The 57,671-nt window shown below is 37.0% G+C and carries 54 protein-coding genes (2 of these 54 only partly in view); 39 read left to right on the top strand and 15 right to left on the bottom strand.

Annotated features, from left to right (window positions below):
- The 9 genes in view from AC27G3_RS06240 to AC27G3_RS06200 are tightly spaced (at most 48 nt apart) and all read left to right on the top strand, a layout consistent with a single transcriptional unit that may run on beyond the window.
- Positions 1 to 420: the 3' portion of an autotransporter outer membrane beta-barrel domain-containing protein gene (locus tag AC27G3_RS06240; RefSeq protein ID WP_487119798.1), read on the top strand. 3,183 nt of this gene lie to the left of the window's left edge; the window shows 420 of its 3,603 coding nt (coding positions 3,184–3,603); the start codon falls outside the window, past its left edge; the stop codon is at positions 418 to 420.
- Positions 420 to 1,736: a hypothetical protein gene (locus AC27G3_RS06235; protein WP_487119796.1), complete on the top strand. Its 1,317-nt coding sequence runs from the start codon at positions 420 to 422 to the stop codon at positions 1,734 to 1,736. Before AC27G3_RS06240 ends, AC27G3_RS06235 begins: the two co-directional genes overlap by 1 nt.
- A gap of 12 nt (positions 1,737 to 1,748) precedes the next feature.
- Positions 1,749 to 3,467 (top strand): hypothetical protein, encoded by a 1,719-nt coding sequence (locus AC27G3_RS06230; protein ID WP_487119794.1) that lies wholly within the window; start codon positions 1,749 to 1,751, stop codon positions 3,465 to 3,467.
- The gene (locus tag AC27G3_RS06225) at positions 3,451 to 3,678 is read left to right on the top strand and encodes a hypothetical protein (protein ID WP_487119792.1); all 228 of its coding nucleotides are present in this window, start codon (positions 3,451 to 3,453) and stop codon (positions 3,676 to 3,678) included. The genes AC27G3_RS06230 and AC27G3_RS06225 overlap by 17 nt, the downstream gene beginning before the upstream one ends.
- 12 nt (positions 3,679 to 3,690) lie before the next feature.
- Positions 3,691 to 3,966 carry a hypothetical protein gene (locus AC27G3_RS06220; RefSeq protein ID WP_487119791.1) on the top strand — a complete coding sequence of 92 codons (276 nt, stop codon included), beginning with the start codon at positions 3,691 to 3,693 and terminating at the stop codon, positions 3,964 to 3,966.
- Between the two features lie 25 nt (positions 3,967 to 3,991).
- The gene (locus AC27G3_RS06215) at positions 3,992 to 5,962 is read left to right on the top strand and encodes a sialate O-acetylesterase (RefSeq protein ID WP_487119789.1); all 1,971 of its coding nucleotides are present in this window, start codon (positions 3,992 to 3,994) and stop codon (positions 5,960 to 5,962) included.
- Positions 5,959 to 6,828: a hypothetical protein gene (locus tag AC27G3_RS06210; RefSeq protein WP_487119788.1), complete on the top strand. Its 870-nt coding sequence runs from the start codon at positions 5,959 to 5,961 to the stop codon at positions 6,826 to 6,828. The genes AC27G3_RS06215 and AC27G3_RS06210 overlap by 4 nt, the downstream gene beginning before the upstream one ends.
- Before the next feature lie 48 nt (positions 6,829 to 6,876).
- Positions 6,877 to 7,386, top strand: a complete 510-nt coding sequence (locus AC27G3_RS06205; RefSeq protein WP_487119786.1) for a hypothetical protein — start codon at positions 6,877 to 6,879, stop codon at positions 7,384 to 7,386.
- 2 nt (positions 7,387 to 7,388) lie between these two features.
- Positions 7,389 to 7,733 (top strand): hypothetical protein, encoded by a 345-nt coding sequence (locus AC27G3_RS06200; RefSeq protein ID WP_487119784.1) that lies wholly within the window; start codon positions 7,389 to 7,391, stop codon positions 7,731 to 7,733.
- 155 nt (positions 7,734 to 7,888) lie between these two features.
- Here AC27G3_RS06200 and AC27G3_RS06195 read toward each other — a convergent pair whose 3' ends face one another.
- From AC27G3_RS06195 to AC27G3_RS06165, 7 genes are all read right to left on the bottom strand, one after another.
- Positions 7,889 to 8,233, bottom strand: coding sequence for a hypothetical protein (locus AC27G3_RS06195; protein WP_487119782.1), 345 nt, complete (start codon positions 8,231 to 8,233; stop codon positions 7,889 to 7,891).
- Positions 8,234 to 8,336: 103 nt separating this feature from the next.
- Positions 8,337 to 8,528, bottom strand: coding sequence for a hypothetical protein (locus tag AC27G3_RS06190; protein ID WP_487119780.1), 192 nt, complete (start codon positions 8,526 to 8,528; stop codon positions 8,337 to 8,339).
- 107 nt (positions 8,529 to 8,635) lie between these two features.
- On the bottom strand, positions 8,636 to 8,878 hold the full coding sequence (locus tag AC27G3_RS06185) for a hypothetical protein (RefSeq protein WP_487119778.1): 243 nt from the start codon (positions 8,876 to 8,878) through the stop codon (positions 8,636 to 8,638).
- A 110-nt stretch (positions 8,879 to 8,988) separates the two neighbouring features.
- Positions 8,989 to 9,270 carry a hypothetical protein gene (locus tag AC27G3_RS06180; protein ID WP_487119776.1) on the bottom strand — a complete coding sequence of 94 codons (282 nt, stop codon included), beginning with the start codon at positions 9,268 to 9,270 and terminating at the stop codon, positions 8,989 to 8,991.
- A 71-nt stretch (positions 9,271 to 9,341) separates the two neighbouring features.
- The gene (locus tag AC27G3_RS06175) at positions 9,342 to 9,710 is read right to left on the bottom strand and encodes a hypothetical protein (protein WP_487119774.1); all 369 of its coding nucleotides are present in this window, start codon (positions 9,708 to 9,710) and stop codon (positions 9,342 to 9,344) included.
- Between the two features lie 50 nt (positions 9,711 to 9,760).
- Complete coding sequence (locus AC27G3_RS06170) at positions 9,761 to 10,027, bottom strand: hypothetical protein (RefSeq protein ID WP_487119772.1); 267 nt, start codon at positions 10,025 to 10,027, stop codon at positions 9,761 to 9,763.
- 178 nt (positions 10,028 to 10,205) lie between these two features.
- On the bottom strand, positions 10,206 to 10,553 hold the full coding sequence (locus AC27G3_RS06165; RefSeq protein ID WP_487119771.1) for a hypothetical protein: 348 nt from the start codon (positions 10,551 to 10,553) through the stop codon (positions 10,206 to 10,208).
- 151 nt (positions 10,554 to 10,704) lie between these two features.
- On the opposite strand from AC27G3_RS06165, the gene AC27G3_RS06160 reads away from it, so the two are divergent.
- The 22 genes from AC27G3_RS06160 to AC27G3_RS06055 all read left to right on the top strand — a co-directional run bounded on the left by AC27G3_RS06160 (position 10,705) and on the right by AC27G3_RS06055 (position 36,209).
- Positions 10,705 to 10,926, top strand: coding sequence for a hypothetical protein (locus AC27G3_RS06160; RefSeq protein WP_487119769.1), 222 nt, complete (start codon positions 10,705 to 10,707; stop codon positions 10,924 to 10,926).
- Between the two features lie 209 nt (positions 10,927 to 11,135).
- Positions 11,136 to 13,046 carry a threonine--tRNA ligase gene (thrS, locus tag AC27G3_RS06155; RefSeq protein ID WP_487119767.1) on the top strand — a complete coding sequence of 637 codons (1,911 nt, stop codon included), beginning with the start codon at positions 11,136 to 11,138 and terminating at the stop codon, positions 13,044 to 13,046.
- 104 nt (positions 13,047 to 13,150) lie between these two features.
- Positions 13,151 to 13,708, top strand: a complete 558-nt coding sequence (gene infC, locus AC27G3_RS06150; protein ID WP_487119765.1) for a translation initiation factor IF-3 — start codon at positions 13,151 to 13,153, stop codon at positions 13,706 to 13,708.
- A 175-nt stretch (positions 13,709 to 13,883) separates the two neighbouring features.
- Entirely contained in the window at positions 13,884 to 14,078 is a 195-nt protein-coding gene (gene rpmI, locus AC27G3_RS06145; protein WP_033094689.1) for a 50S ribosomal protein L35, read from the top strand.
- 15 nt (positions 14,079 to 14,093) lie between these two features.
- Positions 14,094 to 14,453, top strand: coding sequence for a 50S ribosomal protein L20 (gene rplT / locus AC27G3_RS06140; RefSeq protein ID WP_118959002.1), 360 nt, complete (start codon positions 14,094 to 14,096; stop codon positions 14,451 to 14,453).
- 278 nt (positions 14,454 to 14,731) lie between these two features.
- The gene (locus AC27G3_RS06135; protein ID WP_487119762.1) at positions 14,732 to 15,835 is read left to right on the top strand and encodes a phosphoribosylaminoimidazolesuccinocarboxamide synthase; all 1,104 of its coding nucleotides are present in this window, start codon (positions 14,732 to 14,734) and stop codon (positions 15,833 to 15,835) included.
- Positions 15,836 to 16,079: 244 nt separating this feature from the next.
- Positions 16,080 to 16,322 carry a hypothetical protein gene (locus tag AC27G3_RS06130; RefSeq protein WP_487119761.1) on the top strand — a complete coding sequence of 81 codons (243 nt, stop codon included), beginning with the start codon at positions 16,080 to 16,082 and terminating at the stop codon, positions 16,320 to 16,322.
- Between the two features lie 38 nt (positions 16,323 to 16,360).
- On the top strand, positions 16,361 to 16,786 hold the full coding sequence (locus tag AC27G3_RS06125; protein ID WP_487119759.1) for a hypothetical protein: 426 nt from the start codon (positions 16,361 to 16,363) through the stop codon (positions 16,784 to 16,786).
- A 27-nt stretch (positions 16,787 to 16,813) separates the two neighbouring features.
- Entirely contained in the window at positions 16,814 to 17,755 is a 942-nt protein-coding gene (locus AC27G3_RS06120) for a hypothetical protein (protein ID WP_487119757.1), read from the top strand.
- Between the two features lie 104 nt (positions 17,756 to 17,859).
- The gene (locus tag AC27G3_RS06115; protein ID WP_487119756.1) at positions 17,860 to 19,704 is read left to right on the top strand and encodes a nitric oxide reductase activation protein NorD; all 1,845 of its coding nucleotides are present in this window, start codon (positions 17,860 to 17,862) and stop codon (positions 19,702 to 19,704) included.
- Between the two features lie 13 nt (positions 19,705 to 19,717).
- Entirely contained in the window at positions 19,718 to 19,912 is a 195-nt protein-coding gene (locus AC27G3_RS06110; protein ID WP_487119755.1) for a DnrP protein, read from the top strand.
- A gap of 92 nt (positions 19,913 to 20,004) precedes the next feature.
- The gene (locus AC27G3_RS06105; protein WP_487119754.1) at positions 20,005 to 20,991 is read left to right on the top strand and encodes an AAA family ATPase; all 987 of its coding nucleotides are present in this window, start codon (positions 20,005 to 20,007) and stop codon (positions 20,989 to 20,991) included.
- Between the two features lie 40 nt (positions 20,992 to 21,031).
- Entirely contained in the window at positions 21,032 to 22,090 is a 1,059-nt protein-coding gene (locus AC27G3_RS06100; protein WP_487119752.1) for a DUF58 domain-containing protein, read from the top strand.
- Between the two features lie 5 nt (positions 22,091 to 22,095).
- On the top strand, positions 22,096 to 24,195 hold the full coding sequence (locus AC27G3_RS06095; protein ID WP_487119750.1) for a transglutaminase TgpA family protein: 2,100 nt from the start codon (positions 22,096 to 22,098) through the stop codon (positions 24,193 to 24,195).
- 306 nt (positions 24,196 to 24,501) lie between these two features.
- A complete protein-coding gene (locus tag AC27G3_RS06090; RefSeq protein WP_487119748.1) occupies positions 24,502 to 24,852 on the top strand; it encodes a DUF4870 domain-containing protein in 351 nt (116 codons plus the stop codon).
- A 212-nt stretch (positions 24,853 to 25,064) separates the two neighbouring features.
- A complete protein-coding gene (recC, locus tag AC27G3_RS06085) occupies positions 25,065 to 28,625 on the top strand; it encodes an exodeoxyribonuclease V subunit gamma (protein ID WP_487119747.1) in 3,561 nt (1,186 codons plus the stop codon).
- A complete protein-coding gene (recB, locus tag AC27G3_RS06080) occupies positions 28,625 to 32,278 on the top strand; it encodes an exodeoxyribonuclease V subunit beta (protein WP_487119746.1) in 3,654 nt (1,217 codons plus the stop codon). Before recC ends, recB begins: the two co-directional genes overlap by 1 nt.
- Positions 32,271 to 34,259 carry an exodeoxyribonuclease V subunit alpha gene (gene recD / locus AC27G3_RS06075; protein WP_487119744.1) on the top strand — a complete coding sequence of 663 codons (1,989 nt, stop codon included), beginning with the start codon at positions 32,271 to 32,273 and terminating at the stop codon, positions 34,257 to 34,259. Before recB ends, recD begins: the two co-directional genes overlap by 8 nt.
- Before the next feature lie 37 nt (positions 34,260 to 34,296).
- A complete protein-coding gene (locus AC27G3_RS06070; protein WP_487119742.1) occupies positions 34,297 to 34,845 on the top strand; it encodes a DUF3087 family protein in 549 nt (182 codons plus the stop codon).
- Between the two features lie 46 nt (positions 34,846 to 34,891).
- Positions 34,892 to 35,278, top strand: coding sequence for a VOC family protein (locus AC27G3_RS06065; RefSeq protein WP_487119741.1), 387 nt, complete (start codon positions 34,892 to 34,894; stop codon positions 35,276 to 35,278).
- Positions 35,279 to 35,368: 90 nt separating this feature from the next.
- A complete protein-coding gene (locus AC27G3_RS06060; RefSeq protein ID WP_487119739.1) occupies positions 35,369 to 35,920 on the top strand; it encodes a DUF1697 domain-containing protein in 552 nt (183 codons plus the stop codon).
- Positions 35,921 to 35,948: 28 nt separating this feature from the next.
- The gene (locus AC27G3_RS06055; RefSeq protein ID WP_487119737.1) at positions 35,949 to 36,209 is read left to right on the top strand and encodes a DUF5062 family protein; all 261 of its coding nucleotides are present in this window, start codon (positions 35,949 to 35,951) and stop codon (positions 36,207 to 36,209) included.
- Positions 36,210 to 36,372: 163 nt separating this feature from the next.
- Here the strand turns inward: AC27G3_RS06055 and AC27G3_RS06050 are convergent, their stop codons facing one another.
- The 4 genes from AC27G3_RS06050 to AC27G3_RS06035 form a co-directional block, all read right to left on the bottom strand.
- Complete coding sequence (locus tag AC27G3_RS06050; protein ID WP_487119735.1) at positions 36,373 to 37,194, bottom strand: crotonase/enoyl-CoA hydratase family protein; 822 nt, start codon at positions 37,192 to 37,194, stop codon at positions 36,373 to 36,375.
- A 137-nt stretch (positions 37,195 to 37,331) separates the two neighbouring features.
- The gene (locus AC27G3_RS06045) at positions 37,332 to 38,846 is read right to left on the bottom strand and encodes a SpoVR family protein (protein ID WP_487119733.1); all 1,515 of its coding nucleotides are present in this window, start codon (positions 38,844 to 38,846) and stop codon (positions 37,332 to 37,334) included.
- Positions 38,847 to 38,866: 20 nt separating this feature from the next.
- Positions 38,867 to 40,144, bottom strand: a complete 1,278-nt coding sequence (locus tag AC27G3_RS06040) for a YeaH/YhbH family protein (protein ID WP_487119731.1) — start codon at positions 40,142 to 40,144, stop codon at positions 38,867 to 38,869.
- A 30-nt stretch (positions 40,145 to 40,174) separates the two neighbouring features.
- Entirely contained in the window at positions 40,175 to 42,109 is a 1,935-nt protein-coding gene (locus AC27G3_RS06035; RefSeq protein WP_487119729.1) for a PrkA family serine protein kinase, read from the bottom strand.
- A 398-nt stretch (positions 42,110 to 42,507) separates the two neighbouring features.
- On the opposite strand from AC27G3_RS06035, the gene AC27G3_RS06030 reads away from it, so the two are divergent.
- The 3 genes from AC27G3_RS06030 to AC27G3_RS06020 all read left to right on the top strand — a co-directional run bounded on the left by AC27G3_RS06030 (position 42,508) and on the right by AC27G3_RS06020 (position 45,884).
- On the top strand, positions 42,508 to 44,127 hold the full coding sequence (locus AC27G3_RS06030) for a methyl-accepting chemotaxis protein (RefSeq protein ID WP_487119727.1): 1,620 nt from the start codon (positions 42,508 to 42,510) through the stop codon (positions 44,125 to 44,127).
- A gap of 73 nt (positions 44,128 to 44,200) precedes the next feature.
- Positions 44,201 to 45,379 carry a porin family protein gene (locus AC27G3_RS06025; RefSeq protein WP_487119725.1) on the top strand — a complete coding sequence of 393 codons (1,179 nt, stop codon included), beginning with the start codon at positions 44,201 to 44,203 and terminating at the stop codon, positions 45,377 to 45,379.
- An 88-nt stretch (positions 45,380 to 45,467) separates the two neighbouring features.
- On the top strand, positions 45,468 to 45,884 hold the full coding sequence (locus AC27G3_RS06020) for a type 2 periplasmic-binding domain-containing protein (RefSeq protein ID WP_487119723.1): 417 nt from the start codon (positions 45,468 to 45,470) through the stop codon (positions 45,882 to 45,884).
- Between the two features lie 126 nt (positions 45,885 to 46,010).
- On the opposite strand, the gene sodB is transcribed toward AC27G3_RS06020, so the two are convergent.
- Positions 46,011 to 46,592 (bottom strand): superoxide dismutase [Fe], encoded by a 582-nt coding sequence (gene sodB / locus AC27G3_RS06015; protein WP_487119721.1) that lies wholly within the window; start codon positions 46,590 to 46,592, stop codon positions 46,011 to 46,013.
- Between the two features lie 262 nt (positions 46,593 to 46,854).
- On the opposite strand from sodB, the gene AC27G3_RS06010 reads away from it, so the two are divergent.
- Positions 46,855 to 47,187 carry a Grx4 family monothiol glutaredoxin gene (locus AC27G3_RS06010; RefSeq protein WP_487119719.1) on the top strand — a complete coding sequence of 111 codons (333 nt, stop codon included), beginning with the start codon at positions 46,855 to 46,857 and terminating at the stop codon, positions 47,185 to 47,187.
- A 114-nt stretch (positions 47,188 to 47,301) separates the two neighbouring features.
- Positions 47,302 to 47,907, top strand: a complete 606-nt coding sequence (locus tag AC27G3_RS06005; RefSeq protein WP_487119718.1) for a peroxiredoxin — start codon at positions 47,302 to 47,304, stop codon at positions 47,905 to 47,907.
- Between the two features lie 331 nt (positions 47,908 to 48,238).
- On the opposite strand, the gene rnt is transcribed toward AC27G3_RS06005, so the two are convergent.
- Positions 48,239 to 48,937 (bottom strand): ribonuclease T, encoded by a 699-nt coding sequence (gene rnt / locus AC27G3_RS06000; RefSeq protein ID WP_487119716.1) that lies wholly within the window; start codon positions 48,935 to 48,937, stop codon positions 48,239 to 48,241.
- 177 nt (positions 48,938 to 49,114) lie between these two features.
- Here rnt and AC27G3_RS05995 point away from each other — a divergent pair, with 177 nt between their 5' ends.
- Positions 49,115 to 49,978, top strand: a complete 864-nt coding sequence (locus AC27G3_RS05995) for a flagellar protein MotY (protein ID WP_487119714.1) — start codon at positions 49,115 to 49,117, stop codon at positions 49,976 to 49,978.
- 160 nt (positions 49,979 to 50,138) lie between these two features.
- The gene (locus tag AC27G3_RS05990; protein WP_487119977.1) at positions 50,139 to 51,977 is read left to right on the top strand and encodes a M1 family metallopeptidase; all 1,839 of its coding nucleotides are present in this window, start codon (positions 50,139 to 50,141) and stop codon (positions 51,975 to 51,977) included.
- 118 nt (positions 51,978 to 52,095) lie between these two features.
- Here the strand turns inward: AC27G3_RS05990 and AC27G3_RS05985 are convergent, their stop codons facing one another.
- Both AC27G3_RS05985 and cysZ read right to left on the bottom strand, forming a co-directional pair.
- Positions 52,096 to 53,499: a hypothetical protein gene (locus AC27G3_RS05985; RefSeq protein WP_487119712.1), complete on the bottom strand. Its 1,404-nt coding sequence runs from the start codon at positions 53,497 to 53,499 to the stop codon at positions 52,096 to 52,098.
- Positions 53,500 to 53,690: 191 nt separating this feature from the next.
- Positions 53,691 to 54,449, bottom strand: a complete 759-nt coding sequence (gene cysZ / locus AC27G3_RS05980) for a sulfate transporter CysZ (RefSeq protein ID WP_487119711.1) — start codon at positions 54,447 to 54,449, stop codon at positions 53,691 to 53,693.
- A 147-nt stretch (positions 54,450 to 54,596) separates the two neighbouring features.
- Between cysZ and smc the strand changes: the two genes are divergently transcribed.
- A protein-coding gene (gene smc / locus AC27G3_RS05975; protein WP_487119709.1) for a chromosome segregation protein SMC crosses the window boundary here: on the top strand, positions 54,597 to 57,671 show its 5' portion. Its footprint extends 411 nt past the window's final position; the window shows 3,075 of its 3,486 coding nt (coding positions 1–3,075); its start codon is at positions 54,597 to 54,599; its stop codon lies beyond the right edge, outside the window.

Raw genomic sequence — 57,671 nt, 5'->3', positions numbered from 1 at the left:
CAAGGCAACCCTGTATGGTCTGACGATCGCATTGGTGACAACACTACTGCGCAATACGATAATGTTAATTTCCCTATTCAGATCGACAACAAAAGCAGTTCGGCAGGCCGTTGGGCGATAATATTTACTAGCAGCACTGTGGTTAAAGTGGTTAACGAGAAAACGGGCGAGGCAATCAACAATATTTCGGTTGATCAATCCACAGGTGAAGACGTTGCCCCAGTTAACCCCGCTACGTTAGCGCCATATTTTGTTATGCCTTTATTGGGCTTTGGCACAGGATGGGTAACCAATAACGTTATTCGGTTTAACACCGACTCTGGCGACAATAACATGTGGGTTATAAGAACCATTGAGTCGGGGGCTTTGTCTGAGTCTACCGACAGTATTGATATTGAAATTCGTGGGGATGCTAATTAATGGCTCGTATTACGCTTACGTATGGCGATTATTACGGTTCTTTAACAGCTGTTTTAGCCAATGCAGGGCATGTAGTTACTGAGGTAACTAGCGGATCTTTTCAAGACGTAGTAGACAGCACACCAGACTTAATATTGGTAGCTACCACGCCTAGCTCATCATACCTTACTTTAGGTATAGCTTTAGTTGATGCTGGCTACCCTTTAATATGTTGCGCTACATCAAACACAATCCCAGCGCCAATCACGTATCACTTTGGGGTAACAGGCAATAGAGTATACTCGTCGGCAACAAAAGTAATTGATAGCATTACACCACATGTATTATTTGAACAAGCTGGTCTTGATGTTACGGACGCTCCAATACAAGTAACAAAGACGGATAAGAATGGGTCGCTATATAGAGCAAAGAATTTAACAGGGACTTTTAATTTAGCTACCTACCCTGATGGAGATCCACATATATCCTTTGCGGCAAAAGGGCAAATTAGTGAAAGTGGGGTGACTCTACCAGCTAGTTTAATGTTTTTAGGTAGCCTTTTTTTATATGTGCAAAATAGAGCAACAACCCCTGAGTGTGACGCTATATTACTTTCAGCGGTTAGGGTGATGCTCGGCAGTAAATATGAAGTTAGCGGCACAACTCGAAACAGAGTGGGGGAGTTTGACTCTTTTGAAATAAGAGCTTACAGAAAAGCTAACGGGCATTTTTTAGGTATATCGCAATCAGATCCAGTCACAGGTGCTTACACAATAGACCCGTTAGAACCAGAATCAATGATAGTTTGTGTGAGCGATCACGACGATGTTAACTCACTAAGTATTGATAACGCAGATCATCTTGTGGCTAATGATTTTGATTTTTCGTCAACGATTAATATTGATGATGGCAACCCAACATATACCGCCATTGTTTCAGGTAAAGTAACCCAGTTTGGCTTGCCACATTCAGCAAAAGTAGTAGCAGTAAGTGCAGGAAGTGCGACAGTTCTAGGCTCTACGATTAGTGATGCTGTAACAGGCAATTACTCGATTGATGTTCAGCCACATACTGCCGAAGTAATTATTTATACCACACCCATTTATGGCGCCGTGTGGACAGCCAGTACGGGTGTTGTCCAAGGGCAAGTTATTCACCCATCAATACCAAACGGTTATGTGTATAAATGCGCAACCAACGGAACACTAGGTTTAACTGAGCCACTTTGGGGTGAAGGTGAAAATGCACTGTCGGGCAATGTAAACCTCAATGCTGAATTATTATATAAACCCTTAATTAATGGTTTTGTTAAACCTGTAGTTACGCCTTTACCTTAGTGAAATATAACCATGCCTGAGTTAATTATTGGTGGGTGCTCAGCACCTTCAGGAATTGCTACTGTTGAAGATTCTCACGCAGGTAAAACGCCTTGGCATGTCGCTAATGCTGTAACAGCTTTATGTGCTTTTAATTATGTGCCTGCGAGTAAGGCTAACCAGTCTAACAGTTTTCATTACAAGCTAGGTAAACCAATTGATGATATTACAAGGCATTTAAAGCAAACAACATTTAACCCCGTTGAAGTTATTACTGATCTACACAACGATGGCTTGTTGATTACAGATGTTACCAGTAAAGACAAAACGGATAATAATTTTAATCTGCTAGATACGAGCAGCCAAGAAAGTTATTTTTGTTTATTGCCTAATATTGACATTGCTAATAAAGCCAAACATCACGGTGTGCATCTTTTTAATGAAAAAACAGTAAAGCCAGATTTACGATATTTTCCAAGTAGTAACTTTAACTACGCACAAACCATGCAGCCAGAGTTTGATTTTGTTGACCCGTTAGATTACGACAACTTAGAAACGCCTTTATCACCCGTAGGTAGTAGCAGTAAATTACCGTGGAAAAAAACAACACCTATTGACGTAACTAAGCCACTCACTTATGGCTATTCAATTAATGTTTTCTTGGTGGGTGGCAGCACTTACGCATATTACCCAGTTGATGATGATGCGTTAATACCACCAGAGCCTGAAGAACCGAACGCAAGGATAATAAAAATTGTGAACACTGTAACCGCTGTTGTGTTACCCAGTAGAACACCATTGGTATTTAACCATGTTCGACTGTCTAAGCATATTGACTCATTTAGTTGGGATTGTAGTCTAACGTTGCTTGACCAAGCATCTTATGATCTCATTAAGCCAAGTGAGTCGGCCACCAAAACCATTGAAATTGATATTAATGGCACAAAGTGGGAATTCTTTATTGGGAAAACTAGGCGAACAACTCAGTTTGGTCAAAGAGCATTTGTAGCAACCGGCTATTCGCACAGCGCTAAATTACAGTCACCTTACTCAGCTAAAAATAATTTCTCAAATCCTAGCCAAGCCACTGCAAGCCAGTTAATGGGTGATGTGTTACTTGGTACAGGATTCACCGTTAATTGGTTAGTGGGTGTTGATTGGACATTACCAGCCAACAGCTTTAATTATCAAAACAAAAGCATCATTGACGCTATTGCACAAATCGCTAGCGCAGTTGGTGCGGTTATTGATCCTAATTTAGTAACCAAAGAGCTAACAATAAAACCATGGGCAACAACAAGCCCTTGGCTATGGGACGACTTAAACGGGTTGCCTACGTTATCCGAAGCGTTATGTTTTGATGTTGACGAACAGTACAGCCCGCAACAACAAGCAAATGCTATTTTTGTATCGGGCGGTTTAAATGGGGGGCTAGTTAAAGGAATATTACCCGGTAGTGCAGGCAATATATTATTGCAAACGGTTACCGATAATTTATTAACCGACAACACTGCAGCATTAGAAAGAGCGAGAATTGAACTGTCAAAATCAGGACATAAAGAAGATGTACCTATAACCACCTTTATCAATGAAGATCCATTATTAATGCCAGGCAGTATGGTAACCATTGATATGAGTGGAGAAACCAACTGGAACGGCATGGTTAACAGTATTTCTGTTGAAGTTATTAACTCTGGCGCTGAAGTTTATCAAACCTTAAACGTGATCAAACACTATGAACAACCTATTTAATCAATTTCAATCTCTTGTTGGCACATCTAGAACGGAGCTTGTTGATATAACCAGTAATAACGGCAACGGCACAAGTAATGCCACAACGTTAAGTGGAGTTTCCATTGTAGTTAATGGTGAGTCGGTAAGCACTGGTAACCGAGCCATTATCGAAAACGGGAATGTAATTGCGGCAGGCCCTAACGGTGCATTAGCCGAGCTTTATGTGTAATTAGGTTTTTATATGAACCCCTTGACAACTACCGACAACTGGTTGTTCGAAGTAAAAGTAGTTAGAGCAATTAAAACCAATGAATATGGCAAACCCTACAGTGCAATAGCGACTATTACCTTAGTAAATGGTGAAGCTCACGTTGAGGGAGTGTTATCGAAAGAACACTGGGGGAAAGCAGACAGCCTAGCGATTGAAAATTACTTAAAAGCCAATGGCTACCAACATTATTACTTTGTGCGCTATAAAAGTGGCGTGGCGATTAAACGAAAGAAGAGATTAAAATAACCAATGATTAGGAAGCAGGTAAATAATGTCTGATATAATTAACACAGTTGGCGCAGGTCAAACATACGAAACTATAGAATTGTGGTGGGCTGCAAAACCAAACACCACCGATGTATGGGTTGGTCATTATGTAGGGACAGGCACTATATCTGTTGCTGAACTAAGTAACACTACCCCCAATGGTGGCGCACGATTGGAGGCGCAAACCCCTTATAACTTTAATTCTCCTACCGATGCTCACGTTAAAATTACGTCATCATCGGGTAGAACATTCTACGTTAGAGCTACAGACCCGTTCACGCTTGATGGGTTTGAGATTGAAAGTACTGCTTCAACGCCGGGAGAGACAGATAATCCTATCGGTATTGACACGTACGCAGATCAAATACTAACAATTAAAAATTGCAGAGTAAAAGGCGGGCAATCCTCAGTAAAAACAAGATCTAGCGCAGGAGCATCAACAACATTAATCAACTGTCATTTTAGTGGTTCGACAAAAATGGGCTTGTGGTCTAGAGGGGTTGGCACTTTTACAACTTCTCACTGTGTTGTTGAGGGCTGTAATACAGGTGGAAATTTTGGTCATGGTGGTATCTATCAAAGAGCATCAGACACACACGATTCAACAGTCGCTTACGGTAATGGCTCAGAAGATTGGGAGGATTCACAAACAGCGACTTTAAATTATTGCGCCTCTGGTGATGCTTCGGCACATGGTACTGGTGCGGTAACAGGTGTTACTACTGCTGATTTTGATGATACAACAAGTGATATATGGACATCAAAAACAGGCGGGGTACTGGCGGGAGCGGGAGCTGGTGGTGCAAATATTGGCTTAAATCTAATAGAGACTGATACCATTTTAATTGTTTCTCCTGCCGAAAGTACATTAATTGGTCGAAACAAAGCAACAAATACACAAGACATCATTGTCAGTGGTACATACTCAGGACCAACAGCACCAACAGGAATAGAGGCTAGTTTTAACGGAGGGGCATATGTAACTATTGATGCATCTCCAAGCGCAGGAACTTACTCAGGAACATTATCAGGACAGTCAGTTGGCAATGGTGATTTAATTATTAGATTTACTAATGACACCGCTGTTAGTGATACTAAGGGTAACATTGCTGTCGGGGCTAAGTTTTTAATATGGGGGCAATCAAATTTCTCAGGCAGAGCGACAAACGCACAAGCATATACAGCAACGGCGGGGTTTTTCCACAAGTACACAGTAACAACCGATGCGTGGGAGGTGGGCGCAGACCCGTTTGACTCTGCAACAAATAGCGGCTCGGTATTTCCTTTGATAGCTAATCACTTGGTTAATAGCAAGTCTATACCTGTTGGTTTTATAGGTGTAGCACAGGGTTCTACTGCTTTATCTCAGTGGCAATCAGGGCAAACATATAATACAAGAATGTTAAATTACCTTTCTGATTCTGGTGGTAATGATATTGAGGGGGTTATTTCTTGGATTGGCGAAACTGATGCAGACACATCAACCATTGAGTCTACGTTTAAATCAGAATATAACGCAATAATAAATCAACTCGAAACATTAACAGGGGCAAAATCGGTTTTATGCGGAATTGCACAGGCTAACGGCACAAGCGTTAATTCTTGGATTCAAGATGTAGTTTCTGCTAATGATAATGCTTTGGGTTATGTTGATATAGCGTCGATGTTCACAGGCGTGCATTATGAATCAGATACAGAAACAAGTGATAGCGCTCTCGCTATTTATAACGGGATTAATGAGGCGTTTTACTCGTCAACTCTTAATGTCACTATGACAAGTATCCCAAATGGCGATTATATAGTGACCGTTTTAAATGATAGTAACGAGGTATTAACATCAGCAACTGAAACCTTTGTTAGCGAAAGTGTTAATGTTGTTGTTGGTGCTGATGTTGGTACAAGGTGTTACGCGATAGTAAGAAACACAAGCAACCCCAGCACTGAGGCTGATGTTTTTACAGGGTTAACCGTATGATAAATGTATGGGGCGGTTCTATAAATGAGTGGGGTGAGAGCTTAACTGTTGTAACAACAGGATATCAATCAACCTTTGACCTGCTTAGTCCTCGTGAAACAGAAAAGCAATCAATATTTGACACATTAAAATTAATTGATAGTTCTCACCAGTCTGTTTTTAATATTTTGGGTCAGATGGAGTCTGATAAACTCACCAGTATTGATTTATTAAGTAGTGTTATTAATTCACATCAAATAAATTTTGACTTGCTAACTCAAAACGCTGTTGTTGCTAATCACTCGTTATTGTTTAATTTAATGCAGCAAGCGCAAGCAGAAAAAGAAACAACACTCTCTTTCTTATCTAGCAATGCGGTAAGTAAACAGTCGGTAATGCAGCTTTTACAGCTTGTAGATATAGCGAACATCAAGACGTTAGATTTTAATCAAAAGATAAACACCGCACACCAAATAAACGTTGATTATCTTTCTCAAAATACTTTAGTTACACCTCACACTTTACTGTTTAATATAAAAGAGCAAATAAGCCAATCGTTTACTTATGAATTTAAAGCCCTTGAAACCATTGTTGGTAGTAAGCAGGTAGTTACTGATTTAGTTACTCGTTTATCGTTTGATGCGATTAAAACTTTAAACTTAAACAGCCAATTGACCAATGAATTCACACTGTCTTTTGATTGTATAGGCCGCGTTAACAAAACAGTGGAAGTGGTTTTTAACATTCAAAGTAATGACACGCCCAAAACTCCTGCGCATTATTTAATTAACGTGTCAGAGGTGATTGATTTTAATCAAAACACAACGACAACTTTAAACTTTAACGATGAAAACAATACAGAGAACATAAGCACTCTTATTATTTAAGTTTTATTTAACACGCCGAACGGCGTTAATCCTTTATGGAGCATTATTATGCCATTAGCAACAACCGACATTAAAACATTTAAAACAACCAACGGATTAGGTGGCGCCATTACTGCCACTGAATCAGTAAGCGGTGTATCAGGTAATTTATTTGATACGTTTACAGGTGCAGAAACAGCTGCAGGCGGCGTTTTCTACCATTGTGAATACATTAAAAACACGCACGGAACGCTTACCGCTCAATCACTGGTAGCTTTTATTGAAAGTGAGTCAAGCCATGCAGGTGTTAACGTGTCAATGGGGCTTGGCACATCAGCTGTTAATGGTACAGAGCAAACCATTGCCAATGAAACAACTGCACCTTCAGGTGTTGATTTTAGCGCTGACACAGATACAACAACAACAGGGGAGGCAGCTGCAGATCCATCTTTAACAGTTGGCGATATTCCACCAGGTGAGCACAAGGCTATTTGGTTTAGAGTAACCATTGATGCAGGAGCAGCAGCGAAAACAGGGTATCAAGTTAATAATAAATATCAATTCGATACGGCTGAATGATAATGACTACGCAAGCCCTTTATCGAGGGGACAGTAGTGAGTTGATTAATGTTCGCCCTTACATATCCGATCCTTCTCAAGTTATTTCAGAGGATTGGGTGTGTAAAATGTCGGTAATTAACGAACTGGGCGCTGTAGTAGTTTCAGCTAAACAAATCACCCAAAAGTCAGAGGACAACCTGCATTTTATTGTAGGCTTGTCTCCTGAAGAAACGGAGCTACTAATAGTTGATGATGATTTTACATGTTATAAATGGGTTATACAGTTAAGTAATAACACGTTAAGCCCTGCGTACAGTAGAGAAAAGCACATTTCATTAATAGTTAGAGAGCAAGGGATTGTTTAACTGATAAAGTGTCAGTATAACAATCAATTAACAAAGTACACTTTCACGCGTAGAAAGTGTACTTAATTCTACAATCGCAATTAAATCAAACATGTAAAATAATATACAATTGTAGAAAGACGGGCTTTACCTTACTAATACAGTGTTAGCAGGAATTAACGCCAATGAGTTACTACGTGTAATTGCATCTCTGCTTCAATCCCTAATTCCATTTTTACTTGTTCTTTCACTCTGTCTTTGAATTTCTTTTTCAATTTTGGTATCTCAAAGCTTTCTAGCATTTCGTGATTTTCTGATTTGGCTAGGCATTCACCAATGTAAATATAATCTCCATTCATACCATCAATTAAACAATGCAGCCCGTTATTGTTCATATCTGGTTTAAATGCGTTATCTTCAAACTTTTGAAACTTCTCATAATCAAGATCATCATCTTTAATATGGTCATCATAATTTAATTTTGCGCCGTACATTAAATACTGGTTTATTTGCGTACTCATAGTTCAGTTCTCCGTTAATTCAAAGCTGCTAACAACAACTTTAAAATGATTGTCTACAGTTCGCTACGCTCTCAAAAACGTAGCCAACATCTTAAGTAAAAGGTTATGATGATAAGAGCTTCTCAATATCTTCTATAGTCTCGTTTACGTATGTAGAAACTAACTCACCATCACTATCAAAATAGTTCATGTAAATTTCAGAACCTCCACCATTTCTATTGTGTATTTCAGTAATACCGCTTGTGTTGTATAAAACAGGCTCTTTGCTATCACCGTAAGTTAGCCGTATAAACATAATAAATCCTCATAACAACGGTTTTCAGGTCGGACTAGCTAAGTTGGCTAGTCGGTTCAATTAATTTATTGGCGGTTGCTAGCCGCCTAAAACAAGGTTAACTGGAATTACTCCCAGCCTACTAGGTATTCTGCCTTGTCTATATTTTTTATGTAATCACCAAGAGTCGATAGGAAATTACCTTCTTCGTCTTGCAGCTTCATTTCTAGCGGCAACTCTGTTACATCAAGTTCGTCATCTTCCAACTCCGTACAGCAATACTCTTTTAGTATCTGTCGCGCTTCATCTTCTGTAAACGCTGCTACAATATCATTTTCACCAACTTGGTAAGGCTTTAATTTAGTACTCATATTCTTATCCATTTCGTTCAGTTATCGCGTATTTCCAGTTAACAACTTCAAAATGATTGTCTACAGTTCGCTACGCTCTCAAAAACGTAGCCAACATCTTAAGTTAAAGGTTACGTTGCTATTCCTAGTTTGGCGCTAAAGTAATCCGTAAACAGATCCTTTAGTAAGCAAACAGCTATCTTATCAACATCATCTTTAGTTATACTCATAGAGTTATTAAATCGCTCTACATAGTGATATCCGCCATAACTTAACTCTATATCCCAAAACTTCATGCCTCTTGGTGCTGTTCTAAATTTATCCTCACCAACTCTAGCATCAACAAAAACACCGTCTGTACAAGACGCTTCTTTTACTGCTTTAACGATATCCAGTATTAGCTCTATATTCATAATCAATCCTTATCGCAACATAACAACGTAAATAACTGGGACAAGGCGAGCTTACCCGTTTTTACAAAAGGTTAGCGAGATTTAACTGCAGCGTTAAAATTCAATCTAACTTCTTGTAATACAGCGTAGTGAGCTAAAATCCACTCAAATAATTCACTTTCATCTTTACCGTCTAAAGTTAGTCTAGCTTTCATGCGCAACATTTCTTTAGTTCGCATGTCTAACCATTTTGAAAAATCTCTTAACCCATCTATATTTTTATGAGTTTGAAAACCATCAATAGGCTGCCCTGCCATTAATTCTGCAACAGTTAACATTCCTGCCGCTTTTAATTCTTCATCTAGTGTTATATCAATCTCGCTAACAACTGGCTCAACGTGACCGCTACAGTTTGTTGTTTTTAGCTTTTCCTCCACATCATTATAGTATTCTTTATTCATTATATTTATCTCCATTTCTAAGTGGCTACGTTAGCCAAAGGGTTATGTTGCTAGTAACTATCACCAGTAATCGCTACGCAAGGAAATTTAATATCCCTACCGTTATTTTTAATTTTAGTATCTACGCATTCATAAATAGCGCTTAAGTCACCAACAGTTAAAGCCCTATCCTCTGATTTAAGTTTCAATATCTCTATGCTTAGTTTTGTTTTTTCTATCTGTAGCTTTTGCAACTCTTTATTGCTATCACTAGAGCCTGAGTAATAACCAATCCCAATACACAAGAAAACAACAATTAAAATTTCTATACTTTTCATAATTAACCCTTTAGTTCGCAATATAACAACTGCAATCAATCATTAAACTTATTTTTATACCACTTATATCCGCAACTTTTGCATGTATACCCTCTTACTGTTATTCCGTCATAAGTCTCAAGAGGTAAGTGGTCTTTGTTATTCTTGTGAATGAAAATTCCTTTCAGCCAGTTGATCATTATCGTTTCTTTCTAAGTCGCTTGGCTTTGTTTCTGCTTATAGGTTGCTTCCGGTTTATTCTTGGGGCTGATTCATCTTCGCTATCAATGTGCTGAGGTATACTCTCTAGATAACTCATATCTAAAAGCTTAGTTATTAAGGCCGTATCTTCATTACCTCTCGACTTCATGCGTAAGCTTTCACTTTCACCTACGCACTGGCCATCTACCACAAAACCGCCTGATATAGCTCGCATTCCTCCGAATGAGGATTCTTTAACATCATCAGCCATAACTGAGTGCTGTATGATTTTAGGGAATATAATTATTTCCTCCCCATTGTGTCCGTCAAAAACTACGTATTTCATATCTGCACCAATCATAAAACCTTCTTTTTTGTTGATTACTATGTAATCAAATATATCTTGTACTTACTATGTAATCAAGTATTATCTATTACTATGTAATCATTTATTTAGTATGATGCGATTAATGTTATTGATAACGAGAAATAAAGATTTGTCTAGTGATGAACGCAAAGCTCAAATAAGAGAAGCTCAAAAGCGATATAGAGAAAAACAAAAGTTAAAAGGACGCACAGCTCAACCGTTCCTTTTGGACCAATCTGATCATGAAAATATTGAAGTGATAAAAAACGCTGTTGATAATGTGACGAGTAAAGACTCTGCAATTAGTTATGCTCTAGAAGTCGCAGTTAAATATTTGCCAAAGAAAGAGTAACAATTCAAAACTCGGTAAATGGGTTTCTATCTGTACAAAATAACGGACTTAAGTTAACCTACGCTCTCTTAAAGAATTATGTGTACCAATATGTGTACCAAAAATTAACAAATTAATAGCAATATCACGGATAAGTGATTGATATTAAATAACAACACTAAAAATCATGTGACACTACGTGTGTGCCACCACTGAACAAAGGAAATTTCATGCCTGTAATAACTCTCCCTGATGGTTCACAACGATCATTCGAAAATGCTGTATCTGTAATGGATGTTGCCCTTGATATTGGCCCTGGTTTAGCGAAAGCCACCATAGCAGGGCGTATTGATGGTAACTTAGTAGATGCTTGTGAATTAATTACTCAAGATGCTGCTTTACAACTTATTACCAGTAAAGATAGCGAAGGTCTTGAGATTATTCGTCACTCTTGTGCGCATTTATTAGGGCATGCAATAAAACAATTATACCCGAATGTTAAAATGGCTATCGGTCCAACGATCGAAAATGGTTTTTATTATGATATTGACTTAGATGAGTCAATCACAGAAGACGATTTAGCCAAGCTTGAAAAGCGCATGACAGAATTAGCACGTACCGGTTATGAAGTCGTTAAAAAAACAGGTTCTTGGCAAGATGCCTATGATGCGTTTACTGAACGAGGTGAAACCTACAAATTAGAAATTCTTGATGAAAATATCGATAAATCTGATACGCCAGCTTTATATCATCATCAAGAATACATTGATATGTGTCGAGGCCCGCATGTTCCTAGTATGCGCCACTGTCATCATTTTAAATTAATGAAAGTGGCAGGTGCTTATTGGCGCGGCAATTCAGACAATAAAATGTTGCAACGTATTTACGGCACAGCTTGGGCAGATAAAAAGCAACTTAAAGCTTATATAGTGCGTTTAGCGGAAGCTGAAAAGCGTGATCACCGTAAAATTGGTAAAACACTAGATTTATTCCATTGGCAAGAAGAAGCGCCAGGAATGGTTTTTTGGCATAATGACGGTTGGACTATTTATACAGAATTAGAAAAATTTGTTCGTGAAAAGCTTCGTTCATACGATTATGACGAGGTTAAAGCGCCAATGATGATGGACAGAAGTTTGTGGGAAAAATCAGGTCACTGGGATAAATATGCCGACGGCATGTTTACCACTGAATCTGAAAAACGCGAATATGCGATTAAGCCGATGAACTGTCCAGGCCATGTGCAGATATTTAATCAAGGATTAAAGTCGTATCGCGATTTACCATTACGTATAGCTGAGTTTGGTTGTTGTCACCGTAATGAGCCTTCGGGGTCGTTGCATGGCTTAATGCGTGTGCGTGGCTTTACACAAGATGATGCTCATATATTTTGTATGGAATCTCAAGTTCAAGCAGAAGTGACCAAATGTATTGAAATGGTTTACGATGTTTATGGCTCATTCGGCTTCGAAGATATCGTTGTTAAATTATCAACACGCCCTGAAAACCGCATTGGTAGTGATGAAATTTGGGATAAAGCTGAAGCTGGTTTAGCGCAAGCATTAACCGACAGCGGTATTAAGTTTGAATATTTACCAGGTGAAGGCGCATTTTATGGGCCTAAAATTGAGTTTACTTTAATGGATTGCCTAGGTCGTGCGTGGCAATGTGGTACAGTACAGCTTGATTTTGCTTTACCAGAGCGTTTAGGTGCAACTTATGTGGGTGAAGATAACGAGCGATATACTCCTGTTATGATTCATCGTGCAATTTTGGGATCTTTAGAGCGTTTTATCGGTATTTTAATTGAAGAGTACACAGGGAAATTCCCAACGTGGTTATCACCAACTCAAGTCACAATTATGAATATTACCGATAAACAGAGCGAATATTGTGAAAAAGTTGTTAAAAAACTCAAAGAAAATGGATTTAGAGCAAAACTAGACTTGAGAAATGAGAAAATAGGCTTTAAAATCCGCGAGCACACTTTGAAGCGCGTTCCGTATTTATTAGTTGTTGGTGATCAAGAGATGGCTAGTGGCGAAATTGCTGTTCGAACTCGAAGTGGTGAAGATTTAGGAAAAATGTCGGTGGACAGCTTTATCGCTAAAATAGACGAAGAAGTAAAAACACGGGCATAAAAGTAATTTAGTGTAAATAACAGTTAAATTACTCAATAAAATTTATTATAATCCAAACCCTAAAAATTACAGGTTAGTTTGGTACAAAAGTTCTTTGGAGGAACATGGCTATTAAAGGTGGACAACGAGGCGGTCGTAAAGAACCAGCACATCGTTTAAATGAGTTAATCACAGGTATTGCTGATAATGAAGTTCGTTTAATTAAATTTGACGGTGAACCTGGCGGTATTGTGACATTAGATGAAGCAATGGACCAAGCCGATGAAGCTGGTGTAGATCTTGTTGAAATTAGTCCGACTGCTAAACCTCCCGTTTGTCGTGTAATGGATTACGGAAAGTTTATCTACGAAAAAGCTAAAGAACAAAAAGAACAACGCAAAAATCAGAAACAAATACAGGTAAAGGAAATTAAATTCCGACCTGGTACAGATGAAGGCGATTATCAGGTAAAACTACGCAACCTGAAACGCTTTTTAGAAGGCGGCGACAAGGTCAAGGTAACATTACGTTTCCGTGGCCGTGAAATGGCCCACCAAGAGCTAGGTTTAGCGCTATTAAATCGTGTTAAAGATGATTTAGAAGAGTTAACTGTGCTTGAGTTCTTCCCGCGTAGAGCGGAAGGGCGTCAAATGGTGATGGTTCTAGCCCCTAAAAATAGATAATCTTTGGTTTGACAAGTAATTATCCATTACTAGTTGATGGTTAATTCACCAATTTTATCTTTACGCGGTAGCAAGGCTTGCAAGTAAAGTCACTCCTTATTCGTTACAGTAGTAACATTTAAGATGATTTTCGCCTCGGTTACTTTAAATTTGGCATCAATGCGGAGTTATTCACATGCCTAAAATGAAAACCAATAAAGGTGCTGCAAAGCGCTTTAAAAAAACAGCTTCTGGCTACAAGTTCAAACAAGCTGGCTTACGTCATATTTTGACTAAACGCCGTACTAAAGTTAAGCGTCATTTACGTGCTAAATGTATGATCGCTGCTTCTGACATTAAGTCAGTTAAAAAACTTTTACGTCACGGTTAATAGGAGAAATAGAAAATGGCAAGAGTAAAACGTGGTGTACAAGCTCGTGCACGTCATAAAAAAGTTCTAAAGCAAGCGAAAGGTTACTACGGTGCTCGTAGTCGCGTATATCGTGTTGCTTTTCAAGCTGTAACTAAAGCTGGCCAATACGCTTACCGTGACCGTCGTCAACGTAAACGTCAATTCCGTCAACTTTGGATTGCTCGTATTAACGCGGCAGCTCGTCAAAATGGTTTATCTTACAGCCGTTTCATTAATGGTCTTAAAAAGGCTTCTATTGAAATCGATCGTAAGATCCTAGCTGATATCGCAGTATATGACAAAGCAGCATTCACATTCTTAGTTGAAAAAGCGCAAGCTTCTTTAGCAGCATAGAATTGAAAAAGCTTTAATAGACAAGGACGCCATTAGGCGTCCTTTTCTTTTTTTGATATATTTTATTGCTAATATCATGATAACGTCGTCAAACACGCTCACTTATATTGATAAGCTTTGCTTGTTTTCCTAATTCTCATATCTATTACCTGCAAAATAACATCAGAAAAGCTCATAAATAATCAGTTGTAACGAATACTATTTTGTTTGATACCGATAAGTAGTAAAGATATTATTCATTACAATTAATTTAAGTCTTAGTTTTAAGGTTTACCACCATGAATTTAGCAGATAAAGTTTTAGCCGTTAATAATGATCTTCCTATTCGTACAGACAAACCAGTGCATAGTGGTAAAGTTCGTTCTGTTTATTGGTTAACTCAAAGCGATAGCGAACGTTTAATTAATGAAAAAAATTATAACGTGCCTAGCGATACCCCCTTAGCAATTATGGTCATTAGCGATCGTATTTCTGCTTTTGATTGTATTTGGCAAGGTGAGGGAGGCCTCAAAGGTGTTCCAGGAAAAGGCGCAGCGCTTAATGCTATTTCTAATCATTGGTTTAAATTATTTAAAGAGCAGGGACTTGCTGATAGCCATATTCTAGATATTCCGCATCCGTTTGTTTGGATTGTTCAAAAAGCAAAACCAGTTATGATCGAAGCGATTTGTCGTCAGTATATCACTGGTTCAATGTGGCGTTCATACGAAAATGGTGAAAGAGAATTTTGTGGTATTAAATTAAGCGAAGGCCTCAGCAAAGACGCTAAATTAACCGAACTATTACAAACACCTTCAACGAAAGGTATTTTAGAGGGGATTCCAGGGGTACCTGCAGTTGATGATGTTAATATTACTCGTCACAATATCGAAGAAAATTATCAAGCGTTTAATTTTGCCTCTATTGACGATATTACCCTGTATGAAAAACTATTAACTGAAGGTTTTAACGTTATTTCCGGTGAACTTGCTAAGATTGACCAAATTTTTGTCGATACTAAATTCGAATTTGGCTATGTAAAAGACAAAGCGGGTAACGATAAACTTATTTATATGGATGAAGTGGGTACACCAGACTCTTCTCGTATTTGGGATGGTGAACAATACCGTGCAGGTAAAGTAGTCGAAAACTCAAAAGAAGGTTTCCGCCAGTTATTACTTAATCACTTCCCAGATCCTGATATTTTATTAAATAAATCACGCATGCCAGAACGTGAAGCGTTAGCAAGAGATAACGAATTACCTGAATCGGTGTTGATGAATGTATCTAAAACGTACCTTGATATTGCACAAAAAATTACCGGTGAGAAAATTACCCTCAGCGATAATCCTAAAGCTGAGATTATTGACATACTCCGTAATGAGTATCAGTTAGTCGATTAGTTTTTCATTAGTTAATATGATTTACCAGCTTTTAGATCGTCTACCCTTTATTTTTAAAGGGTTTTGTTCACTAGTTAGTTAAGTTAACAGCAGAAATAATTAAAAACCTGTTTCAAGTGATTTGACACAGGTTTTTTTATGGCTGTTAATTCATTGAAATAAGCTCTAAAGTAATAATAAATAGCTGCTAGAGAAATATTTGTTAAGCCGAGCTCATATCAGGTTACTTAATAAGAGGCTTTTAATGAACGATGAAAAATTGATTAAGCTGTTAAAAATATCGATTGGTTTGGGTATTTTCTTATTATTATTAGGGATTTATTTCCATAATTTTAGTGATTATATTGAAAGCTTAGGTGTCACAGGCATTATTATTAGTGCTATGTGTATTGCTTTTGGGTTGGTGTTTTCATTGCCAACTAAAATGTATTTAACTTTCTTATTAGTAAAGCGTGAATCGGAAGAAAACAATGATAAACACCTCTAATTTACCACTGAACTGTTCCACCTCCAAAAGGCAGAGTAATGTCTAAAGCTTGGCTTTTTCGTGCGGTGGTTGTGTTAATATCACTCGTGTTAATTCTTGGTATTTATTACATAAACCTTGAGCAAAAAACACTGTCACCATTTACTACCGATGGTTGTAGTTTGTTCCCTGACGGAACTTACCAACAAAATGAACTTTGGTTAGCATGCTGTACTGCGCATGATCTGGCTTATTGGCAGGGTGGCACTTATCAACAACGGTTAGCGGCAGATCAATCATTAAAAGCCTGTGTTGCCCAAGTTGGTGAACCAAAAATTGCCGCTTTAATGTTAATGGGAGTAAGAGTTGGAGGGACACCTTATTTACCGACTAGTTTTCGTTGGGGGTACGGTTGGTCTTATCCTAAGTTTTATGCAGAGCTTAATGAAGTAGAAATTACCCAAGTTACTCAACTTTCACCTTAAATTACTCACTGACGATAAAGGACTTTTATGACACGTTTTTCAATCTCACAAACTTTATTGGCTGTAGCAATTGCCTATTTAGCCTTTTCCATAGTAAAAGTGGCAAATGAAATACCTAATATCATTAAAATTATAGATAAAACCAATGTGACCGTTGATAAAATAACCCCGCAAATTCCCAGTATTCTTGATAAGGTCGATTTAATTAACTTGCAAGTTGATGGGGTTGTTAACGAAGTGGCATTAGTGAGAAACCTTGTTGAACAACAGTTACCACCTATTATCGAGCAAGTGGCATTATCGCGAATTACCGTTAATGATGCTATCAAGCAGAGCGAACAGTATGCCAAGCACTTACCTGATTTACTTTCACATATTACTGTTATAGAAGGTCAAATTACAGAATTACAGCAACAACTGCCGCAAGTTTTAACCCGAGTGGATCATGTGGTAGAAGCAACAAACAATACCACACAAGAAGTTGCAAAGTGGCGGCCTCAATCTCAAGCCTATATAGAACAAATTAAATATTCTCGTGAAGATATTCCTGTGTATTTAACGCGCGCAGAAAATATTGTTACCGATGCTAAAACTATCGGAAAAGAAGCCAGTAGTGGTGTTTTTGTTGGCATTTTAAAAGGGGCATTAACGCTGCCATTTGATGTTATTTCAGGATTAACTGGCATTGTTGATAAAAACTCTCGATCAGCCAAAGTATTAACCGCTTTAGATGTTAGTTTAATGCAAGAAAAAACGGTGGCATTACTTAATGGTAATAGCCAAACAGAGTCAGCGTGGAATAATCATGACAGTGGTAATCATGGCACTATTGTAAAAGGTGCCGCGCAAAATATAAGTAACAAGGTTTGCCATAACCTGACTTTTTTAAATTATTTTCATGATGATAATGAAGAATTGAATGAGTTAATGTGCCAAGAAAAAGACGGTTTATGGAAGGTAGTTCATTAAGCCATTTTAATAGAAAGCTATTATTGCTTGATACAAATCACAACTTCTAATAAATATATTGTTAATATGCCTTTAATGCGTATTTATCAAAATGAGTAAAATTTATGGAAGAATGGGTTGGCGGTCTTTGGCATAAGTATATTACTCGTCGAGCAAGTACTGATTATCCAGATGCTAGGGTCAATTTTTCTGATATAAGTCAATCTGTCGGTGTAGTTTTTCGCGCACTCGGTGGCGATGTGGTGAAACGTGTTGAAGCGGCAACACGTCGTGATTATGTAGTTAGGCGTAGCTTTTTACAAAAACTGTCAGGTGAAAATCAACAAATTAGTTTGGCATGGCAAGATGAGGAAAGTCTGAGATTACCTGAATCTATAGCTGTTTTTCCTAAACAATCTCTTAATAGAGATTTATATATTTGGTTAGCAGTGTTAGCTGCTCAGCATTCAGGACGATTTAGTCACTGGGCACGAGATAATCAAGAGTTAGTCGCTAACGTATTAAAGTTATACCCCAATTTAGCCTCTCGCTATCAACGTTTAGCTCAAGCGTTTATTCTAACTCGGCCAAATATTGATAAACTTCCTTTAGCGGAGCAAGCTATGGAGAACTGTATTGTTCAAGCCATTTTAAAACCAGGGACTGTGAGCGATTTTCCCGTGGTTAATTATGCGCCCAAAGCCGTTTATTTATGGTTATATCCTTCTGCTCATGTAGATCCTTTATTGATACCAGAATATATAGAGCAACAAGAGGGCGAAAATGAGGCCAAAAATAGCCAAAAGAAAGAAAAAATAGCCTCAAGTAGGAAAAAAGCGGAACGAGTTGATAGTCCAGATAGCCGTGAAGGTATGATGATTTTTCGTTTAGAAAGTTTGTTTTCGTGGAGCGAGTTTGCCCAAATGGATCGAGGTAGCGATGACAGTGAAGATGATGATGACGATAATCAACGTACTATTGAAGACTTAGATAAAATTACCCTCGCCAAACAACAAGATCAAAAAAGCGCAAGTATTAAGGTAGATCTTGATTTACCTTCAAGTGCTGAAGATGATATTCCGCTAGGAAATGGCATTAAGTTGCCTGAATGGAATTACAAAAACCAGCAGTTAGAAGATGATCGCTGTTTACTTCAAGCAATGTTACCCAGAGACGCTAGTGCGAAAAAGTTACCAATAAATTTACAAAAAACAGCGAAATCGATTCAAGCACAATTTGAACAACTGCGAAGCGTTAAATATTGGTTAAAAGCGCAAACGCAAGGTGAAGAGCTCGACTTAAATGCTTGGTTAGATTTTCATGTACAAAGCCAAATTAACTCAACACCTCAAAAGGGATTATATCAATCTTATCGGGGTAACAATCGAGATTTGTCTTGTTTACTTCTAGCTGATTTGTCGATGTCAACCGATGCTCATTTAGATGATAAAGCAAGAGTGATTGATGTGGTTAAAGAAAGTATGTTGCTATTTGGTGAAGCATTACAAACGGTTGGAGACAACTTTGCTATGTACGGTTTCTCGTCAGTAAAGCGCTCAAATGTGCGTTTTACCTTATTGAAAAACTTTAATGAAAAGTATGACGATCATGTTAGAGGCCGAATACAAGCAATTCGACCTGGCTTTTATACACGTATGGGCGCTGCAATTCGTCAATCAACTAAAATACTTGTTGAGCAAAAATCAACGCAGAGATTAATGCTTATTTTAACCGATGGTAAACCCAACGACATTGATCATTATGAAGGACGGTTTGGCATTGAAGATACGCGTCATGCGATTATGGAAGCACACAAATTAGGTATTAAACCTTTTTGTATTACGATTGACCAAGAAGCGCAGGATTATTTGCCTTACCTTTTTGGTAATGATGGTTATACCGTAATATTAAAACCCACTCAATTACCTAAGCGTTTACCACAACTTTATCATCAATTAACCTCAAGCTAAGGACTGTATATTTATGAAACATGAATTAATTCCTTGTTTATATTGCCAAACAAATAATGAGACTGATCAAGTAAGTTGTACACACTGTGGCATGCCCTTAGCAAAAAAACATCCAGAGAATAAAAAAGATAAACGTAGTTTTTTTATAAAATCGTTTATCTTAATTGCACTATTTTGTTTAGTGATGGTTTTTTATTTACCTCGATAAACGACTTTTAATCACTCAAAACGCAGTAATTAAAAAGCTAAGTGGGTATACTCTTTATCGTTAAAATCATTTTTAAGGGTAAGGAAAAGTATATGCAGAACTTGGTGGCAAACATTCTGGCACAAGTAGGCTCGGTTGTTTTAGGTAAATCTGATGAAATTAAGCTGTCTTTAGCCTGTATTTTAGCCAAAGGGCATATTTTAATTGAAGACTTACCAGGTATGGGTAAAACCACTTTAGCTCAAGTGTTAGCAAAAACTTTAGGCTTAAGCTACCAACGGACACAATTTACTAGTGATTTATTACCCGCAGATGTCATTGGTGTTTCTATTTATAATAGTGAAACAAAAAGCTTTGAACTCCATCAAGGGGCTATTTTTAATCAAGTTGTGTTAGCTGATGAAATAAATAGAGCGAGTCCTAAAACACAAAGCGCACTATTAGAAGCAATGGAAGAAAAACAAGTTAGCATTGATGGTAAGACCTACGCCTTACCACAGCCATTTTTTGTCATTGCGACACAAAACCCTTTATTTCATGCCGGCACTTATCCTTTGCCTGAGTCTCAGTTAGATAGATTTATGATGCGAATTTCTCTTGGCTTCCCTAATGTAGAAGCAGAAAAGAGAATATTGTTAAGCGAAGGTAGCCATAACCAATACATGACGCTTGAAGCGAGTATTAATACTGAGCAATTAATGGCGATGCAAGATGAGGTGAGCCAAGTTACAACATCAGAGAGTATTCTTGAGTATGTTATTGCCTTGTGTCATAAAAGTCGTGAACGCGATATCAACGCAAGAGCATTATCGCCACGCGCAGGTAAAGCTCTTTTAAACGCGGCTAAAGCTTGGGCTTATATTGATGGGCGAGATTTTGTACTACCTAATGATGTGCAAAAGGTGTTTTCTGCTGTCTGTTTGCATCGTATGGAAGTTGGAGGGGAGAGTTTTGAGCATGACTACACTGACAATGCTTTAAATGATGCCACTCAACCTATTGCTCAGGGTAATCAAGGCATGAAAAATACTATTGCTAGTCAAATATTGCAGCAGGTTGATGCTGTAAAGCCTCTTTAAATATTAATGAGCGTTTGGTGTAAAAATAATGGGCAGGTCAATGAATAACGCATTAATTAACCGCTTTAGCGCTTATTTTTCTAGGCGATTTAATCGGTGGTTAAGTAAAAGGATCCCTTCTGCGACTCACCATACCCTAAGTAATAAAAATATCTTTATTTTTCCGAGCGCTTTCGGGTTTAGCTATTTGTTTTTTGTATTGATTCTGTTTTTATTAGCCACTAACTATCAAAATAATATCATTATGTTGTTAAGTTATGTTTTAGCAAGTTTATTTGTTAGTGCAATGCTGAAAAGTTTTTATAATTTATCAGGTTTAACAATAAAGGTTAGTACCACCAAGCCTAGCTATGGTTATTCTCAGCAGTTAATTTATTTTCCTCTAGTAATTTCTGCAGCATCTGTCACGCAAACTAAACGTATTGATAGCTATCAACGATATGCCTTGAACTTATCGTTTGCGACTAAAAATAAAAACCAATTAACAATAACCGACTTAACTTCAGAGCATATAGCAGAGTTATCTGATCACGATTTAAGCGTTAACATTCCTTTTTTCGCTGACAAACGAGGATATTTATCACCCGGTAGGCTAAAAATATCTAGTGAGTATTGCTTTGGTTTGTTTACCACATGGACACATTTGGATTTCGATTTTAAAGCGATTGCTTATCCTCACCCTAAACAGGTGACAGTTCCTTTATCGTCTTATTTTTCCACTGAGACAAATGAAGAGCTATCAGAAGATATTCTATTGAATAAACAAACAGTAAATGAAGGGAATGATGATTTTTACGAGCTAAAAAACTATAAAGAAGGAGAGCCTTTGTCTCGTATTGCTTGGAAACAATATGCGAAAGGACAAGGTAAATTAACAAAGCATTATCAAGACAATCAAGGTCAACCTTGTTGGCTTATTTTAGCCAATATGCCGAGTACGGCCCTTGAAGTTAAATTGGAAATCATGTGCTTTTTAATTTTAGAGTATGACCGAGCAGGCAATGATTATGGTATTGATTTAGGCACCATAAAAATATCACCTTCGCAGGGGAGCCGCCATCAACAACAGTGTTTAATTGCGCTGGCTCAATATAGTTAATCGTTATGTTTAAAAATAAAGCATCCACAAAAGTCAATAAAGTAGTAAATAAGCAGACATTTACGTTAGCAACGACAACGACTTGGTTATTATTATGTTGTCAAACACTTAACCTGATACTGGTAAGTTCAGAGCTTACTTTGTGGATGAATAGCTTTATTGTTATTGCATTGGTTTGGCGGTTATTGCTGATAAATAAAAATAAGCTTGTCAGTAAGATAAGCAAACCTTGGTTAGTGACTGTATTTGCTCTGAGTGGCTGTTTATCAATTGCACTGGTGGCGAAACAACTAGGCTTGTTAGTGGCTATGTTGCATTTATTGTCTTTTGCTTATGCAATAAAGGCGTTGGAGTTAAAAAGCAGGAAGGACTTCTATCAGTTGATCTTGCTCGGAATTTTTCTTCTTGCAACTTCTTTTATTTTTAATCAATCATTATTATTTGCAAGTGTAGTTGCGATTATTTTAACGATAAACTTTTCCTTGTTGTTACATTATTTTTCACCATATCAACGTGTTAAAAGCAATTTAGTCACCAGCGGTAAGCTAATTTTACAATCATTGCCTTTGGCAATTATCCTCTTTATTGTGTTCCCAAGACTTGCGCCTTTTTGGCAAGTACCGTTAGGAAAGTCGGCAACAACAGGGTTATCTGAACAGGTAAGCCCTGGTGATATTGCCAATTTAGCACGCTCTAATGAATTAGCTTTTAGAGTAACCTTTGAAGATGAAAAGCCTAATTACTCTTCGTTGTATTGGCGAGCATTAGTATTAGACAGTTTTGATGGGCGTATGTGGCAAAGGTCTGCTTTTAGTGAGCGTCAAAGCAAAGACATCATTAATGAAAACACGCTGATAACAAAAGTCACTAAAGCTCAGGCGAACTCAGCAGAGTCGGTTAGTTATCAAGTGATTGCTCAACCTAGCTACCAACAATGGTTATTCGCTTTAGATATTGCGCAAATTAGCGCGTTAGAAGAAAATCAAAGCGCTTTTGTTGAGTTGGCCGACTTTACCCTAAGAACTAAAGAAGTAATCAGGCAAGCTATTAGTTATCGAGTAGATAGCTATATGCAAGTACCACTGGATTTAGTACTTGATGAAGCGACACGCAAACAAAACCTTAGTTACCCTAAAGATTCAAACCCTAAATTAACCGATGAAGCGAATCGGCTCAGGGCGCTTTATCAAAATGATTTAACGCTTGCGCAGGCTGTACTAGATAATTTTAGAGAGCAAACTTTCTTCTATACCTTAAAGCCGCCTGTTTTATTTGAAAACTTATTAGATCAATTTTACTTTGAAACCAAGCAAGGTTTTTGTGCGCATTATGCCAGCGCTTTTACGTATTTAATGCGAGCAGCAGGGATCCCTGCAAGAATGGTTACGGGGTATTTAGGCGGGGAGTATAATCCAAATGGAGATTACTACGCTGTTTATCAATACGAAGCCCATGCATGGAGTGAAATATGGCTAGAAGGTATTGGTTGGTATAGGGTTGATCCAACAGCAGCAGTTGATCCGAGTCGAGTTGAAAATGGTTTATCTGACGAATTATTGCTAGAACAAGCAAGTTTAAATGACAGTTTATTCAATTTTACCAGTTATCGAAATCTGGCTTTATTTAAGGCCATACGCCTACAATTTTCTGCTATAGATTACCAATGGACACGTTGGGTTATTGGCTATTCAGCAAGAAAACAATACGATTTAATGTCTCGATGGTTTGGTCAATTAAAACCTTGGAAAACAGCGGCAATTATTGGTTTGAGTTTTATCTCGATGGTCTTAATTATTTGGTTATTTGCTCGGTTGAGTAAAAGAAAGATCACTCACCATTATAAAACGCCTTGGTTAGATTTATACCATCAATTGATTACGTTACTTGCTGTTCATCATATTGATAAACCTTTAGCTATGTCTGCTAGTGATTTTTCACAAGTAGCTAGTCAAAAACTGCCTCATTTAGCTCGTGAGTTAGCAGCTTTTAATCACTGCTTTACACAGCTAAATTATCAACAGGTGGCTCAAAAAGAGCAGGTGATGTACTTGCAGAAAATGAAATCGATATTATCGACTATAAAGAAAAATATAAGAAAAACATAAAACTCATCACTCGCTGAAAACCAATAGCAGCCGCTTTTAATTCGACTTTAAGTAGAAAACAAGATGGATCCGCAAATACTTAATTAAGGGAGATGATAAAAAAGATCTAAATATTTATCTTTGATCTTTGTTGCTTTTATAGCTAATAAATCAATTATTTATAATGTTATTTAGCCCTTTAAAAGAGTAATTACTCAATAAAAGGATCTTGTTGATCCTGTCATTTAGGTGTAACTTTAGTGGTGTAAGGTTTCATAAAATTAAAGTTAAATTTAACGTCAACGTTTGCAATGAGAAGGTGAAATTATGCATTATCATCACAGCACGAACACCAGAGAACGAACGGAAAATGAAACAGATTATGACTTAGCAAAATTTGTTGCAGTAACTAGCTATTTAACACTAATTGGTTGGTTAATTGCTTTAGTGGTTTATGGTCATCACAAGTCACGCTTATCAAGTTTTCATCTAAGACAGTCATTGGGATTAATCGTGACAGGATGTTTATTATCTTTTATTCCTTTAATTGGTTGGTTACTCAATCTTGGAGTATTAGCCGCGTGGGGATTTGGTCTCTATTACGCAATTAAAGGTCATGAAAAGCTGGTGCCAATACTTGGTGAGTTTTATCAACAACACTTAGATTTTATTCGCTAGTTATTTGCTAGTTACTCGTAATTATCCATCACTTTTAATCACAACGCTTGAATTATTAATCAAGCTAACTCTCTTAAATCTTTTCAAAAATAAGCCACTTAACCTGTAAAGTTAAGTGGTTTCCTTGCTTGGAAAAATCATTAATATCGCTAGTGTTAATGTTTGCTATGTGCTTAAATTTACCTAGATATTTTTCTTATTAAGGCACCGTTTTGATCTATCTATATCCTGCTAATAAAATGGAAAATTTATTAGTACTTTTAGACAAAATTCAACACGTTTCTCCGCTTCCTGTTTTTTCATCGGAAACCATTGTTGTTCAAAATGCAGGAATGCAACACTGGCTTAATCTATCGTTAGCTAAACAGCGCGGTATTAGTATGAATATACGTTACGCGTTACCGGCTCAGTTTCTATGGAAACTCATGCGTAGCCTTGCTTCTGATGAAAACATCCCTGATCAATCTCCTTATTCCCGAGAAGTGTTAACTTGGCGGATTTACAGCTTGTTAGGTAGTACTATTATTGTTGAAGATGATAGTTTTAACCAAGCAACTCAGTATTGGAAGTCAGAGAATCAAACAAGTAATCATACCAAGGGTAATGATGAACAAGCGTCTCTTAAACGTTATCAACTTGCCGGACAATTAGCCGATTTATATGAGCAGTACCTGATCTTTAGACCTGAGTGGATTAATGGTTGGCACCAAGGAAAAACAATCCGCGAATCATTTGTTGACAATCCCCAGACAACAGACAATAACGATTTAGCAGCTCTAACACTTTGGCAAGCCAAATTATGGCAATTGTTAATTAAAGAACAGCCCTATAATCCAATGTCGTTAATGCAAGATGCTATTGCAAATATCGCTGAAAAAAAATCAACATTGCCCGAGCGAATTTCATTTTTTGGTATTAATGCCATGGCGCCTATGTGGCTAGATTTTATCCATGCGTTAAGTAAACATATTGACGTTCATTTTTTTCACCTTAATCCCTGTTACGCCTATTGGGGAGATATTGTAAGTGAAAAACAAGCAGCGAAAGCAATTAGTCGTTGGATTGAAGGGGAGCCGAAGTCTGAAGATACAAATGAAGCAACAATAACCAATGTTGAACAAGAATTTAGTAAAGATGTTGGTAACCCACTATTAGCCAACCTTGGTCAGCAAGGGCGTGAATTTATGGCACTTTTGCAAAATTACAGTAGTGTTAATATTGAGTTATTTGAAGGCATTGACGAAGATGACGTTAAACAGCCTCAAGCAGATATACAATCAAGTACGGTACTTGAACAGCTCCAACAAGACATTTTATCATTAACTGATCGACGAGAATCACCTGTTAATATTCAAGACGACTCGATTACTATTACCAGCTGCCATAGCGCTTTAAGAGAAATACAAGGTTTACATGATTGGTTGTTACATCAATTTAACCAAGACAGCTCATTAACCCCGAAAGATATTTTGGTTATGTGCCCACAAATTGAGAGCTACGCTCCTTTTGTTAATGCTGTGTTTGCTCGAGGTTGGCAATCTATAGGCGATAAAATTCCCCCGTTGCCCTGTTCTATTGCTGACAGAAGTAGCATTGATGCTGAGCCTATTATTGCTGCTTTTACCGATATTCTAGACTTACCCGACAGTCGCTTTTCAGTTTCTCAACTTATTGCCTTTTTGCGCCTGCCTGCCATGCAAGCCAAGTTTGGCATTAGTTTAGATGAATTAGCTAAAATTACCTTATGGTTAGAACAAGCTTCGATTCATTGGGGGCTGGATCAAAATCACAAACAGCAAATTTTACAAACTGAACATACGAATAGTAGCTTTACTTGGCAACAGGGTTTATCAAGACTGTTACGCGGCTTTGCTTATGGTGATAACTTTGGCCAAAGTAATACTGTTTACCAAGAGCAGCTATTAATCGCTTCTATTGAAGGAGATGAAGCTGAGTTGCTAGGCAAGCTTATGCTAATTATTGAACAGCTACAGTATTCAGCGCAACAGTTAAATAAACCGCGTACAGCTGAAAAATGGCAAAGCTATTTATTATCAATAATCAATGAGTTATTCGACAGTGAAAGCGATCAAAGTTTTACACTTATCGATCAAGCCATTTCTTCGTTAGTTGAATATTGCCATCACGCACACTTTGAACAAGCAATCGAGTTATTAATTGTTCGAGATTTTCTTAATAACCATTTTAGTCAACCAGATCCTGGTCGACAATTTATGGTTGGGCAAGTGACTTTTTGCTCGATGTTACCTATGCGTAGTATTCCTTTTAAAGTGATTGCTGTTTTAGGACTTAATGATGGTGAATTTCCGCGTCAGCGTCAGCCATTAGGTTTTGATTTAATGCAAAGAACGCCTGCGAAGCTTGGTGATAGATCACGCAGAGGGGATGATCGTTACTTATTTCTTGAGGCGTTAATTTCAGCCCGCCAATCCTTGTATTTAAGTTACCAAGGGCGAAATATTAAATCGAATAAAACCAAAGAGGCTTCGTTAGTTTTAAAAGAACTCATGGATTATTTAGTACAAGGCTTTTCGTGGAAATTTGAAGGTGAACACAGTCAATTACGTCAATTAGCCATGCAGGCGTTTAGTGATAAAAACTATCAAGGTAAATTTAACAGTTTTGATCACAAGTGGCTTAAACTAAAAAATCCCCTTAACGAGCAAAATACATCGTCAACTTATCAGCACTCGGCTGAAAAGGCACTGGAAGACTTAGCAATAAATATAACAAAGACAGACGCTTTTAAAGATAACCCCATGAGCGTAGCGGCAGAACAAGTTATTGCATTCTTTCAACACCCTGCCAAAGTATTTGCCCAACAGCATCTCAATTTATATTTAGATCAAAAAACAATTAACTTAACAGACGCCGAGCCTTTTAATGTCGACCGATTAGAAAGCTATTTATTACGACAAGCTATGTTAACTCAATGTTTATTGTCTGAAAGAAGTGATGAGGCTATTGAACAAAAAATGTCGCAAGTACTCGAAATTGCGACACTCAAGGGGAAATTTCCCGATTTACCAACCACAGCAGGAATATTTGAGAACTGGAAGAATGAGAGTGTATCGTTTAGCCAAGCGATTATTGCGCAAAATGCCGATAATCCAGACATGGTTGATGTTGATATTAAAATTATGTTACCCGATCGACAAAATAGTGAGACTGAATGTCGGCTTACGGCAAAACTACCAATAAAAGCAGGGCAACTTGTTTTTTATCGCAGCAGTACCGCGAAACCGAAAGATTTAATGACGATGTATTTACATCAATTAATCGTACAAGTGGCTATAGAGCAAAATGTTATTGCCGCAGAATACCATCATATTAGTAGTACTCGAGGTTTTTTCTTTGATACTAAAAGTCAGAAAATTACTGAATATGCTTTTAACCAAATTCCAGAGTCAGAAGTGCAGCTTGTTAAACTCATTACGGATTATTTTAACGGCCAACAAAAGCCATTATTGCTCAATGGAGAGATCGCCGATAAAGCGTTTAAGGCACATGTTGGAGCTAAAAAGGCAGTGAAAGCTTTTAGCCAGCAAGACTTTGAAAAGCTATGGCAAGATCCGAATGCGGCTTTTGCTTTAGGCAGCGACAGTTATATGGAATATTTTTGGCCATTATGCCCAGAATTTACCAGTATTGAACACGCACTTGCCGAAATATACTTACCCTTGTACCAAGCTTTAATTAAAGTTAAAGCCACTAAGCCTGTTAAAGCAAAGTCTGCTAAAGGAGTTAGCTAATGCAGATGCAAAATTTAAATGCACAAACAATTGCTTTATCAGGAAAGCATTTAATTGAAGCGAGTGCGGGTACCGGAAAAACCTTTAACATTACTCGTTTATACCTCAGGCTTTTATTAGAGCGCCGTTTACCGGTAGAAAAAATATTAGTGATGACTTTCACTAAAGATGCAACAGAAGAGCTAAAAGGGCGCATAGAGAGCTTTATCCGTGAAGCTATTCAGCACTGGTCGACTTTAATCGAAGAAGATAGCTTTTTCATTGAAATTGCCAAAAAAGTTTCCACTAATGAAGCTTTAGCCTTATTAAAAACAGCATTGTTATTTTTAGATGAAGCGGCAATTTTTACCATTCATGGTTTTTGTAAGCGAGTGTTATCCGAACATGCTTTTACTAGCGGTTTACCTTTTAATGCCATTATGGAAGCTGACAGCCAAGAATTAGTTGTTGAATCATGCCAAGATTATTATCGTATATTAGCGCAAGATGAACCCGAACAATTTCTATTATTGGCACAATTTTGGTCGGATCCATTAAAATTTTTATCTCATTTCTCACAAGCAATAGCGAGTCATCATGCTTTAGATGTATTGCCTGTAGAAAATATCGCTAGCTCATTTTTACAACTTGTTAAGGCTGCTTATGATGATCTTGACGCCAATGAGCAATCATTAATTACTTACTTAGTAGATGTTAAAAAAGGGCAAGATCGGGAATTACGTCAGCAGGAGCTGATTGAATTAAAAACTTGGCTAAAAGAGATTTCGTTAACCTCGGTTGATGATTTTGTCGAGGTTTGTGTTAAAAGCCAGCTAGGTGCTATGCCCGATGCTTTTATTGACGGCAGGCGTTATGGTCGTTCAGCGTTCAAAAATGAAATTATACAAATATTTTCTAACGTTTCTCGTGTAAAAGAGCAAGTAAAAACATTATCAAGCCAACTTAGCAAAGCGATGGCGTTTAAGATTGTACGCGAGGGGATATATACCATTCGTGAAGCTGTTAGTGTTAAAAAGCAAAAGTTGAACATGCTAACATTTGATGATTTGATCACCACGCTAGCAAACTGCTTAACCGTAAATGCTAATACCTCGCAAGAGCACATTACGGATGAACAAAAACGACAGTTAGCTACAACGCTACTCGAGCAATATCCAGTAGCACTTGTTGACGAATTTCAAGATACCGACCCGTTGCAGTTCTCTATTTTAAAAGCGATTTATTATCACACTGAAGCATTAGATAGCACTCAAGCAACGCTTTACATGATTGGCGATCCTAAACAAGCGATTTATGGCTTTCGTGGTGGGGATGTTTTTGCCTATTTAGCTGCAAGACAAGATTGTGATTATCAGTGGTTAATGGATACAAATTGGCGTTCAACACCCGCTATGGTTACTGGTTATAATCGATTGTTTTATGGAAATACGCTAAATCAAGCTCCTGGAGATGTTTTTGGTTACAATATTCCATATTTACCAGTAAAGGCAGCCAAAACCGATGAGCCTAATGCCAATCGAGGTATTGACGGTAATAAAGCATTGCAATTTGTCCACTTTGATGAAGTGAATGACTCTGCAAAAAACGGAGTTAAACAAAGTTTTCGTTCGGTTATGGCAAACTGGTGCGCTAACGAAATTATTCGACTATTTAATGCTGACCCTCATCTTAAAGCACAAGATATTGCAATTTTAGTGCGTGATGGCACCGAAGCTCAATCAATCAAACAAGCGTTGCAACAACACCAACTTGCTTCTGTATTTTTAAGTAACCGAGCCAATTTATTGCATAGTCGTGAAACCAAACAAATGCTCGCATTACTGAAGGGGATTTTGTTTGTTGAAAATGAACGTTGGTATACCGCAGCGCTCGCATGTGGCTTGTTAGGCTTTACGGCTGATAAACTTTATCAATTACAATGTGATGAATTGGCATGGCAAAATTTAAAATTTAGTTTTGCTGCCTACCGAGATGAATGGCTCAATAAAGGGTTTATCTCAATGGCATTAAAATTAATGCATCAACATTTTCATATTGGTGAAGACGATCAAGATCGAGTGTTAACTAATTTATTGCATCTATTTGAATTACTACAATCTGCTAGTGGTCGTCACAAGCAACCACAAGAGCTACTGTATTGGTTTGAACAACAAATCATGGATGAAAATACTGGAAATGAAGCTGAGCTTCGTTTGGAAAGTGATGACGATCTTATTCGTATTGTTACTCAACACGGCGCTAAAGGCTTAGAATATCCCATTGTTTTTGTACCATTTGTGACGCGATTTAAGGATCCCTTAAGGTTTGGCAGTAGTGCGGTTAATTTTATTAAATACCATCAACTTGTTGAAACGAGTCAGCCAAGTCTGCAAAAAAGAAAACTGATATTAAGTTTAGATGGTTCAATAGAAGCTAAACAAGCGATGGCTGAAGAAGCTTATGCAGAAAGTATTCGTTTGCTTTATGTTGCGGTAACTCGGGCTGAACAACAATGTTACTTATTGACTGCTGATTTTGAAAACTACCATCAATCTCCATTAGGGTTAACGCTTAAGTGGCGAAAAGAACAATCTATACGTGAAAGCTTACAACACTTAACCATTGATAATCCAAATGAAATTGGTTTACTAACTATTGAATATGATGAGGCCGATGAAACTGCTAATCTCAGCGAATCGCTTCATAATAATTATTTAGCAAAACAAATAATACCACAAGTTGCTCAATTTAAAGGTCACATTGAACGTGATTGGTGGCTAAGCTCATTTTCAGCACTGAGTAAAAATTTACGTCATGGTGGCGTATCGACGCCGGATCGAGATATTGAAGTAATTAAGGTTGAGCACCAAGAGACAAACCTTGTTAGCAACACCTTAAGGTTTATTTTAGCTAAAGGCGCTCATACAGGTAACTTATTGCATGATATTTTAGAAAATACGGACTTTGTCCAAGCCGATTGGCAAGGGAGCATGAAATACCCTTTAGTGAAATATGGCGAACTTGCTGCAGGTTTTACCGAAGAAGATCTACAGTCTTGGTTACATGAAGTGTTACATGCTCCTTTAGCGGAGGCTAACTGTACATTAGCCGATATTGTAGAAACTAAAACGCTAAGAGAGAGTGAATTTTATTTTCCTATGGAATCTGCGAGTAGCGCGCGATTATCGAGCCTGTTAACTGCTCATCGTCGAAGTGGCGATGCACAATTAAAGCATTCTCCAATGGTGCAACTTCCTAATTATCAAACATTAAAAGGGATGATGCATGGCTTTATCGATTTAATTTTTGAGCACCAAGGGCAATACTTTGTTTGTGATTATAAGTCGAGCCACTTAGGGGATAGGTTTGACGATTACCAAAAAATTAATCTACGAGAAAATATTGAAAGTAATTATTATGACTTACAATACCTTATCTATTGTTTGGCTTTACATAGGCATTTAAAACATACCATTGAAGATTATGACCCAGTATTGCATTTTGGTGGCATTTACTATTTTTATTTGCGAGGTATGACTGATGATCACTCTCACCAAGGAGCAGGCGTGTATTACCGAAAGATTACTGTTGAAGAGCTTGATCAACTTGATGATATTTTTAGTGGCAAACAGACTCAAAGCACCAAAAATACGTTGGAGTTAAGCAATGATTGAACAACTTTTGCGTGACAATACCTATTCGAGTTTTAATCTGGCTCAGAAAAATATTGCAGAAATAACCGCTATTGATTACTTTTTTGCTAAAGAAGTCACTCAGGCACTGTTGTCAAACACTAGGGGGATTGATTGCCATGAGAGTGCTAACGCGAGCCAAGTTAGTACGATTTTTCATGTGTTAGTCTCGTTAAGTGAAAGTTTACGCAGTGGACATAGTTGCTTGCCACTAGCGAGTATTGCTAATCAACGAGTTGGTTTTAAGAGTGACGAACTTGGTTTAGTGACTCATCATGGTTTTGAAATGCCCAGTTTTGAAATTATCAGACAATATTTGACGAATGTTGCTGTGCTAAGTTCGGATCATAATTTAGTTGTTTTGCATCATGATGCGTTATATATCAGACGATATTTTGAATTTGAACAAGAATTGATAGGATATATTGATAAAAAATTGATCAACCAATCATTAAGTAGTGATGAGCTAGTCACAATTAAAACTTGTCTTAATCAGTTATTTCCAGAACATGATGAGCACAATATCGATTGGCAAAAAGTGGCAGTAGCCAATGCTATAAATAAAAATTTTAGTATTATTGCAGGCGGCCCAGGAACGGGGAAAACGTATACGGTTATTAAGCTATTAGCAGCATTACTTATGTTAGAGCGTAAACCTGATGAAGCAAACAATGTAAAAAGTAAAGAAGGTGAAACTCAGCTTCGTATAGCTTTAGTTGCTCCCACAGGTAAAGCTGCTCAGCGCTTATCTGAGTCTATTGTTAATGCAATAAATGGTTTTAGAGGGCACATAGACGATAAGGTATTAAACGCCATTCCAAGCGATGCCCAAACTATTCATCGGTTACTTGGTGTTATTCCTAATAACCCCAACTTTAAACACCATCAAGATAACTTTCTCGCAGTAGATGTATTACTTATCGACGAAGTTTCTATGGTGGATTTAGCGTTAATGACTCGCATATTTAGAGCGCTACCAGAGCATACTAAAGTTATTATGCTAGGTGATGCGGATCAGTTGCCATCTGTGGCTGTCGGTAGTGTTTTAGCTGATATTGCCCCCAGACCACATTCTGGATATAGCGCAAGTAACTTAGCTTATTTAACTGACGTTGTTAACGATGATTTTACCAAGAAAAGCGAATTTAAAACCTTGTTTACAAAACGCCGCAGTCAATCGAAAAATGTAAACAACGATTATGTAGTGTTTTTAACAAAAAGTAGGCGTTTTGATGGCGAGGGTGGTATAGGGCGCTTAGCCCAAGCTGTTATCGCAGGGCAATCTAAACAAAGTTGGCAATTATTACAGTTTGAATCTGAACAATCATTGTCAGAGCTGTCATTATTAGATGATGATATGGAAAAGTGGCTAGCTATATTAGTTAAACAGTATTATCAGCCACTATTTAAGTGCAATAGTGTGGAACAAGCTTTTACTGTTTTGGCAAAATTTCGTTTTTTATGTGCCACTCGCCAAGGAGAATTTGGTGTAGAAACGTTAAATGAAAAAATTAAATCTGTACTGAAAAATACAGGTTTTATCGATAATGTCGAGGTGTTGTATCATGCTCAACCTATTATGATCAGCGAAAATGATTATCGGCTAGGCTTGTACAATGGAGATATAGGTTTAATGTGGCTTAATGATTCGGGTCATTTAATGGCTGTTTTTGAATCCACAGATGACGAGTTAAAGTGGATCATGCCTTCAAGGCTTCCTCAATATACCACGGTTTACGCGATGACTATTCATAAAACTCAAGGCAGTGAATTTGAACATGTCGCCATGATACTTCCTAAACAAAGTGATAATAGATTACTTTCAAGAGAGCTTTTATATACAGGTATTACCCGAGCTAAAAAGTATTTAAGTATTTCAAGTACAACAGGTGTTTGGCAACAAGGCGTACATGCTCAAGTAAAACGATACTCAGGCTTGAAATTAGCCAATAACACCCAATAACTCATACATAGAATAAACTATTAATTTAAGAGTAAAAATGCAACTTATAGAAATAGATAAAGCTCTTTATCGAAAAAGGTTGAACATAGTGATTGCTGTCTTTGTTTCAGGTTTGTTGATCCTGTCATTAGGACTTAGTAGTGCAATGATTGCCTTTTTTGGTGATATTGTTACTAAAAACGCTGAAGGCCTTATGGAAGTTGATAATTTTCGTTACAACCTTTTAGGTGTTATTTTAGCGCTACTTGCGTGTGCGGCGATATTACATCAAATAAAAAGCAAAGCATTCTTCCATGAAATTTATTATGTGTGGCGATTAAAACAACTTCACAATAGGATTTATCGAAAAATTAAATCTATTAAAAGTGCATCAACTCAAGACGAAGAGCAACTTAAACAGTTTAATGCATTGATAATACTTAATTTTTATTATAAATCTCGTAAACAAGTTTATTTACTAGATGATAATACTTTAACGGTAACAGAATTAGATAAAGAAATAGATCAATTAAACCAATTGATTGCGGCTAAAAATTTAACGGTGACCTTGTCGCAATTTGAAGAAAGTTTGCTAGCATCATATTAAAACAACTCATATCAACACAACTCATATCAACACAGAGGAAGTCAAAATGATTGGTTATGTAACACTAGGCACAAACGATATTAAGAAAGCGGCGTCATTTTATGATGAATTATTTGCAACCATTGGTGCAGGGCGCTTTCTTGAGAATGAAGAATTTATTGCTTGGACAACGGGCATGGACCAACCTGGCATTTCAATCACTAAACCTTTTGATGGTAAACCTGCAACGGTAGGGAATGGCGTCATGGTAGCAATAATGCTCGATTCCACTGATAAAGTGGATGCTTTTTATCAAAAAGCAATTGAATTAGGTGCTACCGATGAAGGTGAGCCAGGGCCAAGAGGCGAGTTAAGCGGCTTTTATGCCGGTTATTTTAGGGATCTTGATGGCAATAAGCTCAATGCATTTCACATGGATATGCCAACAAGCTAGACAAAGTGTATATTCATCAACGCATGGATGCGTGAATTAAATTAACAGTGATGATAATTCCTACCAATGAATGAGTTAAATGAGAAAGTAATGCAAACCTATATCGCGTTAATACGCGGGATCAATGTGAGCGGTCATAAGAAAATAAAAATGGCTGAATTAAAAAGCTTATTTGAATCATTAAATTTGTGTAATGTGCAAACGTATATTCAAAGTGGCAATGTTATTTTTCAAGCTCCAGTGCAATCACAAGAAGCAATAGCGAGTCTTATTCAAGGGGCTATTCAAGCACAATATAGCTTTGAAGTGCCAGTTTTGGTGTTTAACAAAAATGAGTTTACAACTATTCACAACAACATCCCTCTCAAAATATTTAATGTCTCAGACCTTGCTAAAGAAGGCACTAAAGTATGTATCAGCTTTTTATCTGAACAACCAGAACAAAGCGCAATTGATAAACTGTTAGGGTATGTGGTGGCGCCAGAGCAACTCATTATAAAAAACCAAGTGGTATATTTAAATTGCCCAAACGGCTATGGTATTACCAAGTTATCTAATAATTTTATTGAAAATAAATTAAAGGTTAACGTGACTACCAGAAACTGGAAAACTGTGGTTAAAATACAAGAAATGATAAATTAACAATCCTAGAAAGCGTAAAAAGGGCATTATGAAGAAATTAAAAAATGAAGCAGAGTTATTAAAAAAAGCGATTGTGATTGGTGAAAATTATGCTATAAACAGGGGCTACAAAGGTTTTGCGGCCACTAATGCAGCAAAAGATAAAGTTGAAAGCTTATACCGTTTGTTGGTTAATGATAATCTTATTCAACCTTTAGCCGTTGACGCTGAAGATCAACCCAACATGAAACATAAACTTGCCTTATGGATCGCGAAGCAATTACCAGAAGGGCACCCTTTATTGAAATAATATGTTATTTAACCTGAGCTCGGCTTAACAATATTACTTTAGCCGCCAAGTTAGAGGGGTGAAATAATTATTTCCTTATTTTTCAAGTTGCTAACTATATATTAAAGCGAGTTCTGGGTAATTAGCTAATATATTTTAGCTAATTACCTAATCCTAATACCTCTTACCATTTTTTACGCGTGATAAAGTCTTTCGCTTGTTCTTTATCGTGAGTTTGATTGTAAGCTTTAATTTTGCTGTTTTGACCCAGTAATATTTTTAACTGATAATAAGACTCTTTAAATAAAGCCCAGCCAGTATTGCCAAACCAACTGTTATTATAGAGTTTTTTCGTTGCAGCAACGCTATCGGGAGATTGTTGACAAATAGTCTCTGCAAGCTCGATTGCCTTAATCATGGGCGTTTCACTAACATGGCTGATTAAGCCTAATTCATGAGCCGTTAGACCATTAATAATTTTACCTGTCATAGCGAGCTCTTTTGCAGTATCTTGCTTTACTAATCGTTGCAGTGGGATTGTTCCCCCCATATCAGGAATTAAGCCCCAGCGTGCTTCCATTACAGATAAAGATGCGTTCGGTGTAGTAATTCTAAAATCACCACCTAAGGCTATTTGTAAACCACCTCCCCAGCAGCGACCTTCAATTACCATGATTACGGGAACAGCAATTTCTTGCCAACCGGTTGAAACTATTTGAGCCAAGTTGGACTGCCATGGATGCCATTTCATTAATAATTTTAGAGGCGCTGTGGCCGATTTCATCACTGATTTAACGTCTAAGCCTGTACAAAAATCTTCTCCGTGACCGGTTACAATGACAGCTCGAATATCTTTATTGTTTTTTAATGATTTGATCGTTTGCTTGATTTGATAAAACATCGCTAAATTAAGCGCGTTATGTTTTTTTTCTCGATTAAAATAGACAAAAGCAATTTGATCTTTAATGCTCAGTGTCACGTGTTTCTCTTGCTCTACATTGGTCATAATCGAAAATCCATAAGTGGTTAGACCAGATAGGTTATCTGAAGAAATTGAACATGTCTAATAAAATAAGAAATTTGAAACTGTCTGACTAATAATTGTTTATTCAGTATTTTATAGTAGTTAACGAATAGGGCTGACTAGCTTGTTTTATTTGCACTAACTTGTGGGCAGCTCGCGATGAGTTCATCTTCTCCTGTATCGTTAACTTGTACCAGCTTAATGTCGAATTGCCATAAATAATGCAGATGCTTTAATACTTCGTTAGTCGTATCACCCAGTGGTACACCATTGTGTGGGGTGTGCCTAAGCGTTAAGGCTCTATCACCAGTGGTATTGGTGTCGATAACTTGTATATTAACTTCTAAATTACTCAAGTTGTATTGACTTGAAAGGGTCTCTCTGATTTTTTTATAACCTTGATCGTTATGAATCGCGGCAATTTCGACATAATCATTTTTATCGTTGTCGTGTATATGAAAAAGTTTAAAATCTCTGATTAATTTTGGCGATAAATATTGGCTGATAAAGCTTTCATCTTTAAAATTTTCCATCGCAAAGTGCACTGTATCTAACCAGTTACTGCCTGCTATTTCTGGAAACCATGCTTTGTCTTCTTGTGTAGGGTGTTCGCAAATACGCCTAATATCAATAAACATATGAAACCCCAAAGCATAAGGATTTATTCCTGAATAAAAAGGACTATTATATTCGGGTTGTGCAACTACACTGGTGTGGCTGTGTAAGAACTCGAGCATAAACTTCTCAGTGACTAAACCTTCATCAAACAGATGATTAATAATGGTGTAATGCCAAAAACATGCCCAGCCTTCGTTCATGACTTGAGTTTGTTTTTGTGGGTAGAAGTATTGTGATGTTTTGCGAACGATGCGTACAATCTCTCTTTGCCAAGGCTTAAGTAATGGTGCATTTTTTTCAATAAAATAAAGAATATTTTCCTGGGGTTCTTTAGGGAATGTGGTCTGGATCTCTTTGTCTGCACTCGAAGGTACTGGCATGGTACGCCAAATAGTATTAACTTGAGATTGTAAGTAATCTTCTCTTTCTTTTTGGCGTTTGAGCTCTTCATCAAGAGATATTTTTTGTGGCCTTTTGTAGCGATCTACCCCATGATTCATTAAGGCATGACAAGCGTCTAGTGTCGACTCAACTTCACTTATACCGTATTTGTTTTCACACTTTGCAATGTAGTTTTTTGCAAAAAGTTGATAATCAATAATCGAATCTGCATCTGTCCATGCTTTAAAAAGATAATTCCCTTTAAAAAAGGAGTTATGCCCATAACATGCGTGCGCCATAACCAAGGCTTGCATTGTCATGGTATTTTCTTCCATTAAATAAGAAATACAAGGGTTAGAGTTAATAACTATTTCATAAGCTAACCCCATATGCCCGCGTTTATAAGTTTGTTCGGTTTGAATAAATTTTTTACCGAATGTCCAGTGGTTATAACCTATTGGCATACCTATGCTTGCGTAGGCGTCCATCATTTGCTCTGTTGTAATAACTTCTATTTGATTGGTATAAGTATCTAAACGATAGTGTTTGGCAACACGCTCAATTTCTGTTTGATAGAGCGAGAGTTTTTCGAAGGTCCAATCAGAATTATCATCAAGTGGTTTACACCCTGTCATAACTTTTCCTCCCTTACTTTTTATGCTGCTTGCTCTGAGTTTTTCTTAAATAAGTGTCTAAACACAGGATAAATATCATCAACTGTTTTTATATGGCGCATAGCAAAATTAGCATGTGTATCGGAAACTTTTTGGTACTGCTGCCATAAGGTTTGATGCGCGCGTTGAGTTATTTCTATGTAACTAAAGTAGCGCGCTTTAGGGAGTATCTTATTTAACAGTAATTGTTGACAATAAGGCGAGTCGTCAGCCCAATTATCGCCATCTGAGGCTTGGGCACCATAAATATTCCAATGATTACTGTAACGTTCGTTGATAATTTTAATCATTAGCTCTAATGCACTTGACGCTATAGTACCGCCTGTTTCCTGAGAGTAGAAAAACTCTTGTTCATCGACTTCTTTGGCTTGAGTGTGATGTCTAATGTAGACAACGTCGATAGTTTTATATCGGCGTGTTAAAAACAAATACAATAAAATGTAAAACCGCTTAGCGATATCTTTAGTTGCTTGGTCCATTGAGCCAGAAACGTCCATTAAACAAAACATTACTGCTCTTGAGCTAGGTACAGCTTGACGAGCATAGTTTCTAAATTTCATATCGAAAGTGTCGATAAAGGGCACTCTGGCTATTTTCTCTTTTAAAGTTGCTATTTTTTTTAATAATGCCCGCTCTTCTTTAACATGATCGTGTTTATCGTTTCTGAGTGCTTCAAGCTCATTTTCAGCTAATGTTAATTCTTTGCGCTTACTTGATGTCATGGCGATGCGACGAGCTATAGACCCTTGCAATGACTTTACAATATCAATGTTTGCTGGCACGCCCTCTGCGCAGTAGCCTGAACGAACCGTTTTGTATTCTACTAATTTATCTAATTGATTCTTTTCATGGTTAGGTAGCTCTAAATCTTCAAAAAGAAGATTAAGGTATTCTTCTTTGGAAATTGAGAAAGAGAACTCATCATTACCTTCTCCAGAGTCGCTTGCGTCTCCATTGCCTGAACCATGGCCTCCTTGCTGTCCGTTAGGTTTTTTAATTTGATCTCCTTCACTAAATTGGTCATTACCTGGGTGTATTTGATCCTTTATACCGCCTTTGCCTTGATGGAGAATAGGCTCGCTCAAATCTTTTCTTGGGATAATAATATCTTCGCCTTTATCAACATCGGTGACTCCACGACGATTGATGGCATCTGATACAGATTTTTTAATTTGTGTTTTATAACGTCTAATAAAACGCTGTCTGTTTACGGTGCTTTTATTTTTACTGTTCAGGCGCCTATCTATAAAGTTGGTCATTAGTCTTACCTCACTTCAAAAATTCAGGGGTTAAGAAGATTTTCTGACACGTAAATACCATTCAGATAGCAATCGGACTTGTTTTTGGGTATAGCCTTTACTCATCATACGATCGACAAAATCATCATGTTTTTGTTGATCATCAGAGGATGTCTTCGCGTTAAAAGAAATAACGGGTAGTAAGTCTTCTGTATTCGAGAACATTTTTTTCTCAATAACCGTGCGTAATTTCTCATAACTTGTCCACGTAGGGTTTTTACCGTTGTTGTGCGCTTTTGCTCTTAATACAAAGTTAACAATTTCATTACGGAAATCTTTAGGGTTACTAATCCCTGCTGGTTTTTCAATTTTTTCTAACTCATTATTTAAGGCTTCTCTGTCAAATAATTGTCCGGTTTCTGCATCCCGATATTCTTGATCTTGAATCCAGAAATCAGCATAGGTGACATAACGGTCAAAAATATTTTGACCGTATTCTGAATAAGATTCTAAGTAAGCGGTTTGAATTTCCTTACCAATAAATTCTATATACTGAGGAGTTAAATAAGCTTTGATAAATTCTCGATATCGTTCAGCTGTTTCTTTGGGAAGTTGTTCACGTTCTATTTGTTGTTCTAAAATGTAAAACAAATGAACGGGATTGGCTGCTACTTCTAGGTGATCAAAGTTAAAAACACGTGATAATATTTTAAAAGCAAATCGAGTCGATAATCCTGACATACCTTCGTCTACGCCGGCATAATCTCTATATTCTTGATAAGACTTGGCTTTGGGATCTGTATCTTTAAGACTTTCACCGTTATATACACGCATTTTAGAGTACACGCTTGAATTTTCAGGCTCGACAATTCTAGAAAGCACTGAGAATTGCGCCAAAATCTCTAGAGTGTCAGGCGCACAATGGGCATTATTTAACTCGCTATTTTCAAGGAGCTTATGATAAATTTTTACCTCTTGGGAAACCCGCATGCAATAAGGGACTTTAACAATATATACGCGGTCTAAAAATGCTTCATTGTTTTTATTGTTTCTAAAAGTTTGCCACTCAGATTCATTTGAATGAGCCAGTAGAATTCCTTGAAAAGGCAGTGCAGACAAGCCTTCTGTAGGGTTGTAATTGCCTTCTTGCGTCGCAGTAAGTAAAGGGTGCAATACTTTAATAGGCGCTTTAAACATTTCAACAAACTCCATTACCCCTTGATTCGCACGACATAACGCTCCAGAGTAACTGTAAGCATCTGGATCATTTTGGGCAAAATGCTCAAGTTGTCTAATATCGACTTTACCGACAAGTGCTGAAATATCTTGATTATTATCATCGCCAGGTTCAGTTTTTGCGATAGCAATTTGATCAAGAATTGACGGATATACTTTCACTACTTTAAATTGAGAAATGTCGCCTTTAAATTCATGTAAGCGTTTCGCAGCCCAAGGTGAAATAATACTGCTGAGATAGCGTTTAGGGATTTTATATTCTTTTTCCAACACTTTACCATCTTCATTGGTATCAAATAAGCAAAATGGGTGGTCATTAACAGGGCTTCTTTCGCCATTAGCACTTAATATATAAATTGGTTCTTGTTGCATTAACGCCTTCAATTTTTCTGCTAATGAAGATTTACCGCCACCAACTGGTCCAAGTAAATAGAGAATTTGCTTTTGTTCTTCTAAACCTTGGGATGCATGCGTTAAATAGGCCACTATTTGCTCTATTGCTTCTTCCATACCGTAAAAATCTTTAAAGGCAGGATATCTAGCAAGTACACGATTCGAAAAAATACGGCTTAGGGTAGGCTCAGTAGAAGTGTCTATCATTTCAGGCTCGCCAATAGCTTTAAGTAGGCGTTCTGAGGCACTTGCATAAGCAAATTTATCGTTTTTACAGAGAGTTAAAAACTCTTGTAAGCTAAACTCTTCTTGTTGTGATTGTTCATAACGTGATTGGTAATGTTGAAAAATACTCATAACTGCCTCCAAAATACATTGATAACAATTTGTCTGGTAAGTACTAAGCAATCGGCTTCCTATTTTAAGGTTAGTTCTTTTAAAAAAACTTGCGCAAAATTTTTGTGAAAAAATTGTAATAGTTTAACTATTTCATTTATTTAAGGTTTATTTAGATTATAATGTGGAGGTTTATTAATATCTTTCCTACACTCTTGTTTAATGATTACTTTTTATTAAATAACTTGCTGTTGATAGGGTAGGAGGAAAGCATTTGCTAATATTCGTTGTTCACAGGCTAATAAGTTGGAGCTATAAGGATTTTTCTCTATACTATTGATAAATTAATTGTTTAATTAAAAACTAAAGGATTAATTGATTACTGTTTTACTAAATATAAATTAAAGAGACGTTACCTTATGAATTCATTTAAGTCACTTTCAGTGCAGTTTAAAATTTTGCTTATCCCTATTGTTGGTGCGGTTGGTTTTTGTATTTACTTAGTGTTTAGCTTAATTACTATGTCGCAAATAGTAGAGCAGTTAGAACAAGCCTATAAAGTTGAATATAAACTGTTACAAACCTCTGAATACAGTTTAAATCGGCTTGATAAAATTAAAGAAACCTTGGGTAACGCGGCCACCATGGGCGAACAAGATTTAGTAGAAGCGGCCAATCAGTACGCTGATGAAATGCGCAATAATATTACTGAAACTATGAATGGGGATAAAGAAAATGCCCCTTTTTTACGCTCGTTAATTACAGACTTTGACAATTATTATCAAGAAGCCTCAAGCCTTTCACAAGAGATGATCGATGGTACCGCTGATTTTGCAACCATAGGACAACGCAGTAAAGATATGTCATCTAAATTAACGGCATTACAAAGTAAATTAAACACTTTTCAAAACGAACGGTATTCGTCATTTACTCATGCCTTTGAATCTGTCAACGAAAAAGCCCAGTCAACTTCGACTGTTGGTGTGATAGTTGGTGTTATTACCATAGTGCTTTTATTTGCAGTAGCAGTGCCAATTGCGCGAACTATTCGTTCAAGTTTAAAAGATATTATTGATTCGATGCAGGGGATAGCACAAGAAAATGGTGATTTAACAGTAAGATTAAAAACAGACAGTAAAGATGAAATTGGCGATTTGGTTTTCTGGTTTAATAGTTTTATAGAAAAACTCCAAGGGGTTATTAAAAACGTGGTTGATACTGCTTTACCTCTTGCTGAAACCGCTAATAATATTTCTCGTTTATCATCAAGTACTATTGATTCATTCAAACGTCAATCTGACAGTGTCACACAATCAAGACAATCTGTGGAAGAAATGAGTCAAAGCGTTGCTGAAATTACTACGAATGCGGCTGATGCGGCTGATGCGGCCAGAAATGCAAATAATGAAGCTGAAAAAGGCAAGCTTGTTGTTGAACAAACCGTTACTGGTATAAGAGAATTGGCTGAGAATGTCACTCAAGCATCTGCGACCATTAATCAGCTCCAAGAAGATACTAATCGCGTTAATGTGGTTTTAGAAGTAATCAGAGGCATAGCCGAACAAACAAATTTACTTGCATTAAATGCCGCAATTGAAGCTGCACGTGCAGGTGAGCAAGGTCGAGGTTTTGCGGTTGTGGCTGATGAAGTAAGGAATTTAGCATCAAGAACTCAAGAGTCTACTCAAGAAATTAACCAAATGTTAGAGCAGTTACAAGGTGCGGCCAGTAAAGCTGTTGCCATGATGGAGAGCTCTCAAGCGAGCGTTGAACAAGGCGTAAAAAGTGCTAACGATGCAGGGGAGAGCTTAGTGGTTATTACTGAAACGGTGAATACCATTGCCGATATGAATGGTGCGATTGCCGTGGCTACAGAAGAACAGCACCAAGTTTCAGGGTTAATGGTTGGTCATGTTGAAGATATTCAAGCATGTGCTGATGAAGCATCTACAGCTTCGAACGAAGTTGCAGATGTTAGTGAACAGTTATCAAGACTTGCTTCTGAGTTAGAAGTAGTCGCGAGACAATTTAAGGTTTAGTGGCTGAAAGCTAATTGAATAATATTATTAAAGTAAATAGTTACATGAAACTAAGTTAAAAGGGCATATAAATATGAATAACTTGAAAAAAACACTATTGTTTACGAGTATCTTTGCGGCTTGTAGTGCACAAGCTGAAATAACATTAAATGGTTTTGCTTCAATTGTAGCCGGTACTACAACATCGAGTGATGAAACGCTTTATGGTTTTGATGATAATATCGACTTTAGTCAAGGTTCATTATTTGCACTTCAAGCCTCTAGCAGTTTAGGTGAAGGTTTAAGTGTTACCGCACAGGTATTATCTCGTGGTGAAGATGACTGGGACCCTAAGTTTGAGTGGGCATATGTTGCCTATCAGGCGAATGACAACCTAAGGTTTTTAGCGGGGCGTCAACGTGTACCTTTTTACATGTTTTCAGACTTCCTCGATGTATCGTATGCTTATGCTTGGATTGCGCCTCCAGGTGGTGTGTATAACGTTCCATTTGATACATTTGATGGATTAGGGGCTGTTTATAATACTTATTTTGGTGAGTTTGATACAACCTTACATCTTGTTTATGGCGGCAATAATTCAGATTTAAATGTAGGAGGGGGCGATGACGCAGACGGTGATTTTAATAATTTAGCGGGGGCAGCATTAACGGTTAATAGAGAGTGGTTAACTTTACGCGCAGCATATTTACAAACTGAAATGAATATTGGTACCACAGGCACACCGTTGAGCTCTCAACCTCTGGTAGATGGTTGGAATAGTTTGGGACAAAGTCATATTGCAGATCAAATTGAGATATCGGAAGATACTGGTTCGTTTATTGAATTAGGTTTCCAAATCGATCTTGATAATATAATTGTTATTGGTGAATACTCATCACTTAATTTAGACGATACACCGTTAGCAAACCAAGACTCGTATTATATTATGGCCGGTTATCGATTTGATAATATGTTAGTGCATGTCACATATGGTGCAGATGAGGATATACAAGATCCTATTGAAATGAATTATCAAATTCCAGGTATTCCGCCAGGTACTCCTCCTGAGTTTTTACCTGGCGATTTACAAGCATTAATTTATGGTACTCAAAGTATTGCCAGTAAAGAAGAGTCAAAATATGTCACTCTTGGTTTGCGTTGGGATTTCCACGATTCTGCTGCATTAAAATTTGAGTATACTAGTTATAGCGACGACCTTAATGGTAATAACGACGCAGGTTTATTCCGCACTGCACTTGTTACGGTATTTTAAATACACAACATGATTGGAAATATTTAAAGTTTTTTGTCATTAAACAAGTAAATTAATGACACAGTTAATTGATTTAAGGAATATACAAATGAAAATTATAAAACTATTAATGCTAAGCAGCCTCTTTAGTTTTACTTCGCTAGCTTTTGCAGAAGTCGCTATTATAGTTAATACTGGTAACACATCACAAATATCTGATAGTGATATTTCACGGCTATTTTTAGGGAAACTTAAAGCATTCCCTAATGGTGATAAAGCAACACCTTCGAATTTAAAGTTTGGTAGTGCAACCCGTAATGAGTTTGAAGAAAAGGTTTTGAGTAAAAGTTCAAGCCAAATTAAAGCCTATTGGTCAAAACAAGTGTTCTCTGGTAAAGGGAAACCACCAAAAGAAGTCGGTTCGGATAAAGAAGTGATAAGCCTTGTGTCATCAGATCCTACAGCTATCGCTTATGTCGATGCAGCAAGTGTTGACAGCTCAGTGAAAGTTGTTAAGACATTTTAATAAATAGTAAATGTATTCGATAACGTTATCGATAGGTTTAATTATAGTCATAAAAAAATGCCTGTTAGCGTAAGCTAACAGGCATTTTTAATGACTTGTATCTAACAGTTTATTATTAGCATTGTATTAAGCGAAGTTTGCGCTCGCAAAATCCCAGTTCGCTAATGCCCAAAATGCTTCCATATATTTAGGACGTAAGTTACGGTAATCAATGTAGTAAGCATGTTCCCACAAATCAACAGTGATTAACGCTGTTACACTATCGTCAGTTAATGGCGTTGCCGCATTCGATGTGTTTACAATTGCTAAGCTGCCGTCTGCATTTTTAACTAACCAAGTCCAGCTTGAACCAAAGTTATTTACTGCACTTTCAACAAATTTTTCTTTAAACTCGGCAAAAGAACCAAAGCTTGCGTTAATTGCATCAGCTAAAGCACCTGTAGGTTCGCCGCCGCCATTAGGGCTTAAGCTATTCCAATAAAAAGTGTGATTCCAAATTTGTGCTGCATTGTTAAAAACGCCAGCAGAAGATGTTTTTACGATATCTTCTAAAGATTTACCTTCAAACTCAGTACCTTCAATTAAACCATTAAGTTTAACAACATAAGTATTGTGGTGCTTGCCGTAGTGAAACTCTAAAGTCTCAGCTGAAATGTGCGGCTCTAACGCATTTTTTTCGTAAGGTAGTGCTGGTAATTCAATCGCCATTATTTTCTCCTAGGTAGTAATAAAATTTATTATAATGTAAAAGTATAAAGAAAGGTTTTGATTTGCTTTAAAACCCAGTAAAATACTCAAGTATTATTAACTTGCATAGTCTACTCGGAAATATAGGGTTTACCATTGCTTTTTTCAAGGTTAGTTAGTTTAACTTGTACTAATTAATAATTTGTTAGTATTTATTGAATTTTTTAAATTCATCACAATATATTCTTTAAGCAATTCAATAAGCATTAAATTAGAGGTTTCCATGGATACAATCGAACGTATAAAAGAACAAATTAGCGAAAATTCAATATTATTATATATGAAAGGTTCACCTAAATTACCTAACTGTGGCTTTTCTTCACAAGCTTCTCAAGCGTTAATGTCGTGTGGCGAAAAATTTGCTTACGTTGATATTTTACAAAACCCAGACATTCGTTCTGAATTACCTAAATATGCTGATTGGCCAACTTTCCCACAATTATGGGTAGACGGTGAATTAGTAGGTGGTTGCGATATTATTATGGAAATGCACCAGCAAGGTGAATTACAAGCGCTAATTAAAGAGTCTGCTGAAAAAAATGCAGTGTCAGAATAAATTAGTAAAGAAATATATTTTAAGTAATTGAATTTTAATAATCTGTCACAATATCAGTGATGAGATGTATTATCGTGTTAAAAATTTTTAAACAACAAATAAACGGAGCATAGAATGAGCGTATTAGTTGGTCGTCCAGCACCAGATTTCACTGCAGCAGCAGTACTAGGTAGCGGTGAAATTGTTGATAGCTTTACATTAAGCGAAGCAATCAAAGGCAAAAAAGCCGTTGTATTTTTCTACCCATTAGATTTTACTTTTGTATGTCCATCTGAGCTTTTAGCTTTCGATCACCGCATGGAAGAGTTTAAGAGCCGTGGTGTTGAAGTTATTGGTGTTTCTATTGATTCTCAATTTTCTCACAATGCATGGAGAAATACGCCAGTAAATGATGGTGGTATCGGTCCAGTTCAATATACCTTAGTTGCAGATACTAAGCATACAATCTGTCAAGCCTACGATGTTGAGCATCCAGAAGCTGGCGTTGCATTTCGTGGTTCATTCTTAATTGATGAAGAAGGCAATGTACGTCATCAAGTAATTAATGACTTACCATTAGGCCGTGACGTAGACGAAATGTTACGTATGGTTGATGCTTTACAATTTCACCAAGATCACGGTGAAGTATGTCCAGCAGGTTGGAACAAAGGTGATAAAGGCATGACAGCTTCACCAGAAGGTGTTGCTTCTTACTTATCAGACAACGCTGATAAACTTTAAGTTACTCTTTAGCTTAAACGTATGAAGCAAGAGTTTGATCTTGCTTCATTAACAAACAAAAAACCTTACTTTTATAGTAAGGTTTTTTTATGAGTGGTTTTTGGAGTGGATAGCGGTTCGAATTATGACTATGTTAACCTGAGCTCGGCTTAACAAATATTTCTCTAGCAGCTATTTTTCCTTACTTCTTCGTTAAATTTCTTGCAATAGGCCAGCTATTGACGCGAAATTTGCCTTGAATTAAGAAAAACTATCAAGCTAGAGTGGAGTAAAATAATTATTTACCTTTTTTCAAACTGTTAACCATCCCTTAAACCGAGTTCAGGTTATATTAGTTTTCGTCTTGATTATCTACAGCTAGCGGCCAGCCGCCCATGTTCTGCCACTTATTGACAATAAAGCAAAATAACTCTGCGGTTTTTTCTGTGTCGTATAGTGCCGAATGCGCTTCACTGTTATTAAAATCTATTTCAGCAGCAATACAGGCTTTAGCTAAAACAGTTTGCCCTAAAGCTAAGCCAGAAAGCGTGGTTGTATCGAAACTAACAAAGCTATGGAATGGGCTACGTTTAATTGCGCACCTTGTTGTGGCGGCATTAAGAAAGCCTAAATCAAATGAGGCATTATGAGCAACAATGATCGCTCGTTGACAATCTGCCGCTTTCATTTTTTTACGGACTAATTTAAATAGGGTGGTTAGCGCTTCTTTTTCATCAACAGCACCTCTAAGTGGGTTAGTTGGATCAATACCTGTGAACTCTAAAGCAGCAGGTTCGAGATTCGCTCCTTCAAAAGGATTAATATTAAATTGAATGGTTTCATCAATGGCTAACAACCCTGTAGTTTCGTCTAACGTTAAAACCGAAGCCGCTAATTCTAATAAGGCATCTGTTTGAGAGTTAAAACCAGCAGTTTCAACATCGATTACCACAGGAAAATAACCTCTAAACCGCTGGGATAACAAGGATTTAATAGTGGTGTTGCTGTTAGTCTGGTCTGGTGAGTCGTTTTTTGTCGAATTGACTGTCATAATACGCGAGTGCTATTGATTGTTGTGCAATTGGTTAATTATCTCAGAAAATTATTTTAGAACCAATGGTAATAGCCACTTTATACTTTGTTTTTTTGTTTAAAAACACCTAAAGTTAATTAAATATCTGTCGATATCATTAATGTTACTAAATAAATTACTGATTTGAAGTTACCTATGAAACAATTTTTTACCGTTATCGCTTTATTTGTAATTGCTGCACATTCTCATGCAGGTACACGTCAATACAGTGCCGATCTCAAAAGCTCTCATTGGCAGTTATCTGCTGATTCTCGATTAGAGTGCACGCTCGCACATCAAATTCCAAACTATGGTGAAGCTCGCTTCTACAGCCGAGCGAGTCGTCAGTTAAATATGGAGTTTGAATTAGATATGTTGCTCTTACCAGATAATTACTCATTAGCAGAAGTAAGATCAATAGCACCACAATGGCGCCCGGGAACTAGTGGCAGAACACTTGCTCAAATGAAGTTGCATAAACAATTTGCTCCAGTACTACCTAAAAAGGTTGCGTGGACTATGTTAAGCGAGTTGGAGCAGGGCATGAACCCTACTTTTTATTATAATGACTGGTATAGCAGTCAAAACAAAATTTCTGTCGCTTTATCAACGGCAAAATTTAAAAGCGCTTATAAAGAATTCGTCAGCTGTGTAGGGAATCTGTTAAATTATAGTTTAGATGATATTGCATACACAGTGCTGAACTTCCAATTTGGCAGTGATAAGTTTACTAAAGCGTCAGAAAAGCGTATGGCGATGATTTCTGAATACTTAAGTTTAGACCCAGATTTAGAGTTAGTGCTAATTGATGCATATACCGACAGTTATGGTGGCCGCTCGATTAACCAAAAAGCCTCAGATAAACGTGCAGATAAAATAAGAAAGTACTTTATCGAAAGTGGTGTAGACGTCGCTCGAATAGAATCTAAAGGGTATGGTGAAAAACGACATATTGCATCGAATGAAACGTCTTTAGGCCGCGCTAAAAATAGACGTGTAGTGATACAGTTAGAGAAGTAATGAAGCGACAGATAAAATAGTACATATCAAGTAACATTAAATCCCTTTTATTTCATAAATAATTCTTGTACAGGCCTGTAGATTAACAGTAATCTACAGGCCTCTTTTATTTATAGAATTTAATATTATGAAAATTATCTCATCATTAATCATGTTTGTTATGTTTATTCTCATACAAACTTCTTCCAGTGCCTGGGCAGGTGTCTCATCTAATACTTTAGAGGATTCATATACTTATGCTAACTATGATCAAGTAAAAGTTAAGCATGTTTATTTAGATCTTAGTGTTGATTTTACTGAAAAATCTTTAAAAGGTTTTGCAGAATTATCGCTTAATTGGCTAAGTGACTCTGTTAAACCTATTATTCTTGATACGCGTGATTTAGTGATTCATCGAGTGCTTGCTCAAAATGCAAAGGGGAATTGGCAGAAAATTAACTATTCTTTAGCGAAAAGGGATGATGTGTTAGGCGCAAAGCTAACCGTAAATGCACCTTTTAAAGCGCAGAAAGTACGTGTTTATTACAATTCAACTGAAAAAGCATCAGGGTTACAGTGGTTAAGCCCAGAGCAAACAGCGGGTAAAAAGCATCCGTTTATGTTCAGCCAAAATCAAGCTATTCACGCTCGCTCTTGGATTCCTATTCAAGACACTCCGAGTGTTAGAATGACGTATACCGCGAGAATTAGAACCGATGAAAGTTTATTAGCAGTAATGAGTGCTAATAACTCACCTGATACTTTACGTGATGGAGATTATTTTTTCTCAATGCCTCAGGCTATTCCTCCTTATTTAATTGCAATTGGCGTGGGCGACCTAGAGTTTAAAGCGATGAGCCATCAAACAGGCGTTTATGCTGAGCGTTATATATTAGATGCTGCGGCAGCTGAATTTGATGACACACAAGCGATGATCGACACCTCTGAAAAGCTTTATGGCGAATACCGTTGGGGTAGATACGATTTATTAATTCTTCCTCCTAGTTTCCCATTTGGTGGTATGGAAAACCCACGTTTATCATTTATTACACCAACAGTTATCGCCGGTGATAAAAGTTTGGTTAACTTAATTGCTCATGAGCTTGCTCATTCATGGTCAGGTAACTTAGTAACAAATGCAACATGGCGTGATTTATGGTTAAACGAAGGATTTACCAGTTACGTTGAAAACCGCATTATGGAAGAAGTTTTTGGGGTAGATAGAGCAATAATGGAACAAGCGTTAGATGCGCAAAGCTTGAATGTTGAAATAAACAATTTAGTACCGGGTGATACTCAGTTGTACATCGACTTAAAAGGCAGAGATCCAGATGATGCTTTTTCATCAGTTCCTTATACGAAAGGGCAGTTGTTTTTAATTTATTTAGAGAAGAAATTTGGCCGTGAGAAGTTTGATCAATTTGTACTTGGTTATTTCAACCAATATGCTTTTGAAAGCCTAACAACAGCTAACTTTGTTAAGTATTTAAATAAAGAACTTATTCATAAATACCCAAACATTGTGAGTGATCAAGAGGTGAATCAGTGGATATTCGGCCAAAACTTACCAAGCTCTGTTCCTAAGCCAATGTCTCAAGCTTTTGTGTTGATTGACCAACAAATTGAACAATGGTTAACGGGTAAGCTAACATTAAAGGAATTACCTACGAGTAACTGGACAGTTCACGAATGGCTACACTTTATTAATAATCTACCTTTAGATATCTCGTTAAATAAAATGTCTGCGCTTGATGAAACGTTTGCTTTAACTACGAGTAAAAATGCAGAAATCGCTCATGCTTGGTACCTATTATCGTTAAAAGTACATTACGACGCTATATTTCCAGAACTTGAGCAGTACTTAACTGATATTGGTCGTAGAAAGTTAATTGTGCCGCTGTACAAGCAATTAGCTGAAACAAAAGATGGCTTGGCTTGGGCACAAAAAGTTTATAAAACTGCAAGACCTGGTTATCACGGTCTAGCACAAGGTACGGTAGACTCGATACTGTATAAATAACTGATATAACGCCTGATACACTTCGCTGATACTAAAAGTATCAGTAACAAAAAAACCGTAATGTGAAACACATTACGGTTTTTTATTAGATTAACTTAAATCAACGCTATAAACAGTATTAATTAATTTCTTCTGCACTTACTTCTGTCGCTTCATCTGTACTTTCTTCAATACTTTCTTCAATACTTTCTTCAATACTTTCATCTACATTTTCTTCTGTGATGTCGACAACTTCTTCTTCTTCTAAGTATTCAATACTAATATCTTGTGATGCATCGTTAGGTGTTACAGCGGATGTATCTTTATTATTTAAACCATTGATGATTACATCGCTTTCTTTTGCATTATCAATAGAGTCGACTTCGTTAGCGGTTTGCTCTAAAACTGTCGCTTCTTCAGTACTGATATCTTCAGTGAGTTCATCCGCAATAGCATCAGTCACTTCAGCTTCTTCTAGCGTGGTCTCAGCAGTTACTTCTTCAACTAAAACATCTTCATCGACTAAAGTGCTCTCTTCAAGTGACTCACTGTCAAACTCTTCCACAACAATATCAGCTTGTGATGCAACTTCATTTGTTTCTTCGTTGATAGTATTATCTTCTGTAGAAACAGCTTCAACGGTATCAATATCAACGTCTTGACTAATGGTTTCTTCTTCGATTATTTCTTCATCTATTAGCACTTCATCAACAGTGTTTTGTTCAGCATCTTCAAGAATTATTTCTTCTTCAATTTCTTCAAGAACTGCTTCTTCAACAGTAATATCTTCTTTGATCGCTTCAACAACCGTTTCTTCAATTAATATTTCTTCTTCTAGTTCTTCAACTATAGCTTCTTCAATGGCAATATCTTCGTTCATTGCGTCAACGTCAATAACTTCAGAGCCAACACCATTTTCAGCATCGTCTACAAGTGCTTCTTTTTGAACAATATCTTCTTCAATTGTTTCAACTAGATTTTCTTCAATTTCGATGTTTTCTTCGATGACCTCAACAACAGCTTCTTCAACAGCAATATTTTCTTCTATCTCTTGGGCTTGTGTTATCTCAGTTTCAATATTTTCATCAACTAACTGTTCTTCAATTAGCTCTTCTTCAGCTAATACTGATGTTTGTGTTTCTTGATAAAGTAACTCTTCATCTAATGTGTCAATAAGCTCAGGGATCACCATAGTATCAGGATTAAAGTTTTCAACAATAACATCCACTTGGCGTTTATTATCTTGTTGAGAAATTATAACTCTTGCTGCAAAGTCGTCAGGGTAGAAAGACAGGGTTAATCGACCATGTATACGCTCAAAATGGAAAATTTCTCCGTACATCATTTTATAAAAGTCGATGACTTCTTTTTCACTAAACGATGAAAAGTAGTTAACTACAGCGGGCGATTTATCATTAAAGTTTGCGAATATACTGGCATCATCCATTACGGGGATATCAATTGTATCCTCTGCATAAACAGAAGAGGCCAGCATAACTGAGCAAGCTAGCGACAAACGTTTAGCGGTTAATTTTACTTTCATTAAAGTATTACTCCATATCATTTGTACACAATGTAAAAGGTCGACATGTCTGGGTCAATAAGTTTTTATTAGCATAACCAATAAAAACACGCCTCAAGTCATAAAGAATGAGGCATTTACCGAGGCATTAAAATTATGCTCTGAATTGTATACTTTGCTTGGTGTAATATAAAGAACTGTTTTTTAACGTTTTAATTACCTTCATGAATGAGTGGTTGCTTGTAATGATCAACCCATAAAGCGGTTGCACCACAAATAGCCACTGGCATGACAATTAAATTAATAAAAGGGATCATCGAAAAAACGGTAACAGTTATACCAAAGCTATAACTCAACTTTTGATTTTCTTTAAGAACAAACTTCATTCGATTAAATGAAATTTTATGATTATCAAAGGGGTAATCTTTGTATTGTATTGCCATCATCCAAGCAATGAATAAAAACCAGATGATTTGTCCAACAATTGGAACGACCCAAAGCAGAATAAAAAAGCCGATAGCTCTTGGTAGGTAATAACTCAATTTTTGCCATTCACGAGCAAAAGTACGAGGTAAATCTTTTATCAAGGCAGTAAAACCATCTTCTGCATTAATTGAATGCCCAGAGAGTAATACTTCAACTTTTTCACTTAATAATCCATTAAATGGCGCAGCAATCCAATTTGCAGCGGTACTAAAGATAAAGGAAAACACCACTAATACGGTCAATATTGCCAATGGCCAAATTATATAGTTTAACCATGACAGCCAAGAAGGCACTGACTCTTCAACCCACAGCATTAGATAATCTAATTGGTTGAGTAAGTAATAAAAAGCGAAAGAAAACAAAAGCAAGTTAATCGCTAAAGGAATTAAAACAAAACGGCGAATTCCTTTGGCGCGAATAAGTTCGAAACCTTTAAAAAAATAAGCGGAACCATTTGTTGAGTTAGCAAGATTAGGATTATTCATAAGGGATTATTTCTGTCATTATTTTTTAGTATTAGTATAAAACTGTTAAAGCAGGAATTACATCATTGAACTGTTACAAAGCGCAACAAACTCTGATAAAGTTCTCATCAGAAAATACCTTCCAACAGTATCAGGCATTACTTATCTATGCGGTTAAAGCAGATTAATTTAGCTGGTTTTAAATCATTCGTAGATTTAACTAAAATTCCTTTTCAGCAGCAAATGACTGCGATAGTTGGTCCTAATGGCTGTGGTAAATCAAATATTATTGATGCTGTTCGTTGGGTTTTAGGTGAAAGCTCAGCCAAAAATTTGCGTGGCGACACCATGACCGATGTTATATTTAACGGTGCCGCTAGCCGAAAACCGATAGGACAAGCAAGTGTTGAACTGATTTTTGATAATAGCCAGAATAAAGTTGCTGGAAGTTTAGCTGATCGCAATCAAATTTCTATTCGTCGGGTTGTTAACCGTGATAGCACTAATACTTACTACCTTAATAGTGTTAAATGTCGGCGCAAGGATATCACTGATATCTTTTTAGGCACTGGCTTAGGTCCTAGAAGTTACGCGATAATTGAACAGGGCACTATTTCACGCTTAATTGAGTCAAAACCGCAAGATTTACGGATTTTTATCGAAGAAGCTGCTGGTATATCTAAATATAAAGAACGTCGGCGAGAAACTGAAACGCGAATTCGTCACACCCGTGAAAATTTAGCGCGATTAGCAGATATTCGTAGCGAATTGACATTACAAGTAGATAAGCTACATCAACAAGCCGAAGCAGCTAAGCGTTTTAGAACACTTAAATCTAGTGAGCGTAAATACAAAGCTGAGTTATCCGTTTTTCGTTGGCAGCAATTTACGAACAAAAGTAATGCTATTTTACAGCAGGTTGAAAAGGCTAAGCTTGACATTGAAACTTTGACTGTTAGTGAAAAACAAAACGATATCAGTCTTTTTCAAATTAAACAGCAAACAGAGTTGGAGGGGGGAAGCTTTACGCAATTGCAACAGGAAAAACTCACTCTTACTCAGCAAATTGCCAAAGTTGAACAAAGTATTAAATATGCTCAGCAACAAGAAGTTCAAATTAAGCAAGAGCTCACCCAAAATGAACAACAGTATTCAACATTACAGTCGCTAGCTAATTCGATTAAAGATGAACAAGCATTAGCGAACATTTTACTTGAAAAAGAATTGCCAAAATTGGTCAGTGTTGAGGAGTCAATTAAAGCAGTTGAACAAGATTTATCAAATGCTATGACTAAGCAAGAGTCGTGGCAACTTCGTTGGATTGAATTTAATAAGGCACAAGCTGAGCAGCAGAAAAATCGTTCAGCGGTTAATGTTTTAATTTCAGCACAAAAAAGTACATTAGCAGCCAAGAACGATCGTAAACAACAACTTGAACAATTAATTAGAGAAAATCGACAAAGTGATCAAAGTGCTGAAGCTCTTGAAAAAATTGATAGCGCACTTAAAAAAGCTAATAAAGTACTTTCACTTACCAGTAGTGATAAAACCCTTCTTGATACAAAAATAAAACACCTTGAAAAGGAGCTGGCTAAGGAAGCTAAACAGCACTCGCAGCAACTTGGTAAAAAAGAAGCATTGGTTCAACAGTTTACGCATTTATCCGATAAACATAGCCAACAACCTGATTGGGCTGTTAAACAAAGTCAATGGCTGCAAGGGACAAATGAAGACTCAATATCGCTGTTTCATCAACAAATTGAAGTAGATGAAAAATGGCGGGATGCGTGCGAACAAGTATTGTGGTCATGGCTGCAAGCGCAGGTGGTTAATGATCTACCCAATGAAATACCGCTTGATACCGTACTTTTAGTCAGTCATTTAATACCTGACACAGATGTCATAAGTAAAATTGGGACGTTGGCTGAAAAGTTTAATAAGCCTCACGTATTTACTCCATACCTTAATCAAATATATTTAGCCGAAGATTTAAGCCATGCAAAACAAGTATTGCCAACGCTATTGCCACATGAGTCGGTTATATGTCCAGATACTACATGGTTGGGGCATGGCTATGTAAGAAAAGGGGCTGTTATCCCTTTTAATCACTTGTTAAACAGTGCTGCTGAGTTAAATAATATTAATGAAGAAATTGATACTATTGAGCAATATCTAGCCAAGAGTAAATTATTAACAGCTGATACAACAAAGCAATTAGAGCAACTATTGTTAGAGCAATCGAGCCTCGCGTTAAAAGTAACTGAGCAGCAAGTTGATAAACAACAGTTTGAAAAGAAACATGCTTTGACATTGCAACAAGTGGAGCAAAACGAGAAGCAAAATCAATTGTTATTAACTCAATTGAACGATATTGAGAAAGAAATACTCGAAAAGCAGGCGGATTATGCGACCAGTTTAGAGCAAGAATCTTTGTTGAATAAGGTGAGTGTTGACGACAATGAAAATGCGGAATTAAATCGTGAACGAGATAAAACAAATCATGACGTACAACGATACCAGCAAAAAATTCAAACATTAAACAATGAACGCCATCAATTAGTGTTAATTGTTGAACAAGCGAAACATAATAAGTCATTAGCTGACGCACAAAGCGTGAAAACGAATGAACAAATGATTGCTTTATTAGAAAATCAGCAAACTAAGCAACAACAAATAAAACAACTTTTAACTCCACTAGATGAAGATAAACAAAATCTTCAACGTTGGTTAGCTACCAATAGCCAAGTGGATGATAAGTTAGAAAATATACATAAAGATCAAAGTGTTTCAGCTTTAAAAGTGAAAGAACTTGAAATCATTAAAAAACAAAACACGAAAGAAATTGAGCGCTTGAATCAGCAAATTAATCAACAAAATCTTGAAGCACAAAACTTTAAGTTACGGGCAGAAGCGAGCCTAGAACAGTTAAAAGAGATGCAACAAGATGTTGAAGACGTTCAAGCAAATATGAAAGAAGAGGTAAATGAAGGGGTTTGGCAAGCACATATTATACGAATAGCGAAAGATATTAATCGCTTAGGACCGATTAATTTAGCAGCAATTTCGGAGTATGAGAAAGCACTGGACCGTTTAAATCATCTAGAGAAGCAAAATGATGATTTAACTCTTGCTATCAGCACGTTAGAATCAGCAATAGCTAAAATAGATAAAGAAAGCCGTCAGAAATTTCAGATCACCTTTGATAAAGTCAATAATGATCTTAAATTGTTATTTCCCAAAGTG

The organism is Colwellia sp. SU-HH01217 (assembly GCF_057543495.1).
Note: the sequence above shows the minus strand (reverse complement) of the source record. Positions and strands in the feature narration are given on the sequence as shown.

Coding starts and splice junctions, on each gene's coding strand:
- rpmI (WP_033094689.1), top strand. CDS start 13,884: ATGCCTAAAATGAAAACCAATAAAGGTGCTGCAAAGCGCTTTAAAAAA.
- AC27G3_RS06215 (WP_487119789.1), top strand. CDS start 3,992: ATGTCTGATATAATTAACACAGTTGGCGCAGGTCAAACATACGAAACT.
- AC27G3_RS06030 (WP_487119727.1), top strand. CDS start 42,508: ATGAATTCATTTAAGTCACTTTCAGTGCAGTTTAAAATTTTGCTTATC.
- AC27G3_RS06190 (WP_487119780.1), bottom strand. CDS start 8,528: ATGTTTATACGGCTAACTTACGGTGATAGCAAAGAGCCTGTTTTATAC.
- AC27G3_RS06170 (WP_487119772.1), bottom strand. CDS start 10,027: ATGAAAAGTATAGAAATTTTAATTGTTGTTTTCTTGTGTATTGGGATT.
- recD (WP_487119744.1), top strand. CDS start 32,271: ATGATTGAACAACTTTTGCGTGACAATACCTATTCGAGTTTTAATCTG.
- AC27G3_RS06060 (WP_487119739.1), top strand. CDS start 35,369: ATGCAAACCTATATCGCGTTAATACGCGGGATCAATGTGAGCGGTCAT.
- AC27G3_RS06035 (WP_487119729.1), bottom strand. CDS start 42,109: ATGAGTATTTTTCAACATTACCAATCACGTTATGAACAATCACAACAA.
- AC27G3_RS06070 (WP_487119742.1), top strand. CDS start 34,297: ATGCAACTTATAGAAATAGATAAAGCTCTTTATCGAAAAAGGTTGAAC.
- AC27G3_RS05990 (WP_487119977.1), top strand. CDS start 50,139: ATGTTTATTCTCATACAAACTTCTTCCAGTGCCTGGGCAGGTGTCTCA.
- cysZ (WP_487119711.1), bottom strand. CDS start 54,449: ATGAATAATCCTAATCTTGCTAACTCAACAAATGGTTCCGCTTATTTT.
- infC (WP_487119765.1), top strand. CDS start 13,151: ATGGCTATTAAAGGTGGACAACGAGGCGGTCGTAAAGAACCAGCACAT.
- AC27G3_RS06025 (WP_487119725.1), top strand. CDS start 44,201: ATGAATAACTTGAAAAAAACACTATTGTTTACGAGTATCTTTGCGGCT.
- sodB (WP_487119721.1), bottom strand. CDS start 46,592: ATGGCGATTGAATTACCAGCACTACCTTACGAAAAAAATGCGTTAGAG.
- thrS (WP_487119767.1), top strand. CDS start 11,136: ATGCCTGTAATAACTCTCCCTGATGGTTCACAACGATCATTCGAAAAT.
- AC27G3_RS06050 (WP_487119735.1), bottom strand. CDS start 37,194: ATGACCAATGTAGAGCAAGAGAAACACGTGACACTGAGCATTAAAGAT.
- AC27G3_RS06180 (WP_487119776.1), bottom strand. CDS start 9,270: ATGAATATAGAGCTAATACTGGATATCGTTAAAGCAGTAAAAGAAGCG.
- AC27G3_RS06065 (WP_487119741.1), top strand. CDS start 34,892: ATGATTGGTTATGTAACACTAGGCACAAACGATATTAAGAAAGCGGCG.
- AC27G3_RS05985 (WP_487119712.1), bottom strand. CDS start 53,499: ATGAAAGTAAAATTAACCGCTAAACGTTTGTCGCTAGCTTGCTCAGTT.
- AC27G3_RS06105 (WP_487119754.1), top strand. CDS start 20,005: ATGCAGAACTTGGTGGCAAACATTCTGGCACAAGTAGGCTCGGTTGTT.
- AC27G3_RS06090 (WP_487119748.1), top strand. CDS start 24,502: ATGCATTATCATCACAGCACGAACACCAGAGAACGAACGGAAAATGAA.
- AC27G3_RS06195 (WP_487119782.1), bottom strand. CDS start 8,233: ATGAGTACGCAAATAAACCAGTATTTAATGTACGGCGCAAAATTAAAT.
- AC27G3_RS06010 (WP_487119719.1), top strand. CDS start 46,855: ATGGATACAATCGAACGTATAAAAGAACAAATTAGCGAAAATTCAATA.
- rnt (WP_487119716.1), bottom strand. CDS start 48,937: ATGACAGTCAATTCGACAAAAAACGACTCACCAGACCAGACTAACAGC.
- AC27G3_RS06045 (WP_487119733.1), bottom strand. CDS start 38,846: ATGACAGGGTGTAAACCACTTGATGATAATTCTGATTGGACCTTCGAA.
- AC27G3_RS06130 (WP_487119761.1), top strand. CDS start 16,080: ATGAACGATGAAAAATTGATTAAGCTGTTAAAAATATCGATTGGTTTG.
- AC27G3_RS06220 (WP_487119791.1), top strand. CDS start 3,691: ATGAACCCCTTGACAACTACCGACAACTGGTTGTTCGAAGTAAAAGTA.
- AC27G3_RS06020 (WP_487119723.1), top strand. CDS start 45,468: ATGAAAATTATAAAACTATTAATGCTAAGCAGCCTCTTTAGTTTTACT.
- AC27G3_RS06205 (WP_487119786.1), top strand. CDS start 6,877: ATGCCATTAGCAACAACCGACATTAAAACATTTAAAACAACCAACGGA.
- AC27G3_RS06185 (WP_487119778.1), bottom strand. CDS start 8,878: ATGAGTACTAAATTAAAGCCTTACCAAGTTGGTGAAAATGATATTGTA.
- AC27G3_RS05995 (WP_487119714.1), top strand. CDS start 49,115: ATGAAACAATTTTTTACCGTTATCGCTTTATTTGTAATTGCTGCACAT.
- AC27G3_RS06100 (WP_487119752.1), top strand. CDS start 21,032: ATGAATAACGCATTAATTAACCGCTTTAGCGCTTATTTTTCTAGGCGA.
- AC27G3_RS06110 (WP_487119755.1), top strand. CDS start 19,718: ATGAAACATGAATTAATTCCTTGTTTATATTGCCAAACAAATAATGAG.
- rplT (WP_118959002.1), top strand. CDS start 14,094: ATGGCAAGAGTAAAACGTGGTGTACAAGCTCGTGCACGTCATAAAAAA.
- AC27G3_RS06175 (WP_487119774.1), bottom strand. CDS start 9,710: ATGAATAAAGAATACTATAATGATGTGGAGGAAAAGCTAAAAACAACA.
- AC27G3_RS06115 (WP_487119756.1), top strand. CDS start 17,860: ATGGAAGAATGGGTTGGCGGTCTTTGGCATAAGTATATTACTCGTCGA.
- AC27G3_RS06120 (WP_487119757.1), top strand. CDS start 16,814: ATGACACGTTTTTCAATCTCACAAACTTTATTGGCTGTAGCAATTGCC.
- AC27G3_RS06225 (WP_487119792.1), top strand. CDS start 3,451: ATGAACAACCTATTTAATCAATTTCAATCTCTTGTTGGCACATCTAGA.
- AC27G3_RS06135 (WP_487119762.1), top strand. CDS start 14,732: ATGAATTTAGCAGATAAAGTTTTAGCCGTTAATAATGATCTTCCTATT.
- AC27G3_RS06235 (WP_487119796.1), top strand. CDS start 420: ATGGCTCGTATTACGCTTACGTATGGCGATTATTACGGTTCTTTAACA.
- recB (WP_487119746.1), top strand. CDS start 28,625: ATGCAGATGCAAAATTTAAATGCACAAACAATTGCTTTATCAGGAAAG.
- AC27G3_RS06125 (WP_487119759.1), top strand. CDS start 16,361: ATGTCTAAAGCTTGGCTTTTTCGTGCGGTGGTTGTGTTAATATCACTC.
- AC27G3_RS06095 (WP_487119750.1), top strand. CDS start 22,096: ATGTTTAAAAATAAAGCATCCACAAAAGTCAATAAAGTAGTAAATAAG.
- AC27G3_RS06040 (WP_487119731.1), bottom strand. CDS start 40,144: ATGACCAACTTTATAGATAGGCGCCTGAACAGTAAAAATAAAAGCACC.
- AC27G3_RS06210 (WP_487119788.1), top strand. CDS start 5,959: ATGATAAATGTATGGGGCGGTTCTATAAATGAGTGGGGTGAGAGCTTA.
- AC27G3_RS06055 (WP_487119737.1), top strand. CDS start 35,949: ATGAAGAAATTAAAAAATGAAGCAGAGTTATTAAAAAAAGCGATTGTG.
- AC27G3_RS06200 (WP_487119784.1), top strand. CDS start 7,389: ATGACTACGCAAGCCCTTTATCGAGGGGACAGTAGTGAGTTGATTAAT.
- AC27G3_RS06005 (WP_487119718.1), top strand. CDS start 47,302: ATGAGCGTATTAGTTGGTCGTCCAGCACCAGATTTCACTGCAGCAGCA.
- AC27G3_RS06165 (WP_487119771.1), bottom strand. CDS start 10,553: ATGAAATACGTAGTTTTTGACGGACACAATGGGGAGGAAATAATTATA.
- AC27G3_RS06230 (WP_487119794.1), top strand. CDS start 1,749: ATGCCTGAGTTAATTATTGGTGGGTGCTCAGCACCTTCAGGAATTGCT.